This is a genomic window from Methylomagnum ishizawai (assembly GCF_019670005.1).
Classification (GTDB): domain Bacteria; phylum Pseudomonadota; class Gammaproteobacteria; order Methylococcales; family Methylococcaceae; genus Methylomagnum; species Methylomagnum ishizawai.
The window spans coordinates 2,163,268-2,219,025 of sequence record NZ_AP019783.1 but is presented as its reverse complement, the minus strand read 5'-3'; the positions used below and the strand labels follow the sequence as shown (position 1 = coordinate 2,219,025).

Below are 55,758 nucleotides of genomic sequence, written 5' to 3'. Positions count from 1 at the left end.
GCGATATCCGGGGCGGCGAGTTCTATACCGGCCAGGGCGCGGGGCTGTTGGAAGCGGGCGGTTCGATCCGGGCGGCGGATTCCGGGCTGGCCAGCATCGTGGAATTGGGCGATGCCCGCTTCGACCTGAAGGCGCGGCAGGATGTGGTCCTGGGCACGGCCTTGAATCCCACCCTGCTGCCGCAGCGCGTCATCCCCGACGCCGCCAGCGGCCAGACCGCCGATTTCATCACTTACGCTCCCACGAGTTCGGTGAACCTGTGGTCGGCGGCGGGCAATATCACCCTGCAAGGCGGTTTGGACGCCTGGAAAACCGTCAAGAATTATTCCCAGGACGAACTGGCCGAATTCAATCTGGCGCTGTACCCCGGCACGCTCAAAGCCGTGGCGGCGCGGGGCGATATCCGCATCGACGGTTCCATCAACCTCTATCCCTCGCCCCAAGGCCAACTCGAACTCCTGGCCGGGAACGACCTCACCACCGACAACCTGGACGACAACGCCCTGACGGTGAACCTCTCGGACGCCGATCCGGCCAGCTTCCCCAGCGTGGCGCTCCCGGTCACGCAGTTGGTGGGCAACGCCGACAACCCGATCCTGCTGAACCAAAGGCTGGACCCGTCCAACCCGGCCACCAGCGTGATCCACGCCTCCACCCCGGTGCATAGCGGCGATACCCAGCCGGCCCTGCTGGTGGCGGGCCAGGGCGATATCGCCGTGTCCGGCGGCAGCCGCATCCGCTTCTTCCTGTCCAAGCCCACCCAAGTCCAGGCCGGGCGGGATATCCGCAACGTCAGCTTCTACACCCAGAACCTCGCGGCGGGCGATATCAGCCTGATCCAAGCCCAGCGCGATATCGGCTTCGACACCAGCCTGGACAACAACGGCAACGTCAACGGCCTGGATCAGCGCATCCAGCAATCCGGGCCGGGGCGGCTGCAAGTACTGGCCGGGCGGGATATCAACCTGGGCAGTTCGGCTGGGGTACTGAGCGTCGGCAACCTGTCCAACCCGGCCCTGTCCAGCACGGGCGCATCCATCGACATCCTGGCGGGACTCTCGGACCCGCTCGACCTCAAGGGCTTCTTCGACGCCTATCTCACACTGGACAGCGCTTATCTCAAGACGCTGGAACTGCCGGGAGACGACACTTTCGCCCGGCTTTCCGCCGCCGACCGGCGGGCCTATCTCGCCACGCTACCCGAGACCACCCAACTCGGCCTGGCCCAGAAAATCCTGTTCAGCGAGATCAAGCTCGCCGCCGCCGCCGCCGCCAAAGCGCCCGAAGGCCAACGCAAGGCGCTCTATCAACGCGGCTTCGACGCCATCGCCAAGCTGTTCCCCGGCGACAAGTACAGCGGCGACCTGGGGCTGGTGTTCAGCCAGATCAAGAGCTTCACCGGCGGCGATATCAACATCGAAACGCCCGGCGGCAAGGTGGACGTAGGGCTAGCGGGCAAGGTCGCGGGGCTACAGAAAAGCGCCGACCAACTCGGCATCGTGGTGCAGGGCCAGGGCGACCTCAACGCCTTTTCCAAGGGCGATTTCAACGTCAACCAATCGCGGGTGTTCACCATGGGCGGTGGCGATATCGCCCTCTGGTCCTCGGCGGGCAGCATCGACGCGGGCAAGGGGGCCAAATCGGCCATCTCCGCCCCGCCGCCCACCACCACCCTCGACGACAAGGGCAACATCGTCACCCTCTTCCCGCCCATCGTCTCGGGCAGCGGCATCCAGGCCATCACCCCTTCCGACGGCAGCGGCAAGCAGGGCAACGTCTATCTGGCGGCCCCGGCGGGCGTGGTCAACGCGGGCGAGGCCGGCATCAGCGGCGGGCGGGTGGTGATCGCCGCCAGCGCGGTCATCGGCGCTTCCAACATCCAGGCGTCGGGCGGCACGGTGGGCGTGCCCACGGCGGTCGCGCCCCCGGTGATACCGAGCGGCGTCGCGGGCGCGGCGGCGGGCGCGGCCAAGGCCGCGACCCAGTCGGGCGGGCTCGACGACCAAGGCAAGGCCCAGGCAGAGAACGAGAGCCTCGCCAAGGCCCAGGCCGTCGGCAACAGCCTGCTCAACGCCGATGTGGTGGGTTACGGCCAGTGCAGCGTGACCGATGTACGCAACGGCAAACCGGGCTGCGGCGGCGACCCCACGGCGACCAACTAGACCGTTTCCACATAAGGTATATAGCGTGGGCGCGTTTAGCGATACGCTAAAGCCGGTGGCGAAAAAATCCCCGCCGCTTCCGCCAACCGCCGATTCCCAAGCTCCGCCGGGGAATCCAAGGCCCGGAAGCCCTGCTTCGCGGCCACGCGGGAAAGGGGCACCACCCAACCCGGTTTGGAAAATAGCTAAAAATAAACAAAGACTTGAAAAAAACACGGCACTCCAAAATGACCAGAAAACAACTTCCCTTGGGGCTGGCCTTGCTCCTGATTCCGGCCTTGGCCTTGGGCTGGTGGAACGAAGAGTGGACCTCGCGCCGCCAGCTCACGGTGGACGCCAGCGCCACCGGCGCGGACATCCAAAACACGTTGGCCGATTTCCCGCTGTTAATCCGTCTACATGGCGGCAACTTCGGCTATTTCGGGGAACTGGCCGAAAATGGCCGCGATATCCGCTTCCTCAAGGACGACAAGATCGCGCTCAAGCACCAGGTCGAAAAAATCGACGCCCTCAACGAAATGGGCTTGGTCTGGGTGAAGCTGCCGGAAGTGCGCGGCGGGGTGGCGACCGACGCCGTATGGTTCTATTACGGCAACGCCAACGCGCCCGATGGCTCGGACAGCAAGGGGCTGTACGACGTGGCCCAAGGGCTGGCCTACCACTTCACCGAAGGCGAAACCCTGCCACAGGACGCCACGGCCTACGCCACCCATGCGGCGGATTCCAAGGCCGGCATCGATCCGGGCGGCTGGATCGGCGCGGCGGCCAAATTCACCGGGGCGGGACCGATCACGGTCAATCCGGCCCCGCAACTGGCGGTGGACCCGGCCAAGGGCTGGACCTATTCGGCCTGGGTCAAATTCGACGCGCCGCAAACCGCCGCCAGCCTGCTCGAAGCCCGCGACGCCGCCAACGCCCTGGAACTCAATCTGGACGGCACGGCGCTCTCGGCCCGCTACCAAGGCACCGCCACCCCCGCCGCCAATCTCACACCCGGCAAGTGGCAGCACATCGCCCTCGTCGCCCGCCCGGACCAGCTGGAACTCTATGTGGATGGCGCGCTGGCCGGGAACGCGGCGATCAAGCTCGCGGCGCTGAATCCCAGCCTCGCCATTGGCAAGGGTTTCACCGGGCTCCTGGACGAAGTCCAAATCGCCGCCACCGCCCGCCCCGCCGATTGGATCAAGCTCAGCTACCGCACCCAAAGCCCGGATTTCGCGGTATTGGCCTATGGCCAGGACGAAGCCAACGCCAGCGAGGGCGGCGGCCATTTCATGGTGATCGTGCAGAACGTCACCCTCGACGGCTGGGTCGTGATCGGCCTGACCGGGATCATGTTCGTGGTGGCGGTGCTGGTCATGGTGGTCAAGGGCGTGGTCATCTCCCGCATCGCCAAGGACAACCGGGCGTTCCTGGCCCGCTACCACAAGCTCGACGCCGCCCACCTCAGCGCCCTCGACCAAGAGGAAACCGAGGAGGAACAGGATATCGGCGATTCCGACCTACTCACCGCCCTGGTCGGCAAGCACGACCATTTCCAAAGCTCCACGCTCTACCACCTGTACCACACCGGCATACGGGAACTGAAAATCTTCGTGGGCGACGCCGACGACCAGCCGGTACCGCCCGAAGCCTGGAACCTGTTGCGGGTGCGGCTGGATTCGCAAGTGGTGCGGGAAAGCCAGCGCCTCAACAGCAACATGGTCCTCCTCACCATCGCCATCGCCGGCGGGCCGTTCCTGGGCCTGTTGGGCACGGTCATGGGCGTGATGATCACCTTCGCCACCATCGCCGCCACCGGCGACGTGAACATCAACTCCATCGCCCCCGGCATCGCGGCGGCCTTGCTGGCCACGGTGGCAGGGCTAGCGGTCGCGATCCCGGCCCTCTTTGCCTACAACTACCTGCTGACCCGCATCAAGGAAATCACCGCCGATATGCGGGTGTTCACCGACGAATTCCTCGCCCTGCTCGCCATGCGGGTGGCGGTGCGGCAGCGCGGCTTCGGCATCGGCGGCGACGGGATATGAACGCCGCCGTACCCCGGCCCGGCCACGACGCAACCACACCAAGGAGCGCCTCCCCATGAAAGTCGAATCCGAAGAGAAGGTCTACGACGACATCAACATCACGCCCATGCTGGACGTGGCCTACGTGCTGCTGTTGATCTTCATCATCATGACCACGGCCACAGTGCAGGGCATCACGGTCAACCTGCCCAAGGCCAGCAGCACGCCGAGCCTGTCGAAGCCCAAGACCAAGGCGATTTCCATCACCCCGGACGGGACGATCTACCTCGACACCTACCCGGTGTCGATCCAGGAACTGGAAACCCGGCTGGCGCAATACAAGGCGGCGACGCCGGATTTGCCGGTGGTGCTGAAGGCCGATGCCTCCATCCAGTATGAAAAAGTCATACAGGTGCTGGACGTGGTGACCCGGCTCGAAATCAGCCAGCTCGGGCTGGTCACACAAAAACTCGTGAAATAGGCCCGCCCGATGGACAAGAAAAAAACCTGGCTGCGGCGTCTGCCGCTATTGATCGGGGCGGGCTTGAGCGTGTTGATCGCGGTCGGCGTGTTCCTGCTGAAAGACCTGTTCCAGAAAGGGCCGCAGACCAAGCGCGTGGTCCAGCAAATCAGCGTGGTGCAACCGCCGCCCCCGCCCCCGCCGCCCCCTGAGCAGAAACCGCCGGAACCCGAGGTGAAAGAGGAGAAGATCGAGGAGCCGGAACCCGAACCCGAAAAGGAACCCGAGCCCGCCCCGGAAGAGGCCGAGGCCCCCCCCGGCGAGCAACTGGGCGTGGATGGCGAAGGCGGCGCCGGTTCCGACGCCTTCGGGCTGGCGGCCCGCAAGGGCGGGCGCTCGCTGCTGGGCGGCACGCCCGGCAGCTTGATCCACTGGTATGGCGGACAGGTTTCGCACCAGCTCGAAACCGAATTGCACGCGCTGTTGGAAGACACCCACGCCCGCAAGAGCAGCTACGCCGTGATGCTGGATATCTGGATCGGCCCGGATGGCCGCCTGAGCCGGGCCGAACTGACCAGCGGCAGCGGCAAGCCCGAGGTGGACCAGGCCATCCGCGCCGCCCTCCCGAAGCTCAAACTGGCCCTGCAAAAACCACCCCCCGAGAACATGCCGCAGCCGGTGAAGATCAGGCTGACCTCCCGGATTTAACACGCAATCTCCCCCGGCTCCTTCCGGCCTGGAGTCCAAAGCCCGCTTTGGAGGGTGTCGAGCGCCCAAAGCCCGCTTTGGACTCCACGGATCGCGGGGCCGATAAGAAAACCACAGGGCTATCCGATGAAAACCGCTAGAACCACCCTCGCCGCCCTCTTGGCGGGCTCCTCCCTCGCCGGCGTCCAGGCCGCCGAAGACCGCGAAGCGACCCTGGTCAACCGCAATATGACCGTCAACCTGATCGAAGCCCTGGTGCAAAAGGGCATCCTCGACCGCGCCAGCGCCGACGCCATGATCCGCGACGCCCAGGCCAAGGCGGTGAAGGAAGCCAAGGCGGAGCTGGCCCAGGAAGCGGCGCAAGCCAAAGCCCAGGAACCCGCCGCCCCGGCCCAGAACGCCAAGGGCAAGGACATCCATGTCGGCTACGTGCCCGAGTTCGTGAAGAAGGAAATCCACGACCAGGTGCGGGCCGAACTCAAGGACGAGGTGTTGAAGGACGTGAAAAAGACCGCCAAGGCCGAGCAATGGAATTTCGCCGATTCCATCCCGGACTGGGTCCACCGCATCAAGCCCTATATGGATGCCCGCCTCCGGTTCTCGGACGAATTCTTCCCCTCCGGCAACGCCCAGTTCTACGACTGGCAAGCCATCAACCACGAGGGCGGCATTTCCCAAGCCTTGGCCAAGAACAGCGCCTACCTCAACAGCACCATCGACCGCGCCCGCATCAACGAGCGCTTCCGGGTGGGTTTCGACGCCCAGATCACCGAGGGGCTGAAAGCCGGGTTCCGCCTGACCACCACCAATATCTACAGCCCGGTCTCGACCAACCAAACCCTGGGCGATTACAACTCGGCCTGGATCGTGGCCCTGGACCGCGCCTTCCTGCAATACGACTACGTCGATGGCCAGGGCAACGATTGGCTGACGCTGTGGGGCGGGCGCATCCCCAATCCCTTCATGTCCACCGAGATGCTCTATAGCGCCATGCTCAGCTTCGAGGGGCTGGTCGGCACGGCGCGGTGGCGGTTCGGGCAGGACGATCCCACCGTGTCTTCCTACCACGCGCCCTTGGCGACCGGGCGCTATGGCATCAACCTGGGCCCGCAGACCCCCAATACCATTTTCGCCACGGCGGGCGTGCTGCCCTTGCAGGAGGTGAATTTCTCCTCCTCCGACAAGTGGATGTTCGCGTTCCAGGCCGGGGCCGATTGGCTGCCGTTCCAGGATTCGCGCTTGAAGCTGGCGGCGGCCTATTACGATTTCAGCAACGTCCGCGCCGTCCGCAACAGCCTGGACAGCGACCAATACGACTGGACCGCGCCCCAATTCATGCAGAAGGGCAATACCCTGGTCGCCATCAACGACGCCAAGAACCAGACCGCCTGCAACACCGGGGCGCTGGGGGCGCAGAACGTGTGCCTGGTGGGTTTGGCCTCGAACTTCCAGGTCATGGATATCATGGCGGCCTTCGATTACGCCGGATTCGCGCCCACCCACGTCCTCCTGACCGCCGACTACGCCAAGAACTTCGGTTTCGATTCGGCCTATATCGCCAGCGAATTCGGCGACAGCTATCAGCCGCACACCAACGCCTACATGGTGCGGCTCGACGTGGGCCGCCCGGAACTCAAGCGCTTCAACGATTGGAACCTGTTCTTCAGCTACCGCTATATCGAAAGCGACGCGATCCTGGACGCCTTCAACGATCCGATCTTCCACGAGGGCGGCACCAACGCCAAGGGCTGGACGGTCGGTGCCCAGTATGGTCTGGCGACCAATACCTGGGTGGATTTGCGCTGGTTGTCCAGCGACGCGGTGAGCGGCCCGCCCCTGAGCATCGACACCCTCAACCTCGACCTGAACGCCAAGTTCTGAGGAGGGCATAGCGATGGAATTGGCTAACCAAAACGGATCGCGGGCGGCGATGCTGGCCCTCTGCGCCGCGCTGCTGCTCGCGGGCGGCGCAGCCGGGGCCGCGCCCAAATCGCCCTCACAGGACGCGGGACTCAAGGAAGTGCTGCGCAAGGCCCAGGGCGTGCTGCATCAACTCAGCGCGGAAAAAGCCGCGCTCGAAGCCGAGAAAGCCACCCTCCTCGGCGAAAAGGCCGCGCTGGAAAACCGGGTGAAAACCTTGGAGCAGGCCGTCCACAAGCTGGAACCCCTGCCCGCCGAACTCGAACAGTGCAAGAAAACCGGGACCGACGCCCTGCAAAGCGCCAAGGCCGATTTCGAAGCCAGGATCGAACAAGCCAAGGGCCGCGAACAAACCCTTATGGGCAGGCAACGCGATATCGTCGCCAAGGCCAAGGATATCCAGGCCGACAACCAGCTTTTGGTCGAGGCGGTGAAGGAACGCGAGCAATGGGTCGCCCAATGCGGCGAGCGCAACCGCGGCCTGTTGAACGCGAATAAGGAATTGCTGGAGAAGTACAAGGAAAAAGGCTTCTGGGACAAAGTGACCGACCTCGAACCCCTGACCGGGCTGGGCAAGGTCCAGACCGAGAACGCCGCCGAGGACTACCGCTACAAGCTCCACCAGCTCAAGGCCACGCCGTTCCAACCGGCGGTCGCGCCCCAGGAAGGCCAGCCCGCGCCGGCGGCGGTGGAAGAAGAAGGCACGGGGGAACAGCCATGAAGCCGTACCGCATCCGGGCCGCGGGCCTGTGCCTGGGCTTGAGCTTGGTCCATCCCCCGGCCTGGGCCGAGCCGACTCCTTCCGAACCCGCCCCGGCCGCCACCGCCGAACCGGCCCCGGCCCCCTCCACGCCCAGCTTCGATGTGTACGATTACCACATCGAAGGCAACACCGTGCTGGACGTGGAAACGGTGGAACGGGCGGTCTATCCCTTCCTGGGTCCGGGCAAGACCATCGACGATGTGGAAAAAGCCCGCGCCGCCCTGGAAGCCACCTACCGCGACAAGGGCTATCCCACCGTCGTGGTCGATATCCCGGAACAGGACGTGAACCAGAACACCGTGCGGCTGAAAGTGGTGGAAGGCAGCGTGGAAATCCTCAGGGTCACGGGAGCCCGCTATTATTCGCTGGGCAAGATACGCGAAGGCGTCCCGGCCCTGGCCGAGGGCCGAGTGCCCTATATGCCCGCCGTGCAGGAGCAAATCGGCAAGCTGGCCCAGGAATCCGCCGACCGCAGCGTGACCCCGGTATTCCGGGCCGGTTCGACCCCCGGCCAGATGGAAGTGGAACTCAAGGTCAAGGACGAACTGCCGATGCATGGCAGCGTGGAAATCAATGGCCGCAACACCGAACACACCACCCGCACCCGCCTGATCGGCTCGATCCGCTACGACAACCTGTGGCAGATGTTCCACAGCGCCTCGCTGCAATACCAGGTTTCCCCGGAGAACAGCGACGAGGTGGAAGTCTGGTCCGGCACCTACGTCCTCCCGACCGGCTGGGCCGATACCCGCTTGGCGCTGTACGGCATCGGCATCAGTTCCAACACCAATCTCGGGGCCAGCGTGGGCGGCACGGCGGTGGTCGGCACCGGCTCGATCTACGGCGCCCGCCTGGTGAAGCCCCTGCCCGCCCGCGACAGCTACACCCATAGCCTGACCTTCGGCTTCGACTACAAGGATTTCAACCAGGGCGTGACCCTGGTCGGCCAGGACACCGGCAACACGCCCATCCACTATATCCCCTTGATGCTGGGCTACGACGCCACCTGGCGCGGCGGGGAATGGGCCACCAGCCTGAACGCCGCCGGGCATTTCTCGATCCGGGGCATGGACAACAATGCCGAGGAATTCGAGAACAAGCGCTACAACGCCAAGCCGGATTTCTTCTATTTCACCGCCGACCTCAAGCACCGCCAGGATTTGCCCTACGATCTGGTGATGCTGGCGCGGGCTTCGGGGCAGATTTCCGACCAGCCCTTGATCAGCAACGAGCAATTCGCGGTGGGCGGGATGCAGAGCGTGCGCGGCTATTACCAAACCCAGCAATTGGGCGACAGCGGGCTGAACCTGTCGGCGGAACTCTATAGCCCCAGGCTGTGGCCGGAAGGCGCGGACTATGTCCAGAACCTCCGGCTGCTGGCCTTCTACGACTGGGCCTATCTGTGGATACAGGACGCCTTGCCAGGGAATCCCAGCTATTACAAGCTGGCCGCGACCGGGGTGGGCTTGCGGACCCAGATACTCCGGCATTTCGTGGGCGAGCTGGATTGGGGCTATCCCTTCTACCGGCAGGGCACGGTGGATGTCGGGCAGCAGCGGATCGATTTCAGGGTGAGCTACGAGTTTTAGGGAAGCGCGGGGATGGTGGGCTTTGGCATGACGTAATAACATGGGGCTTCCGCAATCTCCGTGAGCCTTGCCCACATGACCTCGATCCCCACGCCATCCCGCCCGAAACGCCCGGCCCGTTTGGGATTCCGGGCCACCCCCGAACAGGAGGCTTTGCTGCAAAGAGCCGCCGCGGCCCGCCATAAATCCCTGGCCGAATTCGTCCTCGATAGCGCTTGCGCCGCGGCCGAGCAAACCCTGCTCGACCAACGCCTGTTCATGGTGCCGGGCAGCGAATACGCGGCCCTGCTCGAACTCTTGGACCAACCACCGCAAGACAACCCCGGCTTACAGCGCTTATTCGCAAAACCGGAACCTTGGGACAAGCCTTGAGCCTGTCGCCGCCCGAGCCACTGTCGGACCCGCACACGCTCGAAGGCTTCGATTGCGGTCGGCCCGGTTTGAACGACTGGCTGGTCCGGTATGCCCGGCAAGCGCAGGGCAGCGGTTCGGCCCGGACTTTCGTGGTCGCGGACGCCGGGCGCGTGGTGGGTTACTACAGCTTGAGCGTGGGCCAGATCGACACCATGGATGCGCCCGAACGAATTCGCAAAGGAATGGGGCGATACCCGATCCCGGTGGTCCTGCTGGCACGGCTGGCCGTAGCGGTTTCCCACCAAGGGCTGGGTATTGGATCGGGATTGCTGCGGGACGCCATCCGCCGTAGCGCGATCATCGCGGAACACGCGGGCGTCCGCGCCCTGATGACCCAGCCCATCGACGGCGACGCCGTCCGGTTCTACGAAGGCTTCGGCTTCTGTCGCGCCCCCACCGCCGCCAACTATTGGCTTTTGTTGCTCAAGGACGCCCGCCGATTATTGGGCAAGGGATGACGAACCCGCCCCAGCCCGCTGGAAACTTCCGCTACACCTCCACCGGCTCCGCCTTCTCCGCCACCCCGATCAAGCCATACCGCGCCAGCCGCGCCCGGAGGATATTGCGGCTGATATCCAGCAAGCGGGCGGTATGCACCTGGTTATGCTCGCAATAATCGTAGGCCGAGCGGATCAGGGTCTCCTGGATGGTTTCCATCAGATTGGGCGGGGCTTGCTCGAACAGGCGGAACAGCACCCGGCGCAATTCGCCGCTATCGGCCTGGGGTTCCGCCAACGTGGCCGGGCGCTGGAACGAGGTCGAGGAAAAATGCAGGTCCGTGGGCTTCAGCGCGGAACCCGCGCAGACCAAGAGGGCATGGTGGATGACGTTCTCCAGTTCGCGGATATTGCCCGGCCATTCGTATTCCTGGAGCCGCCGCGCCGCCTCCTGGGTCAAGGACACCCCGCTCCGCCCCAACCGCTCCGCATAGACCCGCAGGAAATGCAGGACCAAGGGCAGGATATCGCCCGGCCTTTCGCGCAGGGGCGGCAGGTCCAACGGCGCGACATTGAGCCGGTAGAACAAATCCTCGCGGAAGGTGCCGGCCCGGACCGCCTGTTCCAGGTTGACATTGGTGGCGGCGATCAAGCGCACGTCGATGGGCGTGGGTTGGCGCGAACCGACCCGCACGATCTCGCGCTCCTGCAACACCCGCAGCAGCTTGACCTGCACGCCCAGGGGCAAATCGCCGATCTCGTCCAGGAACAAGGTGCCGCCGTGGGCGGTTTCGAACCAGCCCGATTTGGCCTGCACCGCCCCGGTGAAGGCACCCTTCTCGTGGCCAAATAGCTCGCTCTCGATCAGGGTTTCCGGCAGGGCCGCGCAATTCACCGCCACGAACGGCCCACCGGCGCGGCGGCTCAGGGCGTGGACCTGGCGGGCCACCAGTTCCTTGCCGGTGCCGGTCTCGCCGATCACCAGGACGCTGGCCTCGCTGGGCGCGATGCGTTCGAGCCGGGCGAACAGGGCTTGCGAGCGCGGGTCCTCGAACACCAGGGCCGTGGCGCGGATGGACAGGCTCAAAGCCCTGGGTTCCGGGAAGGTCAACACCGGCGGGGCGCGGTCATGCCCCACGGCACTGCGGAATTCGTGGAACAAGGCTTCGGTGATGGGGGTGGAAAAGGTGTCTGTGGCTAGCGTGTCCATGGTTTTGATCGAGGGATTCCCAAAAAACAATCAACCGGCGGACAGGAAACCGACCGGGCCGGGCTTGCAGATGGCGACTATAGCAACAGTGATCCACATCAAAAATAATAAAAACGTCTTCTTTAATTCGCAGAGGTTATAAAAAACCGGATAGCCACGGCAGACCCAATTCCGCAAACCGATTTTAATAACAAAAAAGAATTAAAGAATCATCTTTGATTCTTTCATCGCATATAAAACTTCGATTAAAGTCTCCCCCCGAAGCCGTCAGCGCCGCACAGGTAAACCAAACCCACCGCGGCGCCCCCTAGTGCCGACCGGACCACCGGAAGCCAGCGTCTCCCACCATGGAACGCTGGTTTTTTTTGGCCCGCGACCGCACGCCCAGGCACCACGTAACCGGAGATTGCCATGCCGCATTGGTACGAAGACAACTCGCACGCCATCGGCCATACGCCCTTGGTCAGGCTCAACCGCGTCACCGACGGGGCACAGGCCACCGTGCTCGCCAAGATCGAAGGCCGGAATCCCGCCTATTCGGTGAAATGCCGGATCGGGGCCGCCATGGTCTGGGACGCCGAACGCCGCGGCCTGTTGGGTCCGGGCAAGGCCCTGGTGGAACCGACCAGCGGCAATACCGGCATCGCCCTGGCTTTCGTGGCGGCGGCGCGGGGCATCCCCCTGACCCTGACCATGCCCGAAACCATGAGCCTGGAACGCCGCAAGCTCCTGATCGCCTACGGGGCCAAGCTGGTCCTGACCGAAGGCTCCAAAGGCATGGCCGGGGCGGTGGCCAAGGCCGAGGAGATCGCCGCTTCCGACCCGGAGCGCTACGTGTTGCTGCAACAGTTCAAGAACCCGGCCAACCCGGCCATCCACGAAGCCACCACCGGCCCGGAAATCTGGGACGACACCGGCGGGGCCATCGATATTTTGGTGTCCGGGGTCGGCACCGGCGGCACGATCACCGGGGTGTCGCGCTATATCAAACACGCCAAGGGCAAGCCGATCCTCGCGGTGGCGGTGGAACCCGCCGCCAGCCCGGTCCTCAGCCAAAAGCGGGCCGGTGAGCCGCTACAACCCGCCCCCCACAAAATCCAGGGCATCGGCGCGGGCTTCGTGCCGGAAGTGTTGGATTTGGCGCTGGTGGACGCCGTGGAGCGGGTCGGCAACGAGGAGGCCATCGAGTTCGCCCGCCGCCTGACCCGCGAGGAAGGCATCCTCTCGGGGATTTCCTGCGGGGCCGCCGCCGCTGTCGCGGTGCGCCTGGCCAAGCGGCCCGAACACGCTGGCAAGACCATCGTGGTGGTGCTGCCGGATTCCGGCGAGCGTTATCTGAGTTCGGTGTTATTCGAGGGGGTGTTCGATGCTCACGGATTCGCGGCTTGATCCCTTGCACCAGCGGACCGCTCCCGTGTCCGAGTCCCCGTCCCAATTCGATATCGAGCCCATCGTCGCCGAGTTGCGGGCCTTGCGCGAGCTTTCCCTGGAAAACCGCCGGCGCGAGCGCCGCCCGCCCAAATTGCCCTCGCGCAAGGTCTTGGTCGAGATCGTGGACGGACTCGCCACCGCCCTGTTCCCCAACCGGCTGGGCCATGGCGACCTATCCCTGGAAGGGGTGGATTATTTCGTGGGCCATACCCTGGACGCCCATCTGCGGTCTTTGCTGGGCCAGGTGCGGCGCGAATTGCGCTTCGCCGCCGAGCAGGCGGGCACCCAGGACACCGACAGCGACGCCCGCGCCCTGGACATCGTCCGCCGCTTCGCCGCCCGTTTGCCCCAGGTCCGCGCCCTGCTGGAAAGCGACCTGGAAGCGGCCTACCAGGGCGACCCCGCCGCCCGCAGCGTGGACGAGGTCTTGGTGTGCTATCCCGGCATCGCCGCCGTCACCTGCCACCGGCTCGCCCATGAACTGCACCGGCTGGGCGTGCCCTTGATCGCCCGCATGATCGCCGAGATCGCCCATTCCGCCACCGGCATCGATATCCATCCGGGGGCCACCATCGGCGGCAGCTTCTTCATCGACCACGGCACCGGGGTGGTGATCGGCGAGACCGCCATCATCGGCCAGCGGGTGCGCTTGTACCAAGCCGTCACCCTCGGGGCCAAACGCTTCCCGGTGGACGAGAACGGCGTCCTGCTCAAGGGCAACGCCCGCCATCCCATCGTGGAAGACGACGTGGTGATCTACGCCGGGGCCACCATCCTGGGCCGCATCACCCTGGGCCGGGGCTCGACCATCGGCGGCAATGTCTGGCTGACCCGCAGCGTGCCCCCCAACAGCAATATCACCCAGGCCCAGGCCCGCAACGAGGTCTTCGACGGCGGGGCCGGGATTTAATCCCCCAGTTTTCTCGTTCCCACGCGCCGCGTGGGAATGCGTCCGGGGCGCACCGCGCCCCATCCGGCCCCAGGGCCACTCCCGGTGCCCGCGCCCCGCGCGGGCACCCGCCACAAAAACCAGAGCGAACCACTATGGCAGAAAACCAAGACATCCAACGGGCGCTAGGCGATGCCGCCGCCCGCCAACTCGCCAACGCCACCAAGACCGTTCCCCAGCTCACCACGATCACGCCGCGCTGGCTGGTCCACCTGCTGCCCTGGATCGGGGTCGAGGCCGGTATCTACCGCCTCAACAAAGTAAAGGACGCCTCCCGCGTGCTGACCGCCTGCTCCCAGCGCGACGAGCGCGACCTGCCGGAAACCTTCGTCGATTACGACGAGAATCCCAGGGAATATTTCCTCAGCGCCGTGACCACGGTGGTGGACGTGCATACCCGCGTGTCCGACCTCTACGGCAGCCCGCACGACCAGATCAAGGAACAGCTGCGCCTCACCATCGAAACCATCAAGGAACGCCAGGAAAACGAGTTGCTCAACAACCCGGAATACGGCCTGCTCAACAACGTCCACCCCGACCAGAAAATCTCCACCCTGTCCGGCCCGCCGACCCCGGACGACCTGGACGAACTCATCACCAAGGTGTGGAAGGAACCGGCCTTCTTCCTGGCCCATCCCAAGGCCATCGCCGCCTTTGGCCGCGAATGCACCCGCCGCGGCGTGCCGCCACCCACCGCCAACCTGTTCGGCTCGCCGTTCCTGACCTGGCGCGGTTTGCCGCTGGTGCCCTGCGACAAGGTGCCGGTCGAGGACGGCAAGACCAAAATCCTCCTGCTCAGGACCGGCGAGGGCCGCCAGGGCGTGGTGGGCCTGTACCAGCCGGGCTTGCCGGGCGAACAGGGCCTGGGCCTGTCGGTGAAATTCATGGGCATCAGCCGCAAGGCCATCGCCTCCTATCTGGTGTCTTTGTACTGCTCGCTGGCCGTCCTGACCGAGGACGCCCTGGCCGTGCTCGAAAACGTCGATGTGGGCAAGTACCATGACTACAAGCCTGAATACCGCTAATCCGCCCGGCGGGACGGTGCCGTCCGGCCTGCCCGATCCGGCGGTGTTGGCCCGGCTCGCCAACGAGTTCTTCGCCACCCTGCCGGGAGCCTCCGGCGGGTCGGCCCTGAACGTGGCACCGGTGGCCGCATCCGCCGCGCCGCTGGGGGATTTGCCCGACGAAGCCGACCTCCGCAAGCTGCCCGCCGTCCTGGCGGGCGGCTCCGGCCAGCAACCGGCGGCGCTCGCCACCGCGCCCAGCGGCGGCGATGGCGAAGCGCCGTTGTATTTCCTGCGGGCGGCCCAGCCCGCCAGCGCCGGGACGGTGCCGGCGTTGCGGCCCGACCGGCCCGGCATCGACCCCAGCCTGAATTCGGTCCTGCCGAATGTGGTCTCCACCTTGGGACCGCGGGTGCAGCCACACCGCTCGGGGATTCCGGGTTCGCAATGGGGCTCGACGCCTCCGGCGACCCCCGGCGTCGAGGCGGGTTCCCTGCCCTTGGCGGGCGCGGTGCCGCCCGCCTCGGCCTTCCAGCAACCCAGCGAGGCCGGGCGCTACGCCCAGCCCGCCGCCGTGGCCGGCGCTCCGGGGCAACCCGCGGGACCGGCCGGGGCCAGCCCGTTCTATTTCCTGGACGCGGCCCAAACGACGCCGCCGCGCTCCGCGCCCCCGGTGGCACTCAAACCCCGCGATGGGGAATTCGAGTTCCCGGAGCTGACGGACATCCCTTCGCCGGGGACGCGGGCGGGCGTGCCCGGCTCGCAACCCGCGGGAACCGGCTGGACGCCGCCCCAAGGTTCGCCCGAGACCGCCGGGGGCGAGCTATCGGCCCTCTCTTTCTACTTCCTCGACGAACTCCACTCGACCTCGGGAGCCTCCCAGCCCGAACCGGCCCGCCCTGGGTCCGGACCCGGCCCCGGCCAGACCTCCGCCCATCCGGGCTTCGATGTGCTGGCCGTGCGCCGGGATTTCCCCATCCTCCAGGAACGCGTGCATGGACGCCCCCTCATCTGGCTGGACAACGCCGCCACCACCCAAAAACCCCAGGCGGTGATCGACCGGCTCGCGTATTTCTATTCCTGCGAAAACTCCAACATCCACCGGGCGGCCCACGAGTTGGCGGCACGCGCCACCGACGCCTACGAGGCGGCCAGGGACAAGGTCGCCCGGTTCCTCAACGCTTCCAGCAGCGACGAGATCGTCTTCGTGCGCGGCACCACCGAGGGCATCAACCTGATCGCCCAAAGCTGGGGCCGCCGCCATATCGGCAAGGACGACGAGATCGTCATCAGCTGGCTGGAGCATCACGCCAATATCGTGCCCTGGCAGCGGCTATGCGCCGAAACCGGGGCCAGGCTGCGGGTCGCCCCGGTGGACGACCGCGGCCAAATCCTGCTGGACGAATACGAGGGGCTATTCAACGCCCGCACCAAGCTGGTGGCGTTCTCCCAGGTCTCGAACGCGCTGGGCACGGTGACGCCCGCCCAGGAAATGATCGAAATCGCCCACCGCCACGGGGCGCGGGTCTTGCTAGACGGGGCGCAGGCGGTCTCGCATATGCGGGCCGATGTGCAGGCGCTGGATTGCGATTGGTATGTGTTTTCCGGCCACAAGGTGTTCGGACCGACCGGGATCGGGGCGGTGTATGGCAAGCTGGACCTGCTCAACGCCATGCCGCCTTGGCAGGGCGGCGGCAATATGATCCAGGACGTGACCTTCGAGCGCACGGTCTACCACGGAGCGCCCGCCCGTTTCGAGGCCGGGACCGGCAATATCGCCGACGCGGTGGGATTGGGCGCGGCCTTGGACTATGTCGAGCGGATCGGTATCGACAATATCAGCCGCTACGAGCATGAACTATTGTGCTATGCCACCGAGGGCTTGCTGGGCGTGCCCGGCCTGACCTTGATCGGCACCGCGCCGGACAAGGCCGGGGTGTTGTCCTTCGTGCTGCAAGGCTTCCGCCCGGAGGAAGTGGGCGAGGCGCTGAACCGCGAAGGGATCGCGGTGCGCTCCGGCCATCATTGCGCCCAGCCCATCCTGCGCCGTTTCGGGCAGGAGGCGACGGTGCGGCCTTCACTGGCGTTCTACAACACCCGCGCGGAAATCGACACCCTGGTCGATGCCGTGCGCCGGATCCAAGGCGGCAGTTATGGCCTGCGCCGCTGATTGAACCGCCCCGGAAACAGCCGATGCGCCTTCGCAGGCCATCGGCTTTTTTCCTGGATCGAGGCGGGGATGTGGGGGTGGAAGGGATATCCGCTCAGGCCATGGCTTTGGCGATGGCGAAGATTTCCTCGGCGTCGAGGATTTGGTTATTGGCCTCGAACAGCTTGGCGATGCAAGCCCGGTGCAGGGCCAGCTTCAAAGTGCCGAAACCGATGGCCCCCCACACGATCTTGCCCTCGCGCAGCGCGCCCCGGTCCATCATATCGGTGCCGCCGATGCCGATGGGCGGGGTGGCGTTGGCGTCGGCCATCAGTTCGATATTCGGGTTGTCCTGCCAATGGCGGGCTTCCAGGAGTTCCACCCCCGCCGCGCCCGCCGCGAACACGATCTGGGCCTCGGCGATGGCCCGGCCCCGCGCGTCGCCGTCGAACGCCTCGACCGGCACCAAATCGACCCCGAACCGCGCCTTCATGTCCTGGCAAGCCCGTTCGGCGCGGGCTAGCACGCGGGAAGTGATGGCGACCTCCGCCGCGCCCTCGCGGGCCAGCATCACCGCCGCCCGTTGGCCCACGGGTCCGGTCCCGGCCAGCACCACGGCGCGTTTCCCGGCGATGGCCCCGCTGCCCAGGAGCTTGGCCACGCCCGCCGCCGCCGTGGTGTTGCTGCCATTGCTGTCCAGCATCACCGAGACCCGGAAATCGGCGAAGAACTTCTTCTTCACCGCCTTCAGCAAGTCCTGTCCGGCCACCATATCGCTGCCGCCGACGAAGATCGCGGTATGCTTCTTGTCCTTGGGGGCGCGGGTGAAGATGGTGCCCTCGACCAAGGGACCGACGGTTTCGGGCGTCAAGCCGCCATGGCCGATGACCTGGTCGGCCCCGCCGTCGTAGGCCACCACGGTATCGAACACGGACGGATAGGTATCGGTATCGAATTGGAACAGGAGTTTTTTCATAGCCATGCGGAAAAGCTGGAGCCGGAATCTCCGGCGGGGGATGGGCACCCGAGGCCGGAGCCTCGGGCCGGAAGGATTGTCAACGGTAGCGCAGCGGCCCGTCTCTGGCAAATCAGGTTTCGGGGCGGGGCGGGTGCTTTATAATCCGGCCCCTTTTCCGCAGTACCGGCCCCAGGGAGCGACTCCATGATCAAAGACCAACCCATCGAACATTTCTTGGATGCACTGGCCAGCAAGGCACCCGCCCCCGGCGGCGGTAGCGCGGCGGCCATCATGGGGGCCATGGGCGCCGCCCTGGTGGGCATGGTGGGCAACCTGACCGTGGGTAAGAAGAACTACGAAGCGGTCGAGGACGAAATGCGGGCCATGCTGGCCCAGGCGGAGGACCTCCGCGCCCGCCTCACCGACCTGATCCGGGCCGATGTCGAGGCGTTCAACCAGGTGATGGGCGCCTACGGCCTGCCCAAGGACACCGACGCCCAGAAACAAGCCCGCACCGAGGCCATCCAGGCCGCGCTCAAGACCGCCACCGACGTGCCCTTGGACTGCGCCCGCGCCTGCGCCGAAATCGTCCGCCTGAGCCGGATCGCGGCGGAAAAGGGCAACCGCAACGTGGTCAGCGACGCCGGGGCGGCGGTGGCGGCGGGCTACGCGGCCCTACGCTGTTCGGCGCTGAACGTCCATGTCAACGTGGGTTCGATCAAGGACGGGGAATTCGTCGCCTCGCGCCTCGCCGAACTGGACCGCATCATGGCGGGCATGGAGGAGACGGACCGCGAGGTCTACGCCCTGGTGAAGGGCAAGCTTTAGGAGGATTCAAGCGCGGCCCGGCAACCGCCGCCGCCATGAAGGCACTGCCCCAGCATCAGAAAGACATCCGCTGGCTGTTCGCCTGGGCCAAGGCGCAAGCCTTGCCCATGCCGGACGGCGACCGCGCCACCGCCTTCGCCGAACGCATGGCGGTGATGATGTTCGAGGCCGGGCTGCCGGAACGGGAGGCGCGGGAAGCGGCGGCGCGTTCGACCCTGATCCCCCCCACCCACAGCGAGGACTCCCCGCCATGAGCGCTTTCCAAGCCCCCCCGTCCATCACCGTCCACCTCCAAGGCACGGGCGCGGTGCCGGTCGGCACCGTGTTCGGCATAGGCCGCAACTACGCCGCCCACGCCCGCGAACTCGGCAACGAACCGCCGCCGGAGCCGGTGGTCTTCCTCAAGGCGGCGACCTCGCTGCTGGACGGCGGCGGCGTGGTGGTCCTGCCGCCGGACAGCCGGGACGTGCAGCACGAATTGGAAATCGTCGTCCTGCTGGGCCGGGGCGGACGCCATATCCCGCCCGGAACGGCCCAGGACCATATCGCGGGCTATGGGCTGGGCATCGACATCACCGCCCGCGATTGGCAGCGCCAGGCCCAGGCCGAGGGCAATCCCTGGGCCATCGCCAAGGGTTGCGACAGCTTCGGTCCCATCAGCCCGTTCCTGCCCGCCGCGCAAGTGGCCGACCCGGCCCGGCTGGCCTTCGAACTCCGGGTCAACGGCCTGCTCCGCCAAGCCGGCAACACCGGGGACATGTTGTTCGGCTTCGGGGAGTTGGTCGCTTATCTCTCGCGCCATTTCAGCTTGCGGGCGGGGGACTTGATCTTCACCGGCACACCAGAGGGCGTCTCGCGCCTAGCGCCGGGGGATACGCTGGAAGCCCGCTTGCTGGACCACGGCTTGGCCTTGACGGCACAGGTCGCGGCGTCGGCGTGAGGCCCGGACCCCGTCGCAATCCACCACCCCGCCGAGATATCTCCCACCCAACCTGTTCCCGCCCGCGACACCGGATTCCACGGATGGATATTCCCATGAAAACCGTTGGTTTTTCCTTCCATCAAGCGATAACCCCGCGCTTCGACCATCCGATATGAAATCGGGACATCCCGATAATCTGGCGATTCCAGGTCGCCGCCACCGCTACAAATACACATCCATGGGCTTACAGTCCCGTCCGCAAAAAGGCATTTACACTTATTCCGCATCAAATAGCACACTCAACACTGAGAGATGCATTATTAAAATACAAAAACCAAATTAATGTAATTTTTAAATAAAATAAAATCTTTTATTTGGACAAAATTTTCAATGAGTGACATCCATGCTTGTTTCCACGGCACCTAGGGCTGCCACGGCGTACATGGGAGCGGCAAACCGGCGGGGACAGCCTCCAGCCATATCGGCACCGAACGATAACGGGAATAGGGGCAAAACCGGGCGATCCACCCACGTTCATCGCATCATAAAAACCCTTGCTAATACCACCATAAAAAAACAAATAAATATTATTTTATTATCCAAATTTACGCATCAGTAAATCATCAAAACCGGTGGCGCAATATCCCATCAAAGCCGGTCTCAAAACCCTCGCCACCAACCACCCAAACCACAAGTAACTTTTAAAATACAAGGCATCCCAAATCCGCGCCCAGCCCCCGTGGAGACAAAGCGCCCAATAACGCTAGCAAAAACCGCGATACACCTTGCAATATAAAAATTAAGCCATTGATTTTTATATAAAAAAATCCATATAAATCCCCTTTTAGCGCAGAGCCGCCTATTCCTATCGCAATAGCCCGCCTAAACTATCATAACCCTGGTGTGAATAAATTCACAAACACCCCCGGCAATCGTCCTTTACCCTGTACGCCCAGCGACCACGACCTCCCTAGGGTAAGGAATATGAGTGTCATCAAATTCCCCGGACGGCGCAAAACAACCACTGGCCCTGATACCACCCCGCACGAGCGCGGGGACACCCCTTACCGGGAAGATTACGGCCAGGAAGCGCCCTATTTTTCGGAAGCGGAACCCGGCTATGGCGACTACGGCGCCGAACGCCCCTATCCCCCCCACCCCGCCCCATCCCGCCCCAAATCCCGGAAAACCCTCTCGCCCGCCGAAGTCATCGCCCAATCCCTCAATCCCGCCGGATTCCGCGGCGGACGCCAACAGCCCCCCCGCTCCCCCGCCGAAATCATCGCCCAATCCCTCAACCCCCCAGGCTTCGCCCCGGCGGAGGAACTGCTCCGGCATTCCTTCTGGCAGGTCTGGCTACAGCACCACGACTACCTGCGCAAGAAAAGCCTGCACCTCTTGGACAGCCACCGCGAGGACGCGGAGGACGTCCTCAGCACGACCATGCTCAAGGCTTTGCATCATTTCGTGGAATCCGCCGGGGAAGTCGCCAATACCCAGGCCTGGCTGACGACGATCCTCCACAATGCCTGCATCGATGGGCACCGCAGCGCCAAGCGCCGACGGGATTTGTTCATGGAAGCGGAGGCGGAGGAGTACGAGAACCTGCCGCCGGAGCCGGGCGGCCGCGCCCAGTCCCCGGAGGACATCGTGAGGATCCGCCAGTCGCTGGAGGATTTATACCGCTCGATCCTGGAATTGCCCGCCGGCCTGCGCGAGCCGCTGCTGCTGCGGACCGTGGAACACCTGTCCTATGCCGAGATCGCCCGGCAACTGGGCTTGACCGAGGCCAACACCCGCAAGCGCGTCCAGCAAGCCCGCGACCAACTCCGTGGGGGCCGCCTCCGCGATAGCCTGGGCGACCACCCGGACGATTACTGATCCGTCCCGGAGGGGGAACGGCGCGGACCGCGACCGCCCCCGCTCCAAGCCGGGCCGGAACACGGCCCGTTCCAGCCCCACCATACCCCAAGCCTGGACTTCAGGCCGCGTCGACCGCCGGTTCCGGCGCGTCGTCCTCCGGCACCGGAACGGACGGTTCGGTCCCGTCGGCTACGGCCCCGACCGCCGGGACCGGTTCGGCGGGCGGTTTGGCCTCCCCGCCCGGCAGCCGTCTCGCGACTTCCTCCGCGATCAGGACCTTGAGGGCCTCGAGGAATTGCTGGGTCGCCATCGCCCGCTGGGCGGCGGCGCTCTTGGCGGCGAGGGTGCCCGGCGTGGTCAGGAGGCTCAGGGCGACGATCAACTTCTCGGTGGGGGTGGATCCCACGGGCACCACCACCTCGCGCGCCGGCATGGCGTCATGCGCCGCCGGGACCGGGGCCGGTTCCACGCCCCCGGCGGCTTCCTGGCCATCCACCACGACGCCCGCGTCGGCCTCCGGGACCACGGCGGCTCCCGGCGACGGACCCGCAGGGCCGGGCGGCGTGTCCGGGCTGCGCTGGGTGTTGGCGACCGCCTGGGTCACGGCCTGCCTTTGGGCGGCGATGGCCTCGGCCAGGGTGGCGCGTTGCGATTCGAAGGAGCGCCGGATCGCATCGCGATGGGCCATGGCGGCCTGGAGGATTTGCACCGTGGGATAGGGGCTGGGGGCCGGGGGTTGTCCGGGGTTGGGTTCGGGCTGGGCGGCGGTGGTCATGGTTTCACATCGTCGGGTTGGAGGGTGGTAGGGAATGGCGCTTCCGCCTCGGCGGGATGGCGGGCGATGTCAGAAACCCCAGGTATTTCAGCCGCCGCCTTTGGTTAAAGGATAATCTTTCAACATATCCGCTTGCTTATCTTCTGGCGCGGCATTTATTTTTTCCAGCCAAGCCTTGATCTGGGTGATTTGCCCATCATTATACGGGCTGGGCACTGGCCTATTATCCACAATGATTTTTGCGGCACCCAAAACCACGGAGCTATTATTAAATGGCTCGATCTTGGCGCTTATTTTTGGATACATCGCGGCGATGAAAATCGCGCAAAAGCCCTCGGTACCGCCATTGAAGGCATAACCATAAAAGGCATTCGGCACGCCATTTAAGAATTCCAGGAATCCCTGAATATCCTGGGTTTGTGCAGAACCATAGCCATAAGGGGAAATACGGCGTCCTCCGATAATTAATTGTTCCAGCATCGGCCAGTTATAGGGATCGATGCGCGGATACCGCCCGGCGAACAACACGGCGAGGCCAGTTTGGTCCATGCCGTTGAAGTCCACGGTTGCCTCGCCCACGATGATTTCCATGAAACCGAGCAGGTCGGCGACATTGGGCCGGATGGCTGGGAGGGTATTATTTATTGCAACTTCATCGGACAAAGCCAATATTTTTTTCATTCCGTCGAGTACGTTGTTGCAGCAAGCCGCGAACCGCTTATCCATGTCGGACCCAACGAGCTTTTGTATGATTTTCCGATAATCCCCTTGAAAACCCTCAACACTTAGTTGAACAAGCTCCGCCGCACTCTGTATCCAAAAAACCTTATCCGACTTGAACCATGCTGGCACCAGTTTCTGCTTTTCCTTATCCTTGCCCAAGGATAATTCCAGGAAGCCCGCACTTTGTAGGAACTCCTCGGCATCGTAGGACAAGCCATTGCCGGTTTTCACCGTCCCGCGCATATCGAAGCCGGTGATGCCCTCGACCTGGCTGCGGATGACCCCGAGTTGGTCGGCGGCCGCCAAAGGTGCCTGGTTCAGTCTCCGGCATAGCTCGCCCATTTTTTCCTTGGCCTGCCCCTTGGCGAGTGCGACCGCAGAAGCGCCTATGACTTCCAAGCCGGTATATTTGGTCGTGCCCGGCAACTGCAAGCCCAACACGACGCCTTGGGAATCGTAGCCGAAGCGCTGGTTTTTATCGTAGATCGGTTCCAGGGCTGTTTTATTCAAAATCGGCTGCATCACTTTGGCGGGACCGATTCTGGTCACACCTTGCCCGTCTTTGGTTGCCATGATTTCGGTCGCGCCAGGGTCCTGGCCTAGGGCGTACACCAAAAAATCCACATCAATATTCTTTTCATCGACCTTTGAGTTTTTATCCTTGGGATCGGCGAGTATTTTATATTTAATCCTTACCTTAGGCCCGAACTCGCCCACAATCTCCCACTCCCTATCGATATGATTGACTATACTCATCTCAACCAGTTTTATAGCTTCCTTCCCGGATTTTTTTGCTCCATTAGTATATTTTATTTCATAATGCTCGGTCGATAGCCAAGCTATCTTTCCACCATATTTAAGTAGATATTTAAGATCGAACTCCAATCCCAAGGCTTCTATGACCGCGTCTATCCCCGCGTTGGCCCCTACCACCGCCACGGAATTACCTTTGCCGGACGCCTTGCTGTTGCGCAAATACCCACAATACCGCATAAAGCTATCCAAATCCATAATACGGTATCCCGGTTTTCCATAGACACCAAGGCCGGGGACAACGATTTGTTTCTTGGCTTGATCGTATCTCTTCAAGTTTATCAAAGTCTTCTTCAGGCTCTCCGAAAGTTCCACGGTATGCGGACCGGCACCGCCCCCATAGACCACCTTGAGCGCCTTTATTTCTTTTATGGTTTTCTGATCATTTAGCAACCCATAAAAAATAGATATTATATCGATGGAGTCGCCCTTTTCCGCCGACCAAAGCAATGTTCCATCCGACGAATATCGAGCCTGCCCCTCGGCCAATACGATCTTAGCGGTATTCATTTCGACTACCAGGGCGGCATCCAGATATTCTACCCTCAAATCAGAAACCTCCTTAGCCACCTCTTGATAAAGCCGAACCCATTCTTCGATAATATGCTTATTGTCATTCACCAGCGCCTCTCTTGTGGTCGGCTGCTGGGGTTCGGGTTTGCGTTCCGCGGCGCTGCGTCCATAGAGATACTTGGCATGGTTGACGATGCCCGCGTCGCCCCGGACGATAGCTTCCCAGGCATCCGGCCCCCCGATGATGCAAATGCTTTTGGCCCAGCCCAAATCGGCCATATACAGATAGGTGGCGATGCTATAACCCCGCCCCACCAGCACAACGTCGTAATCGAAATCCGCCATTTTCCATACCCCGCCGTTTTGTAGTTCACCGCCCCTAGCTACCGCCGACGGAATCCATCCATTCCGTGAACAAAGCCACCCGCTCGTCCCTGGGCGGATCGAAGGGATTGTCGGGCGGGATGTCCGGTCCCGGTCCGGCTTGGAGGTAGGCCGTCGCCACCGCCACATAATTCTGGGCGGCGGTCTGTAAATCCATCAGATGGACGTTGTGGGCCTTGGCCGTCTCGGGTGGAAGGATGCGCTGGGTGTTCAATTGCCCCATTTTCAGCAGGGCGAGGTTGGCATCGACGATCCGGCCGGCCAAGGGCAGCACGGTTTGCTTGGCCGCGTCGCGGGTCCGGGCCACCGGGTCGGGCGGCGGGACCGGGAGCGCCAACAGGTCGAGCAAGCCCTGTTTGAAATCCAGGAAGGTCTTGGCCGCGGTTTGGTAGGACTTCTGATAATCGGGGCGCTGCCCCAGGTCAGCGACCACGGGATCGATGGCCACCACGACCGCCTTGGCGGCGGCGTATAACTCGGTTGTGCTGGGCATGGTCGCCTCTTGGTCCGGGGTGGGCCTGGATTGCCGACGGGCGGCGCTAAGGCTTTTCCGATTTGCCGGGCTTGGACGCCACCGGCACGCTGTCATGGATCGCCTGGATCGCCTCCAGGGTCAGCGCCAGGACGCCTTTTTCCAGCTTGAGCATTTCCTCCCGCAACTGCGGGTATTGCGGGTTGTTGTTCTGCACCAGGGTGGCGACCTCGTTGGCGGTGGTGTCCATGAAGGTCTTGAGCGCCGCGTAGATGGAAGCCTCGGCGGCCTGCAAGCCCGCCGTCCCCGACACGATGCGGTCGAGCAAGGCTTCCTGGGCGGATTTGGGGTCAGCCATGGTCGTTCCCTCCCGCGTTCCCGGACGGGGCCGGCCCCGGTTCCGCCGTGGTTGGGGGCCGCTCCGCCTCCTGGGCGATCCGCTTGAACAGCTTGGTGGAGGCGGCGGGCGGCTTGGCCTTGGGCTCGGCCACAACCGCGACCGAATCAGGCGCGGGCTGGGGCGGTCCAGCCTCTTCCTGGCGGTGCTGGGCCTGGGGCACTTTCAAAGAAGCCGCTTCGACCTGGGCGGCGTCCGCGTCGGACCCCGCGCCATCCGGCACGGTCCCCTCGGCCACAACCGCGGCCAAGTCCGGCGCGGGTTGGGGCGGTTCGGCGTCCTCGGGCCGGTCCGGGGCCCGTGGCTCACTCGAAGAGGCCGCTTCCGGGATGGCATCCGCGCCGGTCACCGCGCCATCCGGCACGGCCCCCTCGGCCACGACCGCGGCCAAATCCGGCGCGGGCTGGGGCGGTTCGGCGTCCTCGGGCCGGTCCGGGGCCTGGGGTGCCATGACGGGAACCTTCGGCTCCGCCCCACCGCTATGATCGGCATCGTCCTGGCCGGGCTTCCCGGCCCCGGCATGTTCCTGGACACGGTTCTGGGCTTCGGCCCAAGCGGCCAGGGCGGCGGCGTAAGCCTCGGCTTCCCGCTGTACCCTGAGGGCACCGGCCACGACCGCCTCGGCTTCGGGCGGAAACCCAACCGGGTCGGCTTCCCCGGCGGCGGACAGGGCCGCTCCCGGCGGGGCCGGACCGCCTTCCGCGTCCGCGCCAGGGTCCGCGGTCCCCACCGTGTCCGTCGGTGTGGCCTCCAGATACAACCCGGTTTCCACCAGCAAGGGGCGCAAAGCCGCTTCCACCTCCGCCTGCAAGCGCAAAGCGTCGGCCACGATCCCTTCGGCATCGAGGCGATAGAGCGAGGGGTCCAGCAAGCCATTGGGCAGGGTGTCGGTCGCGGCCGGGACCGTGACCGGAACCCCGGAAGCGCGATCCGCGTCGGCCAGGGCCGGAACCGCGGAGTCTTGTTCGTCGTCATCGATGGGCGGCATGGCGGTCTCCCCCAGGATTGATGTTCATTGGCGTGGCGCTCAGCGCGGGAACTCCTTGGCGACGGTGATCGCGCTCTTGCCGACCGCTTCCAAATTCGCCGCGGCATTGGCGACCATCTTTTGCGCCTGGGCGATCACGTCGAGGTAGGGATCGCTCAGCTTGGTCTCCAGATACAGCTTCAAGGCCATGCCCTGCGCGGTGGCGGAAATGGTCATGATGTTGCGTAGATAGTCGGTCGCGTCCTGCACCGCGAAGGCAGCGGCTTGGCTGGCCTTCTGGTAGGAGATGCCGGGGTCCACCACCTTGCTGGTGTCGCCCTGGTCGATGCGGACGGCGTTGCGGGTCTGCCGGACCGCATCGACGATCTGCGAATTGACCAGCACCGCGCCGCTGGGCGGTGGGCTCGGGGTCGGTGCCGCCGGGCCGCCCGTTTCATTTTCGTTTGGATCGTCGCTCATATCCCATATCCTCGGTTAAATGGCCCGTGGCGGATCGCACCCCGCCCGGCGGTTCACTCGCCGGTCTTGGTCACACCGCCGCCGGAAATCTCCAGGATTTGCTTGCAGGCGGTGGAGGTGATGGCGTTGCTGATCTGCTGCAAGCCGCCCTGGGCCTGCATCGAGTTCTGCATCGCCAAGCTGATCGAATGGGCCAGGGTCTGGTATAGGACGGCCATGGCCTGGGCCGGCGCCTCGCCCAACACCTTGACATTGGTCTGTGTCACCGCATCGGTGATCTGCGCGTTGACCGGCGTGTTGTCTGCCATGGTTCGATTCCTATGCTGCGGTTAAAAATGACAGGGAATCCCGCCGCCCTCACTTCTTCTTGGCCACGGCCAACACCACCAACAAAGCGAGCAACAGGTCGGTGTTATCGTTCCGGCCCAGCCGGGCGGCGGCGGTCGCGCCCGCCATGGTGTTGACGCTGTACATTTGGATGACCCCGAGATTGGCGGCCGCCTGGCTGGAGATGGCGGCCTGCTGCTGGGCCATGGCCGAATTCTGGTACAGGATGCCCATGGAATGCGCCATGCTCTGGTACAGGGTTCCCATCGCCACCGCCGGGGCGCTGGCGAGGACCGAAAGCCCGGCCTGGGTCACGGAATCGGTGATTTGCCCGTTCAGGGCGGTCGGTATTGCCATCGCTATGCTCCGGTAATCTCTCTCTGCTGAATCGCGCCCACCGGCCTACGGACCGGGTTCCACCTTCAGGATCATGGTGCAAATCACCGAGGTGGCGCTGTTGCCGACCTGCTGCATCCCGCCCTGGGCCTGCATGGCGTTCTCCATGGCCAGGCTGGTGGAATGGGCCAAAGCCTGGTAGGCGACGGCCAGGGCTTCCCACGGCGATTCACCCACGGTCTTGACATTGACCTGGGTGACGGCGTCGGTGATCTGGGGATTGACTTGGGAATCGGCCATGGCTGCCCTCCACGGTTCAGGTGACTACGGGCGGGGCGTGCCTGAACGGGCTTTCCGAGCTGACCGAGACCGACGAGGCCGCGCTATAGGCCGCCTGCGGGGCGGGTGGCGGGGCGGCCTTGGCCTGCGGCCTGAGCCTCATCAGCTTGGCGACGTTCTGGACGGTGGTGGTCAGGCCCACCAGGGCGACCTGTTGCTGCTGATTCACCATGTTGGCGAACAACACCGATTGCGCCTGGGTCTGGCCCAGGCTGGCGTTGACCGCCGACAGGGCCGGTCCCAGGCCGATCACATGGGCCGAAGCCGAGGTGACGCCATCGGTGATCTGGGAGTGGACGAGGGATCTGAGCTTGCCTTCCGACATTTCATCCTCCTATTGCCGCTAGTCGCCCGCATCGAAGAGCCGGGTCAGCTCCTGGACGAGGGTGGTGGAGGCCAGGGCGGCATGTTCCGCCTGTTGATTGACCATGTTCGCGAACAGGATGCTTTGCGCCTGCGACTGCCCGAAATAGGCGTTCACCGCCGCGCTGGCCGGTCCCATCCCCAGGGTGTGGACCGTGCTTTGGGTCACGCCATCGGTGATCTGGGAGTTGCAACGAATCCTAGGTTCATCGTCCGAATCGCTTGCCATATCTGCCTCCGGGAGGCCGGGCGTTCCCGTGCCTCATCGCTGGGTGTGGATGTGGAGCGGGGTCGGTGGCACGCCGACCAACCCCTCGCGGTCCCGCCGCCAAGGCCGCTTATTGCGTGGCCTTGAGGGCGGTCAACAGGGCCAGCAGGGTGTTGGGCAGGTCGCTCTGGCTAACCTTGGCGGTGGAGACCGCCCCGGCCATGGTGTCCACGCTGTAGAGCTGGATCACGCCCTGGTTGGTCGCCGCCTGGGAGGAAATCGCCAGTTGTTGCTGGGCGCTGGTGGCGTTCTGGTAGAGGATGCCGGTGGAATGGGCCAGCGCTTGGTAGATCGCGCCCATCGCGAAGGCCGGGGCGTCGCCCAGCACCTTGACGTTGGCCTGGGTGACGGCGTCGGTGATTTGACCGTTGAGGGCGGTGGGGATGGCCATGACTTAAACTCCTGATTTATGGACGGTGGATGGATGGGAACCCGCGCTGCCTGGCCGGCTCATTGGGTGGCCTTGAGCGAGGTCAACAGGGCCAGCAGGGTGCTGGGCACATCGCTCTGGCCGACCTTGGCGGTGGAGACCGCCCCGGCCATGGTGTCCACGCTGTAGAGCTGGATCACGCCCTGGTTGGTCGCCGCCTGGGAGGAAATCGCCAGTTGTTGCTGGGCGCTGGTGGCGTTCTGGTAGAGGATGCCGGTGGAATGGGCCAGCGCTTGGTAGATCGCGCCCATCGCGAAGGCCGGGGCGTCGCCCAGCACCTTGACGTTGGCCTGGGTGACGGCGTCGGTGATCTGGCCGTTGACGGCGGTAGGGATTGCCATGGTTGAACTCCTGGGTAATGACTATTGCACTAATGGGGCGAGGGCCCGCCGTCCCGGCCGGGGGGCGGGGACGGGAACGCCTCAGAATCCGGGCTGCACGGCCTTGAGCGAACTCAACAAGGCCAGCAGGGTGTTGGGCAAATCGCTCTGGCCGACCTTGGCGGTGGAGACCGCCCCGGCCATGGTGTCTATGCTATAGAGCTGGATCACGCCCTGGTTGGTCGCCGCCTGGGACGAAATCGACAATTGCTGCTGGGCGCTGGTGGCGTTCTCGTAGAGGATGCCGGTGGAATGGGCCAGAGACTGGAAGATCGCGCCCATGGCCATGGCGGGGGCATCGCCCAACACCTTGACATTGGCCTGGGTGACAGAATCGGTGATCTGGTCGTTGACGGCGGTAGGGAATGCCATGACTTAAACTCCTGGTTGATGATGAACAAAGCCCGCGGCGCACCGCGGATACCGCCGGGGCGGGCACGCCCCACCGGCCCGTGCCGATGCCTACTGGGTGGCCTTGAGCGCGGTCAAGAGGGCCAGCAAGGTGTTGGGCAGGTCGCTCTGGCTGACCTTGGCGGTGGAGACCGCCCCGGCCATGGTGTCCACGCTATAGAGCTGGATCACGCCCTGGTTGGTCGCCGCCTGGGCCGAGATCGCCAGTTGTTGCTGGGCGCTGGTGGCGTTCTGGTAGAGGATGCCGGTGGAATGGGCCAGCGATTGATAGATCGCGCCCATGGCCATGGCGGGCGCGTCGCCCAGCACCTTGACATTGGCCTGGGTGACGGAATCGGTGACCTGGTCGTTGACGGCGGTAGGGAATGCCATGATCGAACTCCTCGGACTTAGATGGAATGGAGGTGGGGAGCCACCCGTTTTGACCCTCGGCGGAATCGCCTTGGCCTGTCCTATTGACGATTCATCGATTTATTTGTGAATCGACTGGATTCAAATTCCGGTCAGAATTTTCATCCCACTGCCTTATAGACGTTGCTTGCTTGGACTTGTGAATCCGAACCGGAACATTTTTTCGCGACCATCGGATGCGGGAAGCCAGCGGTCGCCCGGAGGGACTGGACCGGGGACGGGCGCGCTAGGCCCGTGTCGGGATAGACGTTGGAGCGGGGAGGATGTGAATGCTGGCGGGCCGCGGCGGGGCGGGAAACATGTGGGAATACCGATGGGCGATGTGGGATCCGAACCTGGATAGCCAGGGAAAGACGAGCCGGCGAAGCCCGGTGGGTTGGGCATGGACCCCCTGCCCAACCGGTCCGCAACCCCTTTCTCAATTCATCCGGTACTTCCCCCCGCCGAACCCGGCGGCCCCCCGCCCATGGGCCTTCACCGGAAAACCGGCCACCGGCCCGTACGGCCTGGAATACCCCGGTATCTCCGGCGGCAGATCCCCGACCCCGACCAATTCGCCGGCCCGGAAGATGGCCAGCCGCTCGCACACATTCCGCAGTTCCCGGATATTGCCCGGCCAGGCATATTCCGCCATGCAGATCAGGGCTTCCACGCTGAACCCGGCTTCCCGCCGCTGGTAGCGGGCCGCGAACAGCCGCATGAAATGGCTCGCCAGCAAGGGCACATCGTCCGGGCGTTGCCGTAGCGGCGGGATGTGCAAGGGCAGCACGTTCAGCCGGTAGTAGAGGTCGGCGCGGAACAGGCCGCAAGCGACCCTGGCCTCCAGGTCGGCGTTGGTCGCGGCGACGAGGCGCACATCGACCTTGCGGGTGGCGGTTTCCCCCACCGGCTGGATTTCGCCGCTTTCGAGGAAGCGCAGCAGCTTGGCCTGCAAGGCGGGCGCGAGGGAATCGACCTCGTCCAGGAACAGCGTCCCGCCATGGGCCGCCCGCAACCGCCCGGTACCATCGGCATCGGCCCCGGTGAACGCGCCCCGGCGGTGCCCGAACAATTCGGATTCCGCCAGCCCCTCCGCGATGGCCGCGCAATTCAGCGTGGCATAGGGCTTGGCGGCGCGGGCGCTGTGGTGGTGCAGGGCCTGGGCCAACAGTTCCTTGCCGGTGCCGGTTTCCCCGGCGACCAGCACGGTCACGTTGGCGGCGGCGGCGGTCTGGGCGTCCCGCAACAAGGCTTGGAAGGCGGGGTTGCGGCCGAGCAGCAATTCGAACATAAAATCACCCACTGTTTGCGGTTGCGATGGAGGGCGGCCCCGCTGGAAAAGCCGCGACGGGGGCCGACGCCTTCGGTATAACCCGGTATTCCCAAGCCACTATCCCTTGCGGGAAATGTTAGTTTGCGCGGGACCATTTCATGGGGTATCTCCGGGCTGGCGTCCGGGTGATGAGTATTGGTATTTTATTTTGAAAACACCAATTCAATAATGATAATTCAGGTATTCACGACATGAATCTCAGGGGTATCGATCTCAATTTGTTCACCGTCTTCGAGGCGGTCTACGAGGAACGCAACCAAGCCCGCGCCGCCGCCCGGCTGGGCATGACCCAGCCCGCGGTCAGCAACGCCGTCAACCGCCTGCGCTATGTGCTGAAAGACCCGCTGCTGGTCGCAGGTTCCAGGGGCGTGAACCCCACGCCCGCGGCCGACGCCCTGTACAAACAAGTGCGCGGGGCTTTGGATTTGATCCGGGAAGGGGTGGAGCATGGCCGGGAATTCGATCCGGCATCGACCGAACGGGCGTTCAAGGTGGCGACGCCCTATGGGGGCGGGGTGTTGTTGGCGGTGGGCTTGCACAACTGGGTGCGGCGGGAAGCGCCCAGGGCGACGCTGTCGATCCGCCCGCTGGAACAGCCCGAGGAAATCCCCCGCCTGCTGCGGGAGGGCGTCCTGGACCTGGCCATCGACTATGTGCGCTATCCCGACCCGGCCCTGGTGTACGAGCCGCTGGAAATGGAAAGGCTGGTGATCATCGCCCGGCGGGGCCATCCCCGCCTACGGACGCCGTTGACGCTGGACATGCTCGAGGCGGAAGAACAAGTCGCCTGCTACGACCCGCATCCGCCCCAGGACCGGCCCAACGCGCTCGAAGAGGCCCTGGCGGCGTTCCCGGCGCGGGTGGCCATCGAAGTCTGGTCGGCCTTGGGCCTGCCCGTGGTGGTCGGGCAAACCGACCTGGTGGCGCTGCTCCCGGAGCGTTTCGCGGCGCTCTGCGCGGAGCGGTTCGGGCTCGAGGTTTTTCCGATGCCCTATCCGGCCCCGGAAGTGGCCGTGTCCCTGGTCTGGCACCAGGCGCGGGAAAAGGACGCCGCCCACCGCTGGCTGAGGGAGGGCGTCAAGCGGGCGATGCGGACGTTGGAACCGCCCTACCCCCCATAGGCCTGGATCGCCGGGGCCAAGGCCCGCAGCGTCAACACCCGCCCCGCCGCCCCCAGCTTGATCGCCTCCTTGGGCATGCCGAACACCACGCAGGAGTCCTCGTCCTGGGCGATGGTGTCGGCCCCGGCCTCGTGCATCTCCTTGAGTCCCCTGGCGCCGTCGTCGCCCATGCCGGTCATGATGATCCCCAAAGCGTTCTTGCCGGCGTACTTGGCGACCGAACGGAACAGCACGTCCACCGAAGGCCGGTGGCGGTTGACCAAGGGGCCGTCCAGCACCTCGACCATATATTGGGCACCGCTGAGCTTGACCCGCATATGCTTCCCGCCCGGCGCGATCAAGGCCAGCCCCGGCAACACCCGGTCGCCGTCCTTGGCCTCGCGCACCTCGATGGCGCACAGGCCGTCGAGGCGCTGGGCGAACATGGCGGTGAAGCGCTCGGGCATGTGTTGGACGATCACCAACCCCGGCGACACCCTGGGCAGGGCGGTCAACAAGACCTCCAGCGCCTGGGTGCCGCCGGTCGAGGTGCCGATGGCGACGATGCGGTCGGTGGTCCGGGCCAGGGCGCGGGAATCCGGGGTGGGCTTGGGGGCGGGCGGCGGGACATGGGGCACCGCCGCCGGGTTGGCGGCGACGGACGGCCTGGGCGTGGGCCCGAGCCGGCGCAGATTGGCCTGGGCGGCGCTCTTCACCGCGTCGATGAACTCGATGGAGGACTCCTCCAGGAACTTCTTGAGCCCCAGCTTGGGCTTGGTCAGGATGCCGACCGCCCCGGCGGACAGGGCTTGCAAGGTGGTTTCCGCGCCGCGCTCGGTCAGGGTCGAGCAGATCACCACCGGGGTGGGCCGCTCCTCCATGATCTTTTTGAGGAAGGTGATGCCATCCATGCGCGGCATCTCGATATCGAGGAGGATGACATCCGGCCATTGCCGCTTCATGCGTTCCATGGCCAGGATGGGATCGGACACCGCCGCCATCACCTGGATCGAGGGATCGCGGGCCACCAGGGCGGAGACGATCTGGCGCACCACGGCGGAATCGTCGACGATCAAGACATTGATGGGTTTCATGATAAATCCTTCGTGGACGGCATGGGTCCGCCCAATTCGGTTGCACATCCCGCACGGCCCGGAACCGGGCGCGGGGGTTCGTCAGCCCGGCCCCTGGCCGTCCGTCCGCACGAATTTCAACCAGACATGGCCGCTCCACACATCGAAGATCAAATTGCGATGCCCATACCCGCCCACATGCTTGGCCGCCACGGACAGCCCATAGGCCCCGAGCAAGCGGAAGGCCCGTTCGATGTTGCGCAACCCCACTTCGCCCCGCCCGGAGGCGCCCGAACCGGGGAACATATTGCCGCCGCCGAACACCTTGATCTCGTACTTGCCGGGATCGGTGCGGTGGGCCACCGCCTCGCGGATCAGCCAGAGCAGCGCCTCGTCGCCATAGCGCCCGTCCAAGCGCCCGCGCGGGGCCGGATCGGGGCGGCGGGGCAGGAGGAAATGGCACATCCCGCCCAAGCGGGCTTGGGGATGCCAGAAGGTGATGGCGATGCAAGAGCCCAGCAAGGTGCGGATGCGGGTGTTTTCCCCGCCGAAATAAAACTCCCCCGGCTGTAAAAAGATTTCTATAAAGTCACTCGGCGGATGCATGGCGATAAATCGAGGGTCGCAGCATGGTGAGTTTATCGGTGACGCCCATCAGGCTCTCGGAATGGCCGATGAAGAAATAGCCCCTGGGCTTGAGCGCCTTCAATAACTGCCCAACCACCTGCCGCTTGGTCTCCATGTCGAAATAAATCATCACGTTGCGTAAAAAAATCAGGTCGAACTGGCCGACCTCCGGCATGGGCGCGATCAGGTTGACCTGCTCGAAGCGCACCTTGGCCCGCAGTTGTTTTTCGATCAGCAACATGCCGTCGTATTCCCCGGTCCCCCGCAGGCAATAGCGCTTGAGGTATTCGGGGGGGATCCGCTCCACCCGTTCCATCGGATACAAACCCCGGCGGGCCTTCTCCAAGACACGGGTGCTGATATCCGAGGCCAATATCTCGAACTCCATCCCGACCAGGCCGTCGGCCAGCAGCATCGCGAGGCTATAAGGCTCCTCCCCGGAGGAACAGGCCGCGCTCCATACCCGGTAGGTGCCACCGCGCCTGACCGCAGGCAACACCTGGGTCTTCAGGAACTCGAAATGCTTTTCCTCGCGGAAGAAATAGGTTTCGTTGGTGGTCAGCAGATCGATGGCGGTCTGGAGTTCCTTGGGGGAGGAACCGCTGGTGATCAGGGCGAAATACTCGGTGAAGTTGCGGAGCCCGTAATACTGCAAGCGCTTGAACAAGCGCCCGGACACCAGGGCCTTCTTGCTGTCGCCCATGGAGATGCCGGTCTTGCGGTAGATGAAATCGCGGATCTGGGCGAATTCCTTGTCGGTGATGCTGAGCGTTTCCATGGTGTGTGCCGCCCGCTTTAAAACCGCAAGAAACCCGACGGGGCTTCCGCTCCCCGCCCGCCGGCCGCGATCCGGCGTACATGACCCACTTCTGCCGCCCGGTGGGTCAAACCCTGTAGCCGCGAGGACTCCACAGAAGCGCTTTGCTCCACCTTGAAGAAGCCGATGATGCGCAGCAAATCCTGGGATTGGCCGTTCATCTCGTCGGCGGTGGCGGCGAGTTCCTCCGAAGCCGAAGCGTTCTGCTGGGTGACGCGGCTGAGTTCGTTCATGGTGGTGTTCAATTGGCCAAGACCCTCGGCCTGTTCGGTGGAGGCGGCGGTGATTTCCTGCACCAAGTCCGAGGTCTTCTGGATGGCCGGGACGATGGTGCCGAGCAAACTCCCCGCCCGCTCGGCCAGCCGCACACTGCTGACCGCCAATTCGCCGATTTCCTGGGCCGCGACCTGGGAGCGCTCCGCCAACTTCCTGACCTCCGCCGCCACCACCGCGAAGCCCTTGCCGTGGTCGCCGGCCCTGGCCGCCTCGATGGCGGCGTTCAGGGCCAGGAGGTTGGTTTGGTAGGCGATGTCGTCGATGATGCCGATCTTGCTGGCGATGCTCTTCATCGCCACCACGGTCTCGCGCACGGCGGTGCCGCCGTCGTTGGCCTCCTGGGTGGCTTTCAGGGCCATGCCGTCGGTGACCTTGGCGTTCTCGGCGTTCTGGTGGACCGATGAGGTCAGTTCCTCGACCGATGCGCTGGTTTCCTCCACGCTGGCGGCCTGTTCGCTGGTGGCTTGGGATAGCATCTGCGCGGTCTGGCTGACCTGGGCCGAGGCGTTGGCGAAATTGTTGGCGGACCCGACCACTTCGGTGATGGTGCGGGCGAGTTGCTCCACCGTGGCGTTGCCGGCATTCATCAACTCGCCGAAAATGCCGGTGTATTCGCCCTTGGTGTGGTAGGTCAGGTCGCCCTGGGCCAGGGCGGTGAGTACCCGCTGCAATTCCTCCAGGCTGTAGGCGCTGGTCTCCATCAGTTGGTTGAGCTTCTCGGCGAAATTCCTATAGAAGCCCTGCTTGCCTTCGGTGCTCAATCGCTTGGTGAAATCCCCCAGCGAAGCGGCACCGACCACCGTGCTGACTTCGTTCTCGGTACGCACTTCCATGGTCCGGTCCAGCCATTCGACCACCGTGCCGATCCGCTTACCCGCCTTGCCGTAGACTGGATTGGCCGTGAAGCGGAAGGTCAGTCCTGCCACCTTGATCTCGGTCCTGTAGGTTTCCCGGAGGCTGGCGACTAGATTGCGCTGATGGGGCTGGTTGCGGTGGTACTGATCGAAACAGGAACCCAGCAACTTATCGGTATCGAAATGTGGCAGATGTTTACGTAATTCGGGCTCGGCGACCTTCATCGTATCCCGTGCCGCCGGGTTTATATAGACGATGATGCCATCGTTGTCGGCGATCATCACGCTGGTGCTGCAATTATCCAGGGCATTGCGGATGCGCAGCTGTTCTTGGGCCGCTTCCGCCGCCGCCCGCATCAATTCCCGCGCCTCGTTGACCCGCCGGGTGATGATGGCGCGCTGGCCGGGCAGGTCCGGCATGGCCTCGGAGAAATCGCCCTCCACATATTGGCCGATGAGGGCCAGGATTTTCATCTTGAGGGAAATATGCTCGGCCACCATGGTATTGACGTTCTCGGCGATAGTCTTGAACGAACCCTGGAACCGGGCGGCATCCATCCGCGAATCGTTCTTGCCACCCTCCTGCTCGTTGGCCATCCGATCCATGTCACCGATGAAACTCGACACCCGCTTCCAGAGTTCGCGGACGCAATGCTGCATCCAGGCGATCTCGTCCTGGCCCTCGGGCTTGGGTGGTGCCTGGGTGAAATCGCCTTTGGTCATGGCGTCCAAGGTTTGCAAAGTCCCTTCCAAGGGCTTGACGATGCTTTGGATGACACGATAGGCGAACGCCAGGGACAGCACGGCACCAGTACCCCATACCCCAGCCAACAAGACGAGTTCGGTATCGCGCCCGCACGCGGCCAGGTTCACCGCGCCGATGAGACCAACCGCCACATAGAACACGCCCAATACCGAACTCGCCAGGATTAGACGTTGGGCGATGGTCAACTTATTCAGGTTCATCATTTGGGTTACCCCATTAAGAATGGTGACCGGCGCCGGATAGCGGAGCGAGAGCGCCGGGAATTATTGTTCCCGCTCATCACGCCGTGGCGGCCAGGGCGCGGGAAACCGTCTGGCCATGCTGGCTATGCTGGTGTTGCTGGACCCGCCGCAGCAGGCCCGGCACATCGATAATCAAAGCCACCTCGCCACTGCCCAGGATGGTGGAGCCGCCGATGGGGGCCAGATGGCCGAACAAGGCACCCAGGGGCTTGATGACGGTCTGGAACTCGCCCAGCAACTCGTCGACCACCAAGCCCGCCGTCAACTCGCCGAAGCGGACCACCACCACGCTCTCGCGCCGGACCTTGGGGGTCTCCACGCCCAGCACCTCGGACAGCCGCAGGATGGGCAGCACCTTGCCACGCACGTTCAGATAGCCCTCGCGGATGGCCTTGGCCCGGTCTTCCCCGCTGTGTTCCAGGCATTCCACCAGCATGTCCATGGGGATGACGTAGCGGGCCGGTCCCAGGCCCACCAGGAAGCCGTCGATGATGGCGAGGGTCAGCGGGAGGCGGATGCGGACCTTGGTGCCGCTGCCGAGCTGGCTGTGCAATTGCACATGGCCGCGCAAGGCTTCTACATTGCGCCTGACCACATCCATGCCGACGCCGCGCCCGGACAGGTTGGAAATACTGTCGGCGGTGGAAAACCCCGGCTCGAAGATCAGGTTGTAGACCTCGCCGTCCGGTAGGTTCTGGCCCGGCCCGACCAGGCCACGCGAGACCGCCTTGGCGAGGATCTTGTCGCGGTCCAGGCCACGGCCATCGTCGGCCACTTCGATGACGATGCTGCCCGACTCGTGGTAGGCGTTGAGTTCCACCCGCGCCTTTTCCGGCTTGCCCTTGGCGAGGCGCTCGGCGGCGGGTTCGATGCCGTGGTCGAGGGCATTGCGGACCAAGTGCATCAAAGGATCGCCGATCTGCTCGATCACCGATTTGTCGAGTTCGGTCTCGCCACCGCTGATGAACAGCTCGACCTGCTTGCCGAGTTCCTTGCCCACGTCGCGCACCACCCGCTGGAAGCGCTGCAAGGTGCTGCCGATCTGCACCATTTGCAGGCCCAGGGCGCGGTTGCGCAGTTCCTCGACCAGCCGGAACAGGTTGGCCGCCGATTCGATCACCTCGACCGCCCCGGCCTGATGGGCCAGCAATTGGGTGTTGGCCCCGGCGATGACCAATTCGCCGACCAGATCGACCAGTTGGTCCAGTTTCTCGGCCTCGACCCGGATGAAACGGTTCTCGCTGGCCTTGCGCTCCTTGATCTGCTGCTGCTTGTCGAGGGCGGCGGACACCACCTTGGCCGGCACCACGGCCTCCTCGACCAGGATTTCGCCCAGGAGCCGGTGGTGTTCCGCGCCTCCCGCCGCCGCGACCCGCTCCTCGTCGACTTGGAGCTTCAAGCCCCAGTCCAGTTCGACCTGGGTCAGCGCCTTGGAACCGACCAGGATTTCGCCCAGCCGCACGGTGTCTTCCGGCAGTTCCTGGATGAGCTGGATATATTCGCTGACCTTGCTATGCGGCGGCAGGATGCGGATCGCGCAATCGTCGCGCACGAACTCGAACGCGCCCTCGATCTGCTCGCGTTCGGCCCCGCTCCTAAGTCCGATCTCGAAACCCAGGTAGCAGGATTCGGGGTCCATTTCCGGGGGTTCGGGCAGGGCGTCGGTGAGGGTGGCCACATCGACCAATTCACCCAGTTGCGCCAGATAGCGCAGGAACGACAAAGGGTCCATGCCGTTGCGCAGGACGTCGCGCCCGAAGCGCAGGGAGATATGCCAATGGTCGGCGCTGGCCGTGCCGCCGCCGACCGGTTCGGCGGTGGGTTCCTCCACCGGCACCGGCACGTCGGCGGGAGCCGCCCGCTCCGGGCCACCGCCATCGCCGAGATAACGGGCCAACCCGCCCAACAACGCCCGGCCCTGTTCCACCAACTCCGCGTCCAGGGCCTCCCCGGCGGTGACGGGTTCCAGCAAGGAACGGATGTGGTCGCAACTGCGCAGGAGCAAGGCCACGATATTGTCGTCCAGGGCCAGCAGTCCGCCGCGCAGGCGGTCCAGCAGGCTTTCCACGTCGTGGGTGAAATGGACGATGGGATCGAACCCGAAAATGCCCCCGGTGCCCTTGATGGTATGGGCGGCGCGGAAAATGGCGTGGATCAGGTCGTCGTCGCCCTCGCCGTTTTCCAGGGCCATCAGCGATTGCTCCATGGTGTCGAGCAATTCGCGGCTCTCGGCGATATAGCTTTGTATGGCTGCGTCGAAATTCATCGTGATACCTCTGCTTGAAACCTGCCCGTCGCGGGGGAGGCCTGGGAATATGCCCGACCCGGCCGGGCCTGGGGCGCGGGCTTCGGCCCACCCGCCGGATCGCGTCCGCGCTTCTTTATTCTTGATGGCGGCGGCGGCCGCCATCGGCGTCAATCGGCGGGCAACACCACGGGATCGCCGAAATAGGACTCCATGCGGTAGAGCCCCAAGACCTCCCGCACCGGCCCGCTATGCCCGGACAGGCGCAGGACGTGCCCGGCCTTGACCGCTTCGCGCTTGGCCAGCACCAGCAATTGCAGGCCGGCGGTATCGAGTTCGGCGACTTCCGAAAGATCGATGTCCAATTCGGGATGTTCGGCCACGGCCCGCAGCAAATCGGCCTTGAGCCCCGCCGCTTCGTAGATGGTCATTCCGCTGCCGATGCCGAGCCGGGCGGTGCCGTTGTCCAAGGTCTCCACAACGATAGGCATAAGGGGTACTCCTGCTGATGGGGTTGGGATCGATCCCGCCGCGTTCATGGCAGGATCAGCTTGCTGACCGCGGACAGCATTTGTTCCGGTTTGAACGGCTTCACCACCCAGGCCTTGGCCCCGGCCATCTGCCCTTCCAGCTTCTTCGATTCCTGGGATTCGGTGGTCAGCATGATGATGGGGGTGAATTTGTAGGACGGATGCTTCTTCACTTCTTTCACGAAGGCGATGCCGTCCATCACCGGCATATGCACATCGCTGATGATGAGATGGATTTTGCGGCCATCCAGCTTGGTCAGGGCATCCTTGCCGTCACCCGCCTCGATGACGTCGTAGCCCGCGCCGCTCAGGGCGATGTTGACCACTTGCCGCAGGGAAGCCGAGTCATCGACGATGAGTATGGTCTTGGCCATGGTTTTTCCTCAGAAGAACGTGATTTCAGAATTGTCGTGGTCCGCCGAGGGTTCGGCGCCATGGGTGCGCCGCTCCTCGACGGTGGTATAGGAGGTTTCCAAGGACGCCAGCAAATGATCGACATCCAGGGTCTCGAAATCGGCATCCATCCGGGCCAATTGGTCGTGCAATACGCGGACGTTGCTCTCGACATGGCCCAGGATTTGCCCCACCCGGTCCTGGAATTGCAATTCCACCAGGGCGTGGGAGATGTTGCCGCGGATGGCTTCGCTCTCCTGGCGCAATTCCTGGGTGGAATGGGCGAGGTTCTCGGCCAGCGTGCGGAACTCGACCAGCACCGCCTCGATGCTGGATTCGGACAGGGCGATGGATTCGGCGTCGCGGCGGGCCGATTGCTCCACGCTATGGCAGGAGGATTCGATGGCCCGGCTGATGATCTCGACCTTCTCGCTGATACGCTTGCCGGTCTCGCCGGAGCGGTTGGACAGGGTGCGGACCTCGCCCGCCACCACCGCGAACCCCCGGCCCGCCTCGCCCGCCCGCGCCGCCTCGATGGCCGCGTTCAGGGCCAAGAGGTTGGTCTGGTCGGCGATGCTGGCGACATCCGCCGCCATGTGCTTGAGTTCCTCGTTGAGCCGCACCAGGGAGCGCGATTCCTCCAGGAGGCCGCTCTTGTCGCTCAGGGTGCTGTTCAACTCGCGGATCATGCCCATCAGCTTTTTTTCGCTATGGGCGAGGACGGCCAGGGTATGGCTGCCCTGATCCTCCTGCCTATGGCCGTGGCCGCCCTGGGCCAGCACCGTGCTGTCGAGGCGCTTGACGATGGTGGAGAACTGGCGGCTCAAGGACACCACGGCGGCTTCCATCTGGGCGCGGGCGATTTCGATCTGCTGGATCCATACCGCCGCCGCGCGGTCGCCGAGTTGTTGGAGCCGATGGCGCAGATGCTCGTCCTTGGAGCGCAGGTCGGACTTGACGCGGGAAGCGGCCCGGTCCAACCCGGCCTGGAATTCGCGCCGCGCCCGCTGGACCTGCCATTGGCCGATCCCCCAGCCCACCAGCAACAAAGCCAATCCCAGCCCGATACCCAACCACGGACTGGATGCCACCCATAGCAGGCCCGCCGCGCCCAGCGCTGCTACGTATAGCGGGCCGCGTCCCAACCCCTCCACCGCCGGCAATTCCCGCTCCATGGCAGCCCGCTCCCCGTCGTCCGAAGCGTGTCCGACGGTCCCACCATATCCGGGTTTTCCTGGATTTTCTAAAAACATGCCACCACCTTGAAAAGCAAGATCGCCTAATGAATTCAACGTTATACCGGCGATTTTTTTTACAGTGTAGACGATACCCGGCGCTTTATCGGAACACGGACATCGTTGCGGGTCCGCCCTTGCATTCGCGGCGGGGCCGGTACACAGTACCCGGAAGTCTAGCCCGACCTCGCGGAGGCACATGCTCGAACCCACATCCTCGAAGGCCCCGGCCCTGCGCCGGGCGCTCGGTCCCTTCGCCGCCAGCGCCTTGCTGACCGGCACCGTCATCGGCACCGGTATTTTCCTGGTTCCCTCCACCATCGCCCGCGAAGTCGACTCCGTGGGGCTGGTATTCCTGGTCTGGACCCTGGGCGCTTTGCTGTCCCTGGCCGGGACGCTGACCTATGCCGAACTCGGCGCGGCCCTGCCCGCGGCCGGCGGCGAATACGTGTTCCTCAGCCGCGCCTACGGGCCGGTCTGGGGGTTTTTGTTCGGCTGGCAGCAAGTGGTGATCGGCAAGACCGGCTCCATCGGAGCCATCGCCATCGCTTTGGCGATCTTCCTGGGCTATTTCCTGCCGGGGTTGGACCGGCCCTGGCTGGCATGGGAAGCCTGGAAGCTCACCGGGTTGCAAGCCGTCGCCATCGGGTCCATCGCCCTGCTGACCGCCGTGAACTACGCCGGTGTCGCGCTGGGCGGGGCGGTGCAGAGTTGCCTGACCCTGCTCAAGGTCGCGGCGATCCTGGCCTTGGCCGCCTTGGTCCTGGGCAGTGGACAGGGGGCTTGGAGCCATTTCCAATCCGTCCCCGCCGCCGAGCCTGTCCGAAGTGTAGGCGATTTTTTGGCCCATTTCGGGGCGGCCATGGCGGCGGCGCTGTGGGCCTACGATGGCTGGAACAACCTCACCCTGGTCGGGGCCGAGATCCGCGACCCGCACCGGACCATTCCACGGGTGCTGATCCTGGGGATATTGGGCGTGGCGGGGCTTTATATGCTGACCAACCTCGCCTGCTTCTACGCCTTGCCGCTCGCGGCGGTGCAGCAATCGCCCAGGGTGGCGCAGGACGCCGCCCGCCTGGTGCTGGGGGATTGGGGCGGGACGGCGCTGAGCCTGGCGGCGCTGGTGTCGACCTTCGCCACCTTGAACGGCTCGATTTTGGTGGGGGCGCGGATTTTCTACGCCATGGCCGGGGACGGGCTGTTGTTCCGCCCGCTGGCCGAGTTGCACCCGGCGCGGCATACCCCGGCCAAGGCGCTCATCGCGCAGGGGCTGTTGTCCTCGGGGCTGGTCTTGCTGCTGGGGGGGGATAACGCGGCGTTCGAACGGATGCTGGATTACGCGCTGTTCGGCACCTGGGGGTTCTACGGCATCACGGTGCTGGCGGTGATCGCCCTGCGCCGACGTCATCCCGACCTGCCCCGGCCTTATCTCACCCTGGGCTATCCCTGGATTCCGCTGGTGTTCGCCGGGGTCGCCCTGCTGTTCTGCATCAGCATCGCGCTGAGGAGGCCGGTGGAGACGGGCATCGGGCTGGCGCTGCTGGCGTTGGGATTGCCGTTCTATGCCTATCGCCGGCAGCGCCCGGCCTAGCCGGATAGGGGATTATGTCGCGGGCCTATCTTGTCTTGGATATTTTACGATTCGGCCGCTTATACCCCATTATTATCGGCCTCGCGGTTCCGTTATCCCGCCGCATCGCCCCGAAACCCAACCCCCTGAAACCCGGATCATGAAACCCCATACCCTACTCGCCTGCGCGGCGCTGCTCCAGGCCGCCCTACCCACCGCCGCCCAAGCCGGTTTGATCTTCACCATGCAGGAAAGCGGCTCCGATGTGGTCGTCACCGGCAGCGGCAGCGTCGATCTCACCGGCTTGACCCTCCTCGGCTCCACCTCCAGCCTCGCCTTCATAAGCACCCACGCCACTTGGGGCTCCGCGCTCTCCATCGGTCCCGTCGCGTCCGAACCCGTGTACAGCTATGGCGGCCTGGTCTCCAGCGATCCCGATTTCGGCAGTTCGAACTTATGGACACCGGCCAGCACCGGTTCGGGCGACAAAATCAGCCTCATCGTCAACGAGCTGACATTCCTCGGGCCGGCCCTCCACCTCCCGTCGGCTTATGTCTCCGGCGCCGCGCTCGCGGCCACCTCGACCTGGCTTGGCGCCAGCTTCGCCTCCCTGAACCTCAATCCGGGCACCTACACCTGGACCTGGGGCAGCGGCAGCCACGCCGATTCGGCCACGCTGATCATCGGCAGCGTATCCGAACCCGGCCCGCTGGCCCTGGGGCTCGCCGCCGCGCTGGCCTACCGGGCGGGCGGACGGCGCAGGCCCACGGCGTCCTGAGCGCGGCCCGCCCCCAGGACGGACAGACAGGAACGTCCCCCGCCCCGCGTCCCAGAACTTCCCTCCCCCCCACCGGTCACAGCATCGGACCGGGTTCCCCGGTCGCGCCAGTTCCGCCCTATCCATTACACCACCCACAGAGAGGAGATATCCATGATCGGCGGCATCGTCGCGATAGTCATCGCATACGGGTTCTACCGCGCCGCGGAAACCCGCGGCCTCCCCAACTTCCAATGGGCCGTGGCCGGCACCCTCGCCTATTACCTGCCCAATTTCATCTGGTCGCTGGCCGTGGCCAAGCCCTGGGTCAATTCCCTGCACGCGGCCAACAACGCCGGGATGGCCGGGATCGCCAACCTCTCGTCGGTCTTCGTCGGGCTGGCCGTGGCGCTCGCGGTCTATAAGTTCTTGCTGCCGAAAACGCCCTTGGCGCAATAGGCCGGACCGGTCCCAAAGAAAAACGGGCGGCGGGTCGCGAAACCCACCGCCCGTTTTTTTGGGCTGGGAAGCCGGGACGCCTTACAGCGCGGCGGCGTTCTCGCTCAGGTAGGCGGCGACGCCCTCGGCGTTGGCGTTCATGCCCTTCTTGCCCTTGTTCCAGCCGGCCGGGCAGACTTCGCCGTGTTCCTCGTGGAACTGGAGCGCGTCCACCATGCGGATCAGCTCGTCCATGTTGCGGCCCAGCGGCAGGTCGTTCACCACCTGGTGGCGGACCTTGCCCGTCTTGTCGATCAGGAAGGTGCCGCGGTAGGCCACCGCCGCGCCTTCGACTTCCACGTCATAGGCCTTGGCGATGGCGTGGCTGACGTCGGCGATCATGGTGTAGCGGACCGGGCCGATACCGCCCTTGTCCACCGGGGTGTTGCGCCACGCGGCGTGGGTGAACTGGGAGTCCACCGAGACCGCCAGCACTTCGACGCCACGGCTGGTGAGCTCGTCCAGGCGGTGGTCGAGGGCGACCAGCTCGGTCGGGCAGACGAAGGTGAAGTCCAGGGGATAGAACACCACGGCCACATACTTGCCCTGGGTTTCGGCGGAGAAGGTGTAGCTGTCCTTGATGCTGCCATCGCCCAGCACGGCCGCGGCGGTGAAATCGGGGGCGGGTTTACCGACGAGTACGCTCATCTGAAAATCTCCTTAACGGTCTTGTCATTGGGGTTCGGGGACGGCCCCGCCGGGATTTCCGGGCGGGCGGCCCCCGGGTCGAATGCATTGCGCGTCGGAATTCTACACGGAAACACTCAGAAATTATCTACCCGCGGCCCGAGGCCAACGCCCGCCCATGGCCCCGCGCCAGCGGGCGTTGGCCTCGGGTTCCGGTTCGCCTTGGAGACGCGCCAGGAGGTGCCCGGCCCGGTTGTGCAATTCGATGGCGGGTCCGGCGTCCGGGTCGGCGCGGTCGTCGATCAGCCGGATGGTCCCGATATTGTCTTCCCTGAGGTAGAGCGCGAAATTGTCGCCGAGGATTTCGAAGCGGCCTTCCCCCTGCTTGATGCGCTGGACCGTGCCCCGGTGCCAGCGCTCGAACGCCGTGTGGGAGATGCTGACGACACAGACTATTTCCTGGCGGGCCAGCCGCTCCAAGCGCTCGGAAAATTCCGGCAGCGATAAATCCAGCGTGGCCGCCGCCGGGCCGGGCGCTCCTGGGACGCCGTCCCGGACGATGGCGAGCGTGGCCGCGTGCTGGGACTCCGGGGAAGCTTGCGGGACTTTCGCGGCTGAGGTTCTAGGGAACATCGGATACCTCCTGAGGTGGGGACTTCCCCACGCGGGGATGTCTTGATCTTGCCGGGACGCCCGGTGACGGCCCAAGCATATGGGTCTACGCAAAGAAATGTAGTCCGTGTCCGGCAGGCGGACCGGAACTGGCCGGGGGAAATCGCGGTTCCGGGTGAAGCGCGGGTGGCGATGCCGCCGGGAACCGGACGGATCGATGGGGGAATCCCAGCGGGAACCGGGCCGGACCGGCCGCCGCTGGGCGGGGATAAGGACGGGGAAATCCGCTCAGGCCGCGCGGGCGGTTTCGCGGCGGCGGGCGGCCGCATCGGCCAGGATGCCCAGCAACAGTTCGGTGTCTTCCCAGCCGATGCAGGCATCGGTGATGCTGACCCCGTAGGCCGGGGCCGTGCCCGGTTCCAGCTTTTGGTTGCCGGGATTGAGGTGGCTTTCCACCATCACCCCGAAAATGCGCCGGTCGCCCGCCGCGATCTGCGCCCCGACCTCGCGCCCGACCTGCACCTGGCGCCGATAGTCCTTCATGCTGTTGGCGTGGCTGAAATCGATCATGATATTGGGTGGCAAGCCCGCCGCCCGCAAGGCTTCGGCGGTGGCCTGCACGCTGGCGGCGTCGTAGTTGGGTTGCTTGCCGCCGCGCAGGATCACATGGCTGTCCTCGTTGCCGGTGGTGGAGAAAATCGCCGAATGCCCGGCCTTGGTCAACGACAGGAAATGGTGCGGGCGCATGGCGGCCCCGATGGCGTCGATGGCGACCTTCACCCCGCCGTCGGTGGCGTTCTTGAAGCCCACCGGGCAGGACAGGCCAGAGGCCAGTTCGCGGTGGACCTGGCTCTCGGTGGTGCGCGCCCCGATGGCTCCCCAGGTGATCAGGTCGGAGACATATTGCGGGGTGATCAAATCCAGGTATTCGGTGGCGGCCGGCATCCCGAGCTGGTTGACCTCCAGCAACAGGCCGCGGGCCAGCCGCAAACCCTTGTTGATATTGAAGCTCTCGTCCAGGTCGGGATCGTTGATGAGCCCTTTCCAACCCACGGTGGTGCGCGGCTTCTCGAAATAGACCCGCATGACGATCACCAGATCGTTCGCCAGCCGCCGCTTGGCTTCCAGCAGGCGGCGGGCGTAATCCACCGCCGCCTTGGGATCGTGGATGGAACAAGGCCCGATGATGACCAACAGGCGGTCGTCCTGGCCCTTGAGGATGCGGTGGATTTCGCGCCGGGCCGTGAGGACGGTGGTGGCGGCCTCCTGGTTGATCGGAAACTCCTCGTGGACGTCGTGCGGCGGAAGGACTTCTTTGATCTCGGTGATCCGCAGATCGTCCGTGTTGTATTGATTGTGGGCGACCGCCACGCTATCGGAATGCTGATTCATATTCTTAAGCACCGCTGATTACGATTGGGAACGCCCGCCGGGATGGGAACGCGGGGGCGTACCGTAAAGTCCGGCATTCTAACGTGCCGCCCAAGGGCAGGGCTACCCGCACAGGGAAAAGAGTCCGCAAATACAGTGGGTTGCCCGATACCACAGGCTTTCCATGGAAGCGTCCTGGACCTTGAGCCCAAATTAAAGCTAGCGGCCCGGTCCGGCGCGGGAGTCCACGGCCCCGTCGAGCGGCTAGGGGTTCAGTTGGCGGGGGCTGCGGTAACCTGGCAAGCGCTACCACAGACATCGGAAGCGACGGTCCGTTGCTTCAAGCAGGCCGAGGGCGGGGAGGATGCGCTGAACGACGCGAGGCAATAATCGCTCGGGATCGGAGCCGCGAAGAGCGTCCGAAGACCGGCGGGATGGCTGTAATTGCACCACCCATTCTGATTGGGGTACTGGGCAGGGAAAGCGTTGGACTGGAACCCGCCGCATCCAAACATGGGCAGGAAAAGATTCGGGTCATATACCACCGCCCCCACCGTCGATGGCAATTTCCAATTAACAATTTCCCCCCAGAGATAATTCCCGGCGGGCACTCCGAACACGTCCACATTATACCAATTGGGCACATAGGAAGAATACCACCAGTCGTAACCGTTGAGTTGCGCCATCAAGGCCGGAATATTGATATAGCCCCCATTATAATCGAAGCTATCATAATCCGATGTAACCGGGTTAAGAAATGACGTACTGAACCCATAATATTCCTGTGCGAACAATTGGGCGCTGGTCAATTGATCCACAGCATCATAACCAGTCGATAGCGCTATCCCGGTCCCACAAGGGATGTTGTTGATAGAGATTGGATTTATCCCGATGGCGAGCCAATTATTGGTATTAGCCCAGGAGCCGAGACCGGCATCACCGACCGGGTAGCTAGTGCCGGTGCAATCTCCACTCGCAGGATGGCCGGCTTGGTTGGTGATCGCCCGGCCATTGTTCAGGTCGAACAAGCCGGCCCCGCCATATCCGGGTGCCCAGGTGGGCAGCAGGCAGTAGGCATCCCCCGCCGCGGCGCAAACCCCTACGAACGCCGTCGCGTTTTCATACTGGACAGTAGTCGACACATTTAGATTCGCCGTCTGAGGCAACAACTCAGCCTCCCCTAGATCCGGCGACTGGAGGTCCGCAAAATAAAGGAAGATTCCGTTCGGGTTCGAAAGCCCTGCCCGTGGTGGACAAAAATCCGGGAAAGGCAGGCACTGCGAACTGTCATAACCCTCTGGAATGGATACCCCTTGGGCGATGATGCTTTCATTGAATGCCGCCGTGTTGACCGCCCACTGGCTGAGGGTCTGGCCACCCAGCAACGGAATGGACGAGCCGGAGAGGGTATAGAGGTTGAAGAGCTGGTTTCCGGTAGCCACCGAGAAGGTGATTGGCAGGGGGCCGGAAGAGACTTGGAACACGCCCTGATTGACCGGCGCGCCGTTGCTGTCGAAGCCGATATAGAGCGCCGCATACTGGCCTGAATTGGGTGGCAGCAGGGTGGCCACCTGGGGGGCCGCACCCAGGATCAAAGGTGTTCCAAGGCTCTGGCCGGGGTTGGCCGTATTCGCCAGGCTAACGCCGCTGGAACCGTTGGTGACGCTGATCGGGGCGGCGGCATTGGCATTGGCCTGATCCTGGGTCATATTGCTGGCGATCTGGGTCAGCCACAACGTCGGCCCTGCGGAATTAGTGCCGATCACCGTCCCTACCGGCATGCTGGGGAAGGTACCGACCAAGGTATTGATCATCGCCGCCAGATCGTTGACTTGGGCCGCCGCATACTGGGGAGTAAGCGGATAGGTACCCGTCGGCGGCATCATGACTTGGGTGGCTTCATAGACCGCAGTCAGGGCATCGCCCAGCATCGCTTGCAAGGTATAGACGAACCATAGATTCCAGATGACGGGGAGACCCTGGGGTCCGCCCTGCGGAGCGAGGCTTCCATCGTTGAGCGCCCCAGGTGTTAGCGATGCGACATACTGGCCCGCCAGATTCACGAGACCCTGGCTGGACTTGGGAGGAGCGCCGTAGACTGCGGAGCCGCCGGCCGCATAGGCCAGTTGCTGGGTGGCGTACAGGATTCCGCCAACACCGCCCTCGGGACTGGCGGCTTCCCATTGGAATGCCTGAACGCTGTCGGAGTAAGTGCCACAAGCCCCGGTGTACACCCCGGCACAGGCCTGCTGGAGCGTGGCCGCCGTGACCGATCCACCGGAGCCACAAACCGTGGGACTCGCATCGCAGACCTGCTGCGCCGCCGAGATCACCTGCTTGAGATCCTCCATCACATTGTTGATCAGGCCCCAGTAAGGCGCGGTATCCGTGATGGCGGTATTGAGGGCGGTCTGGGCCTGCTGACTGGCCTGTACCAGACTCTGGAGTTCCAAACTCCCCACCTGGGCCGCCAGATTTTGCAATTGGTTTTCCATCTGGGTCAGTTGGTCTTGTATCTCCCCGAGATCGTCCAGGACGGTGGTGAGTTGGCCTTCCATCTGGGTCAACTGGTTTTCGATGTTGGTCAACTGGTTTTCGATTTCCTGATCAGGGGACGAAAAAAAGCCGAAGAGGCCGATGGCCATATTAGCAACCTTGGAGAAGGCCTCCACCGGATCTCCGGACAGGAAAGCGACGGCGCTGGAGATCAAACCGGCATTAGCCGTGGTCGCCGCTTGGGCCATGACCGGACCCTGCGCCCTGACCGGCGCCCCGGCCGTGACCGCGTTGAAGCGGTGCCGGGCATCTGGCTTTTTCTTCATTTCCCGGACCAATTGGGAAACGAACCGGTCCAGCCCGCCGTGCTTGGCCGCCTCCCGATAGAACTGGCGGCTGTCGAATTGGTCGGTACCGAGGCTTTGGGTATGGAAATCGAAGGCCAAGCCGGGCCAGGAGAACAGGCCCAGGAAAGTTCGGACCCGTTGCTCCACCACTGGCCCTTCCGTGACGGGCCGATGGACCAAGGCGCGGGCCAGGAGGGTCGTGAGGGGCGTCACTTGCGTGGCGGAGAAATAGCGAATGGAGCCGGTTTTCAAGGTCTGGGTCTTCGCCGCGGCCACCGCCAGGAGCGTTCCGTTGAATGACTTGCCGGTCGGCTTGCCGCTCTGCGCCAGCCGCCCGCCGGTGACCTTGATCAGCACCCGCCCGGGGAGCGTCCCCCGGATACCGACGGAAACGACGCCACGGCTGCCCGTGCGTGCTTGGCCGATGATCCGGCCCGGCTTGCCCTGGTCATCCAGTACCCGCACTTGCACCTTGGCCCGGGCGATGGCCCTAGCCCCAATATCGGTCTCATGGAATACGGCCACCGGCAAGAACGACCGGGCGGCGGCAACCGATGCCGTCTGGGGCAGCGCCGTTGCCGCCGGGCCGCCTTCGGCCCAAGCCGGAATCGGCCCAAGGCCGCTGCAAAGGGCGGCGGACAGACACATCGCGTACAGGGTTGCGGGGGTTTGGGATCGCATAGGCTAGACCTCTGGGTTTATTGCCCGCTCCGGGAGTCAGTTATTTTCCGGAAGCCGGTTATTTTTAGTGCCGCCGGACAGACCGGGCGGTGAACGGGTGCCCCGGATTTTAGACCGCCTCCCCGATTTTAAACACCGGACAGTCCCAGCCGGTTTCCCCAACCCCGTCAGGAAACCCATTCCAAACGTTATATCCCACCGATGCCAAGCATGGGTCCCGCACGCCCCACCGGGCTACCGGAACAACGCACGGCCACCTTACCGCCCCGGCCCGAACGCCCGCTCGAACGCCCAGCGCAACAGGAAGAACAGCGCGGCCATCAACACCAGCAGCGTCCCGATGCCCCCGCCGAAGAAAATCCAGATGCGGGTTTTCATAAGCAAGAACACCGCCACGGCGGTCAAGACCAGCAGCCACATGAAGCCCGTCAGCCTGCGGAATCCCGGAATCTGCGCCGGATCGGCCTGGTTGCGGACGAGGCCCAAGGTGGTCGCCATGGACAGCAGGGGCAGCAATTCCGACAACACGCCGGCCTGCATCAAACGGCCATGGCCCAAGGTATCGGCCAAGGCCACCGCCGCCACGATCCCCGGCCCGCAGGCCGCGTAGATCAAGCCGGTATAGGCATAGCGCACCGGGACAGCGTCCACCCACCCCTTAGGGTGCAAACGCCCGACCAGCCAAGCCAAGGCGGGGATGGCACCGAAATAGGCCAACACCGCCGCCGGGTTCGCCTCGACCTGGGCGAACAACTCCTGCAAGCTCATGATTTTCTCCGCTGATGAATCCGGTCCGACCGTCCGCGACGGGTCCAAGGATTATCCCACAGCCGATACCGGCTTTTTGAACAAGACCTTACAAGGACCCTGGCCATTCGGGCCGGGACTCACACCCCCCCGGTTCTGCTTGACACATCGGCCCCTCGTCCATAGCATTCCCGAGTTTTTTCCGGCCCCAAGCTCGAATCCTGCCAGCCCAGTCGCGGATATTTTAAATGACCCTATCCACTCCCGCCCCCATGAACGCCACCGCCTCCAATCCGCCCAGCGGGTTCGCCGAAATCCGCCAACTGGTGGGAGCGGAAACCACCGCGGTCGACCGGCTGATCCTGCAAGAACTCAGCTCCGATGTGCTGCTGATCAATCAAATTGGCCATTACATCGTCAACAGCGGCGGTAAACGGCTGCGGCCCATGCTGCTCTTGCTGGCCGCGAAAGCCTTGGGCTATCCAGGCCAACAACATATCACCCTGGCGGCGGTCATCGAGTTCATCCATACCGCCACCCTGCTGCACGACGACGTGGTCGATGAATCCACCCTGCGCCGGGGCCAGGATACCGCCAACGCCCTGTGGGGGAATTCGGCCAGCGTCCTGGTCGGCGACTTTCTCTATTCCCGCTCGTTCGAGCTGATGGTGCGGGCGCAGAACCTGCGGGTGATGGAAATCCTCTCGCAAACCACCACCTCCATCGCCGAGGGCGAGGTGCTGCAACTGCTGAACTGCAACAACCCCGCCACCACCGAGCAGAAATACCTGGCGGTCATCGCCCGCAAGACCGCCATCCTGTTCAGCGCCGCCGCCCAGCTCGCCGCCGTACTGAACGCCTCGCCGGAGCCGATCGAAACCGCGCTGCGCGACTATGGCCTGCACCTGGGCATCGCCTTTCAATTGATCGACGACGCCTTGGACTATCGCGCCAACCCGGAGGAACTCGGCAAAAACCTGGGCGACGATTTGGCGGACGGCAAACCCACCCTGCCCCTGATCTATGCCATCGAACACGGCACCGAGGCCCAGAGCGCGGTATTGCGTCAGGCCATCGAAAACGGCGACCGCGAGGCTTTCCGCGAAGTTTACAAAATCATTGAATCCACCGACGCAATCGCTTATACTTCCCTGCGTGCCAAGGAAGAAGCCAATATCGCGATAACCTCGCTTTCGGCCCTTCCGGCATCCGAATATAAAGAGGCTTTGGAAAGCCTCGCCCGATTCTCGGTCGAGCGTAGTTTCTAAAAGTCCGGTATTTTCGGGGTGTAGCTCAGCCTGGTAGAGCACTGCTTTCGGGAGGCAGGGGCCGGAGGTTCGAATCCTCTCACCCCGACCAATCAAGCCCATTCGTTACGTCCTTCCCGGTTTTAATGGACGTAATTATCCTTCCTCCTATTCCCCCATATAATCCTCCGCCCCGCCCGTCCCCGGTCGGCGGCATCGTTTCCGATTACCCGGTTTCACGGCGAGCCTAAAACCCTGGGCTAAATCCCCTATTCCAACCCATAGGCCGAGGTTTGGCAAAACCCATGGACGACGAATCCCTCTACGAAGTCGACGAGCAGGACCGGGTTATCGGTCCGCGGCCGCGCGGGGAATTGCACCGCCTGGGACTCAGGCACCGCTCCGTGCATATCCTGGTATTCAACGGGGACGGCGAGCTATTCCTGCAAAAGCGCTCCATGACAAAAGATATCAGTCCGGGCCGCTGGGACACCTCCGCCGCCGGGCATGTGGATTTCGGGGAAAGCTACGCAGATTGCGCCCGGCGCGAACTGGCGGAAGAACTGGGCGTCGCGCCGACAGGAGAACTCCGCCCCCTGTTCAAGCTCGCCGCCTCGGCCCAGACCGGCTGGGAATTCGTGCAGGTCTACCACACCCAACACGCGGGCGGTTTCCGGCTGAACCCCGACGAGATCGACGCGGGCCGCTGGTGCGCGCCGGCGGCGGTGGACGCCTGGGTGGCGGCGGACGACAGGACGCTCACCGCCGCCTTCCGGCTGATCTGGCGGACCTACCGCGCCCCGCCCGCCTAGGCCCGGCCTTCCTCCCGCAACAAGTCCAGCAAGGCCGCGAACGCCCGCCGGGTGGAAGCGAAGGCGAACCTCCCCGGATCGACCTCCCGCGGCGCCAACAACACATAATCCGCCACATCGTCCGCCGCCCGGATGCCACCGATGTCCGGGGCCTCGCAGGCGAAGAACATATCGGTGGTCTTATACGGCACCTGGGCATAGAGATAATCGTTGGGGGCGCTGAGCAAATAGCGGAACCCGCCCACCGCGATCCCCAATTCCTCCCGGATTTCCCGGCGCAAGCCGTCCTCCACGCTCTCGTCGAAATCGACGAAGCCGCCGGGCACGTCCAACATCCCCCGCCCCGGCGCCTTGGCCCGCACGCACAGGATCAGCTTGCCGCCATGGAACACGAACGCCCCGGCGGCGGCGGCGGCGTTGAAAAAGAACTGGAACCCGCAGTGGCCGCAACGCAGATGGCGCACCGCCGACACGTCGGGACCGGGCGCGCCACAACCGGGGCAATGGCGGAATTGGCTGGCGGGGCTATGCTGCAAACGCTCCGAATCCATAAAACACCCTCATGTGGAGGCCCGCGCCGGCGGGCCGCGTAGTGGAAAAAACCGTTCGGATGACGGAAGATTCGACCCGCGCCACCCAAAGAGGCACCGCCATGGACCGCGCCGTTTTCTTCATCTCCGACCATACCGGCATCACGGTGGAAGCCCTGGGCCGGAGCCTCCTGAGCCAGTTCCCGGATTTCCGGTTCGAGCGCACCACCCTGCCCTTCGTCGATACCGAGGCCAAACTCCACGCCGCCTGCCAGCGCATCCAGGCCCGCCACCGGGACACGGGCCTAGCGCCCCTGGTGTTCAGCAGCCTCGCCAACGCCGCGGCACGCGCCCATTTGCTGGCCAGCGGCGCGGTGGTGTTCGATGTGTTCGAAAGCCATATCGAGCGGCTGGAAACCGCCCTGGGACTCAAATCGGCGCAGGCGGTGGGACGCGCCCACGGACTCCACGACCCCGTCCAGGGCAGGGAACGGATCGGGGCGTTGAAGTTCGCGCTGGACACCGACGACGGGCTCGGGGCCGACGCCTACGGCACCGCCGATATCATCCTGGTCGGCGTGTCGCGCTCGGGGAAAACCCCGGCCTGCCTCTACCTCTCGCTGCAATATGGCATCGCGGCGGCGAATTATCCGCTGGCCGAGGAAGAACTGGAACGGGTGGAATTGCCCCGGACCTTGCGGGCATGGCGGGACAAGCTGTTCGGGCTGACGCTGGCCCCGGAACGCCTGCACCTGCTGCGGGAAGAACGCCGGCCCGGCAGCCGCTATGCCGCGCTCCCGCAATGCCGCCGGGAAATCCAAGCCGCCGCGGCCTTGTTCCAAGCGGCGGGCATTCCCTGCCTGGATACCACGCGCATGTCGGTGGAAGAAATCGCCACCAATGTCCTGCACCATTCGGGCCTGAAGCGGCCGGCCTGGTGAAGTGGAGACCGGGCGCAGCGGAATCCGGTATCTACGCCTCGGGATGGCGTTCCGGGCGCGGCACGGTGGCGATCAGCAAAACCGTCGCCGCCACCGCGCAAGCCGCCGAAAACCCGAAGGCCCAGGCCGAGCCGAACGCCTGCGTCAGCCCCCCGAAAATCAAGGAAGCCGGCAGCAGCAACAAGCCCGTGACCAGGTTGAACCAGCCGAAGGCCGTGCCCACGCCATGGCGCGGCACCATATCGGCCACCAGGGCTTTCTGCGCCCCCTCGGTGGCGGCGAAGAACAGGCCATACACGGCGAACAAGGGCCACAGCCACGCCTTGGACCAGCCATCGAAACCCAGCAACAGCAAGATCGCCGAATACACCAGCCAGCCCGCGACGATCATGGTCTTACGCCCCACCCGGTCGGACCAGGCCGAAAACGACGTGGAACACAGCGCGGCGACCAGGGACACCCAGGCCCACAGCAAAGGCAGTTCCGC

The 55,758-nt window shown here is 64.3% G+C and carries 56 protein-coding genes, 1 tRNA gene and 1 pseudogene (2 of these 58 cut by a window edge); 25 read left to right on the top strand and 33 right to left on the bottom strand.

The annotated features are described in order from the left end of the window. The 9 genes from K5658_RS10190 to K5658_RS10150 all read left to right on the top strand — a co-directional run. Positions 1-2,162 carry the final stretch of a filamentous haemagglutinin family protein gene (locus K5658_RS10190; protein WP_221066813.1) on the top strand. The gene continues 8,602 nt to the left of window position 1, outside the view, so 2,162 of the gene's 10,764 nt are visible here — the last part of the coding sequence; its start codon lies off the left edge, out of view; the stop codon is at positions 2,160-2,162. A gap of 227 nt (positions 2,163-2,389) precedes the next feature. Then, entirely contained in the window at positions 2,390-4,192 is a 1,803-nt protein-coding gene (locus tag K5658_RS10185; RefSeq protein WP_221066812.1) for a DUF2341 domain-containing protein, read from the top strand. A 55-nt stretch (positions 4,193-4,247) separates the two neighbouring features. Next, a complete protein-coding gene (locus tag K5658_RS10180) occupies positions 4,248-4,652 on the top strand; it encodes an ExbD/TolR family protein (protein ID WP_085213102.1) in 405 nt (134 codons plus the stop codon). Positions 4,653-4,661: 9 nt separating this feature from the next. Beyond that, positions 4,662-5,339, top strand: coding sequence for an energy transducer TonB family protein (locus K5658_RS10175; protein ID WP_221066811.1), 678 nt, complete (start codon positions 4,662-4,664; stop codon positions 5,337-5,339). A gap of 126 nt (positions 5,340-5,465) precedes the next feature. Then, positions 5,466-7,220 (top strand): putative porin, encoded by a 1,755-nt coding sequence (locus K5658_RS10170; protein WP_221066810.1) that lies wholly within the window; start codon positions 5,466-5,468, stop codon positions 7,218-7,220. 13 nt (positions 7,221-7,233) lie between these two features. Further along, positions 7,234-7,980: a hypothetical protein gene (locus K5658_RS10165; RefSeq protein ID WP_221066809.1), complete on the top strand. Its 747-nt coding sequence runs from the start codon at positions 7,234-7,236 to the stop codon at positions 7,978-7,980. Beyond that, a complete protein-coding gene (locus K5658_RS10160) occupies positions 7,977-9,611 on the top strand; it encodes a ShlB/FhaC/HecB family hemolysin secretion/activation protein (protein ID WP_221066808.1) in 1,635 nt (544 codons plus the stop codon). The genes K5658_RS10165 and K5658_RS10160 overlap by 4 nt, the downstream gene beginning before the upstream one ends. A gap of 60 nt (positions 9,612-9,671) precedes the next feature. Next, positions 9,672-9,983 carry a type II toxin-antitoxin system TacA family antitoxin gene (locus K5658_RS10155; protein ID WP_246628613.1) on the top strand — a complete coding sequence of 104 codons (312 nt, stop codon included), beginning with the start codon at positions 9,672-9,674 and terminating at the stop codon, positions 9,981-9,983. Further along, on the top strand, positions 9,968-10,483 hold the full coding sequence (locus tag K5658_RS10150; RefSeq protein WP_246628612.1) for a GNAT family N-acetyltransferase: 516 nt from the start codon (positions 9,968-9,970) through the stop codon (positions 10,481-10,483). Before K5658_RS10155 ends, K5658_RS10150 begins: the two co-directional genes overlap by 16 nt. A gap of 31 nt (positions 10,484-10,514) precedes the next feature. Here K5658_RS10150 and K5658_RS10145 read toward each other — a convergent pair whose 3' ends face one another. Further along, entirely contained in the window at positions 10,515-11,672 is a 1,158-nt protein-coding gene (locus tag K5658_RS10145) for a sigma-54 interaction domain-containing protein (RefSeq protein WP_221066807.1), read from the bottom strand. A gap of 411 nt (positions 11,673-12,083) precedes the next feature. Between K5658_RS10145 and cysK the strand changes: the two genes are divergently transcribed. The 4 genes from cysK (at position 12,084) to K5658_RS23525 (ending at position 17,226) form a co-directional block, all read left to right on the top strand. Then, positions 12,084-13,061, top strand: a complete 978-nt coding sequence (gene cysK, locus K5658_RS10140) for a cysteine synthase A (RefSeq protein WP_221066806.1) — start codon at positions 12,084-12,086, stop codon at positions 13,059-13,061. Continuing rightward, the gene (gene epsC / locus K5658_RS10135) at positions 13,039-14,013 is read left to right on the top strand and encodes a serine O-acetyltransferase EpsC (protein ID WP_221066805.1); all 975 of its coding nucleotides are present in this window, start codon (positions 13,039-13,041) and stop codon (positions 14,011-14,013) included. Before cysK ends, epsC begins: the two co-directional genes overlap by 23 nt. A 134-nt stretch (positions 14,014-14,147) precedes the next feature. Beyond that, positions 14,148-15,077, top strand: a complete 930-nt coding sequence (locus tag K5658_RS10130; RefSeq protein WP_221066804.1) for a family 2A encapsulin nanocompartment shell protein — start codon at positions 14,148-14,150, stop codon at positions 15,075-15,077. Further along, positions 15,052-17,226 carry a family 2A encapsulin nanocompartment cargo protein cysteine desulfurase gene (locus tag K5658_RS23525; RefSeq protein WP_246628611.1) on the top strand — a complete coding sequence of 725 codons (2,175 nt, stop codon included), beginning with the start codon at positions 15,052-15,054 and terminating at the stop codon, positions 17,224-17,226. The genes K5658_RS10130 and K5658_RS23525 overlap by 26 nt, the downstream gene beginning before the upstream one ends. Before the next feature lie 94 nt (positions 17,227-17,320). On the opposite strand, the gene K5658_RS10120 is transcribed toward K5658_RS23525, so the two are convergent. After that, positions 17,321-18,181, bottom strand: a complete 861-nt coding sequence (locus tag K5658_RS10120; RefSeq protein ID WP_221066952.1) for an NADP-dependent methylenetetrahydromethanopterin/methylenetetrahydrofolate dehydrogenase — start codon at positions 18,179-18,181, stop codon at positions 17,321-17,323. Between the two features lie 186 nt (positions 18,182-18,367). On the opposite strand from K5658_RS10120, the gene fchA reads away from it, so the two are divergent. From fchA to K5658_RS10100, 4 genes are all read left to right on the top strand, one after another. Beyond that, the gene (gene fchA, locus K5658_RS10115) at positions 18,368-18,991 is read left to right on the top strand and encodes a methenyltetrahydrofolate cyclohydrolase (RefSeq protein ID WP_221066803.1); all 624 of its coding nucleotides are present in this window, start codon (positions 18,368-18,370) and stop codon (positions 18,989-18,991) included. A gap of 35 nt (positions 18,992-19,026) precedes the next feature. Then, complete coding sequence (locus tag K5658_RS10110) at positions 19,027-19,245, top strand: hypothetical protein (RefSeq protein ID WP_221066802.1); 219 nt, start codon at positions 19,027-19,029, stop codon at positions 19,243-19,245. After that, positions 19,242-19,931: a fumarylacetoacetate hydrolase family protein gene (locus K5658_RS10105; protein WP_221066801.1), complete on the top strand. Its 690-nt coding sequence runs from the start codon at positions 19,242-19,244 to the stop codon at positions 19,929-19,931. Before K5658_RS10110 ends, K5658_RS10105 begins: the two co-directional genes overlap by 4 nt. A gap of 966 nt (positions 19,932-20,897) precedes the next feature. Further along, positions 20,898-21,794, top strand: coding sequence for an RNA polymerase sigma factor (locus K5658_RS10100; RefSeq protein ID WP_221066800.1), 897 nt, complete (start codon positions 20,898-20,900; stop codon positions 21,792-21,794). 100 nt (positions 21,795-21,894) lie between these two features. On the opposite strand, the gene K5658_RS10095 is transcribed toward K5658_RS10100, so the two are convergent. From K5658_RS10095 to K5658_RS10020, 16 genes are all read right to left on the bottom strand, one after another. Further along, a complete protein-coding gene (locus tag K5658_RS10095; RefSeq protein ID WP_221066799.1) occupies positions 21,895-22,551 on the bottom strand; it encodes a hypothetical protein in 657 nt (218 codons plus the stop codon). A gap of 87 nt (positions 22,552-22,638) precedes the next feature. Further along, entirely contained in the window at positions 22,639-24,945 is a 2,307-nt protein-coding gene (locus tag K5658_RS10090) for a hypothetical protein (RefSeq protein WP_221066798.1), read from the bottom strand. Between the two features lie 34 nt (positions 24,946-24,979). Then, positions 24,980-25,477 carry a hypothetical protein gene (locus K5658_RS10085; RefSeq protein WP_221066797.1) on the bottom strand — a complete coding sequence of 166 codons (498 nt, stop codon included), beginning with the start codon at positions 25,475-25,477 and terminating at the stop codon, positions 24,980-24,982. A 46-nt stretch (positions 25,478-25,523) separates the two neighbouring features. Further along, positions 25,524-25,814, bottom strand: coding sequence for a hypothetical protein (locus K5658_RS10080; RefSeq protein ID WP_221066796.1), 291 nt, complete (start codon positions 25,812-25,814; stop codon positions 25,524-25,526). Next, positions 25,807-26,841 (bottom strand): hypothetical protein, encoded by a 1,035-nt coding sequence (locus K5658_RS10075; protein WP_221066795.1) that lies wholly within the window; start codon positions 26,839-26,841, stop codon positions 25,807-25,809. Before K5658_RS10075 ends, K5658_RS10080 begins: the two co-directional genes overlap by 8 nt. Positions 26,842-26,880: 39 nt before the next feature. Continuing rightward, positions 26,881-27,300: a hypothetical protein gene (locus tag K5658_RS10070; RefSeq protein WP_221066794.1), complete on the bottom strand. Its 420-nt coding sequence runs from the start codon at positions 27,298-27,300 to the stop codon at positions 26,881-26,883. A 53-nt stretch (positions 27,301-27,353) separates the two neighbouring features. Continuing rightward, complete coding sequence (locus K5658_RS10065; protein ID WP_221066793.1) at positions 27,354-27,608, bottom strand: RebB family R body protein; 255 nt, start codon at positions 27,606-27,608, stop codon at positions 27,354-27,356. Positions 27,609-27,657: 49 nt separating this feature from the next. Next, entirely contained in the window at positions 27,658-27,984 is a 327-nt protein-coding gene (locus K5658_RS10060; RefSeq protein WP_221066792.1) for a RebB family R body protein, read from the bottom strand. A gap of 45 nt (positions 27,985-28,029) precedes the next feature. Next, complete coding sequence (locus tag K5658_RS10055; RefSeq protein WP_221066791.1) at positions 28,030-28,263, bottom strand: RebB family R body protein; 234 nt, start codon at positions 28,261-28,263, stop codon at positions 28,030-28,032. A 16-nt stretch (positions 28,264-28,279) separates the two neighbouring features. Next, positions 28,280-28,627 (bottom strand): RebB family R body protein, encoded by a 348-nt coding sequence (locus tag K5658_RS10050; RefSeq protein WP_221066790.1) that lies wholly within the window; start codon positions 28,625-28,627, stop codon positions 28,280-28,282. A gap of 18 nt (positions 28,628-28,645) precedes the next feature. Continuing rightward, positions 28,646-28,894: a RebB family R body protein gene (locus K5658_RS10045; protein WP_221066789.1), complete on the bottom strand. Its 249-nt coding sequence runs from the start codon at positions 28,892-28,894 to the stop codon at positions 28,646-28,648. A gap of 109 nt (positions 28,895-29,003) precedes the next feature. After that, complete coding sequence (locus K5658_RS10040) at positions 29,004-29,324, bottom strand: RebB family R body protein (RefSeq protein WP_221066788.1); 321 nt, start codon at positions 29,322-29,324, stop codon at positions 29,004-29,006. 59 nt (positions 29,325-29,383) lie between these two features. After that, on the bottom strand, positions 29,384-29,704 hold the full coding sequence (locus tag K5658_RS10035) for a RebB family R body protein (RefSeq protein WP_221066787.1): 321 nt from the start codon (positions 29,702-29,704) through the stop codon (positions 29,384-29,386). Between the two features lie 81 nt (positions 29,705-29,785). Further along, positions 29,786-30,115: a RebB family R body protein gene (locus tag K5658_RS10030; protein WP_221066786.1), complete on the bottom strand. Its 330-nt coding sequence runs from the start codon at positions 30,113-30,115 to the stop codon at positions 29,786-29,788. A 90-nt stretch (positions 30,116-30,205) separates the two neighbouring features. Then, a complete protein-coding gene (locus K5658_RS10025) occupies positions 30,206-30,526 on the bottom strand; it encodes a RebB family R body protein (protein WP_221066785.1) in 321 nt (106 codons plus the stop codon). A 457-nt stretch (positions 30,527-30,983) separates the two neighbouring features. Continuing rightward, positions 30,984-31,835, bottom strand: coding sequence for a sigma-54 interaction domain-containing protein (locus K5658_RS10020; protein ID WP_221066784.1), 852 nt, complete (start codon positions 31,833-31,835; stop codon positions 30,984-30,986). Positions 31,836-32,068: 233 nt separating this feature from the next. On the opposite strand from K5658_RS10020, the gene K5658_RS10015 reads away from it, so the two are divergent. Beyond that, entirely contained in the window at positions 32,069-32,998 is a 930-nt protein-coding gene (locus K5658_RS10015; protein ID WP_221066783.1) for a LysR substrate-binding domain-containing protein, read from the top strand. On the opposite strand, the gene K5658_RS10010 is transcribed toward K5658_RS10015, so the two are convergent. The 8 genes and pseudogenes from K5658_RS10010 to K5658_RS24180 all read right to left on the bottom strand — a co-directional run. Beyond that, positions 32,986-34,071, bottom strand: a complete 1,086-nt coding sequence (locus tag K5658_RS10010) for a protein-glutamate methylesterase/protein-glutamine glutaminase (RefSeq protein ID WP_221066782.1) — start codon at positions 34,069-34,071, stop codon at positions 32,986-32,988. The genes K5658_RS10015 and K5658_RS10010 overlap by 13 nt on opposite strands. Positions 34,072-34,152: 81 nt before the next feature. Continuing rightward, positions 34,153-34,656, bottom strand: a complete 504-nt coding sequence (locus tag K5658_RS10005) for a chemotaxis protein CheD (protein ID WP_221066781.1) — start codon at positions 34,654-34,656, stop codon at positions 34,153-34,155. Beyond that, positions 34,640-35,455 carry a CheR family methyltransferase gene (locus K5658_RS10000; RefSeq protein ID WP_221066780.1) on the bottom strand — a complete coding sequence of 272 codons (816 nt, stop codon included), beginning with the start codon at positions 35,453-35,455 and terminating at the stop codon, positions 34,640-34,642. Before K5658_RS10000 ends, K5658_RS10005 begins: the two co-directional genes overlap by 17 nt. Positions 35,456-35,472: 17 nt before the next feature. Next, on the bottom strand, positions 35,473-37,593 hold the full coding sequence (locus K5658_RS09995) for a methyl-accepting chemotaxis protein (RefSeq protein ID WP_221066779.1): 2,121 nt from the start codon (positions 37,591-37,593) through the stop codon (positions 35,473-35,475). A gap of 76 nt (positions 37,594-37,669) precedes the next feature. Further along, on the bottom strand, positions 37,670-39,898 hold the full coding sequence (locus K5658_RS09990; RefSeq protein ID WP_221066778.1) for a chemotaxis protein CheA: 2,229 nt from the start codon (positions 39,896-39,898) through the stop codon (positions 37,670-37,672). Positions 39,899-40,047: 149 nt separating this feature from the next. Beyond that, positions 40,048-40,368 carry an STAS domain-containing protein gene (locus K5658_RS09985; RefSeq protein WP_246628610.1) on the bottom strand — a complete coding sequence of 107 codons (321 nt, stop codon included), beginning with the start codon at positions 40,366-40,368 and terminating at the stop codon, positions 40,048-40,050. A gap of 44 nt (positions 40,369-40,412) precedes the next feature. After that, positions 40,413-40,781, bottom strand: a complete 369-nt coding sequence (locus tag K5658_RS09980; protein ID WP_085213057.1) for a response regulator — start codon at positions 40,779-40,781, stop codon at positions 40,413-40,415. A gap of 9 nt (positions 40,782-40,790) precedes the next feature. Then, positions 40,791-41,378: pseudogene (locus K5658_RS24180) on the bottom strand (methyl-accepting chemotaxis protein); the annotation flags it as partial. 856 nt (positions 41,379-42,234) lie between these two features. On the opposite strand from K5658_RS24180, the gene K5658_RS09970 reads away from it, so the two are divergent. From K5658_RS09970 to K5658_RS09960, 3 genes are all read left to right on the top strand, one after another. Next, positions 42,235-43,626 carry an APC family permease gene (locus K5658_RS09970; protein ID WP_221066777.1) on the top strand — a complete coding sequence of 464 codons (1,392 nt, stop codon included), beginning with the start codon at positions 42,235-42,237 and terminating at the stop codon, positions 43,624-43,626. Between the two features lie 139 nt (positions 43,627-43,765). Continuing rightward, the gene (locus K5658_RS09965) at positions 43,766-44,383 is read left to right on the top strand and encodes a hypothetical protein (protein WP_221066776.1); all 618 of its coding nucleotides are present in this window, start codon (positions 43,766-43,768) and stop codon (positions 44,381-44,383) included. Between the two features lie 153 nt (positions 44,384-44,536). Continuing rightward, the gene (locus tag K5658_RS09960) at positions 44,537-44,821 is read left to right on the top strand and encodes a hypothetical protein (protein WP_221066775.1); all 285 of its coding nucleotides are present in this window, start codon (positions 44,537-44,539) and stop codon (positions 44,819-44,821) included. 81 nt (positions 44,822-44,902) lie between these two features. On the opposite strand, the gene K5658_RS09955 is transcribed toward K5658_RS09960, so the two are convergent. From K5658_RS09955 to K5658_RS09935, 5 genes are all read right to left on the bottom strand, one after another. Beyond that, positions 44,903-45,508: a peroxiredoxin gene (locus K5658_RS09955; RefSeq protein WP_221066774.1), complete on the bottom strand. Its 606-nt coding sequence runs from the start codon at positions 45,506-45,508 to the stop codon at positions 44,903-44,905. A gap of 123 nt (positions 45,509-45,631) precedes the next feature. Next, positions 45,632-46,120, bottom strand: a complete 489-nt coding sequence (locus K5658_RS09950; protein WP_221066773.1) for a hypothetical protein — start codon at positions 46,118-46,120, stop codon at positions 45,632-45,634. Between the two features lie 267 nt (positions 46,121-46,387). Further along, positions 46,388-47,491, bottom strand: coding sequence for a 3-deoxy-7-phosphoheptulonate synthase AroG (gene aroG / locus K5658_RS09945; RefSeq protein WP_221066772.1), 1,104 nt, complete (start codon positions 47,489-47,491; stop codon positions 46,388-46,390). A 251-nt stretch (positions 47,492-47,742) separates the two neighbouring features. After that, positions 47,743-50,994, bottom strand: a complete 3,252-nt coding sequence (locus K5658_RS09940) for a hypothetical protein (protein ID WP_221066771.1) — start codon at positions 50,992-50,994, stop codon at positions 47,743-47,745. A gap of 258 nt (positions 50,995-51,252) precedes the next feature. Further along, the gene (locus K5658_RS09935; RefSeq protein ID WP_221066770.1) at positions 51,253-51,762 is read right to left on the bottom strand and encodes a hypothetical protein; all 510 of its coding nucleotides are present in this window, start codon (positions 51,760-51,762) and stop codon (positions 51,253-51,255) included. A gap of 227 nt (positions 51,763-51,989) precedes the next feature. On the opposite strand from K5658_RS09935, the gene ispB reads away from it, so the two are divergent. From ispB to K5658_RS09920, 3 genes are all read left to right on the top strand, one after another. Continuing rightward, positions 51,990-53,009: an octaprenyl diphosphate synthase gene (ispB, locus tag K5658_RS09930; protein WP_221066769.1), complete on the top strand. Its 1,020-nt coding sequence runs from the start codon at positions 51,990-51,992 to the stop codon at positions 53,007-53,009. Positions 53,010-53,023: 14 nt separating this feature from the next. After that, positions 53,024-53,100: transfer RNA gene (locus tag K5658_RS09925), tRNA-Pro, on the top strand. A gap of 193 nt (positions 53,101-53,293) precedes the next feature. After that, positions 53,294-53,800, top strand: a complete 507-nt coding sequence (locus tag K5658_RS09920; protein ID WP_221066768.1) for an NUDIX hydrolase — start codon at positions 53,294-53,296, stop codon at positions 53,798-53,800. On the opposite strand, the gene K5658_RS09915 is transcribed toward K5658_RS09920, so the two are convergent. Further along, entirely contained in the window at positions 53,797-54,351 is a 555-nt protein-coding gene (locus K5658_RS09915) for an NUDIX hydrolase (protein WP_221066767.1), read from the bottom strand. The genes K5658_RS09920 and K5658_RS09915 overlap by 4 nt on opposite strands. A 59-nt stretch (positions 54,352-54,410) precedes the next feature. On the opposite strand from K5658_RS09915, the gene ppsR reads away from it, so the two are divergent. Continuing rightward, positions 54,411-55,271 carry a pyruvate, phosphate dikinase/phosphoenolpyruvate synthase regulator gene (gene ppsR / locus K5658_RS09910; protein WP_221066766.1) on the top strand — a complete coding sequence of 287 codons (861 nt, stop codon included), beginning with the start codon at positions 54,411-54,413 and terminating at the stop codon, positions 55,269-55,271. A 31-nt stretch (positions 55,272-55,302) separates the two neighbouring features. On the opposite strand, the gene K5658_RS09905 is transcribed toward ppsR, so the two are convergent. Next, positions 55,303-55,758 carry the final stretch of an MFS transporter gene (locus K5658_RS09905; RefSeq protein WP_221066765.1) on the bottom strand. It continues 729 nt past the right edge of the window, so 456 of the gene's 1,185 nt are visible here — the last part of the coding sequence; its start codon lies off the right edge, out of view; its stop codon occupies positions 55,303-55,305.

What these genes read in the sequence shown, in the direction of transcription:
- K5658_RS10185 (WP_221066812.1), top strand. Translation starts at nt 2,390, where the DNA reads ATGACCAGAAAACAACTTCCCTTGGGGCTGGCCTTGCTCCTGATTCCG.
- K5658_RS10180 (WP_085213102.1), top strand. Translation starts at nt 4,248, where the DNA reads ATGAAAGTCGAATCCGAAGAGAAGGTCTACGACGACATCAACATCACG.
- K5658_RS10175 (WP_221066811.1), top strand. Translation starts at nt 4,662, where the DNA reads ATGGACAAGAAAAAAACCTGGCTGCGGCGTCTGCCGCTATTGATCGGG.
- K5658_RS10170 (WP_221066810.1), top strand. Translation starts at nt 5,466, where the DNA reads ATGAAAACCGCTAGAACCACCCTCGCCGCCCTCTTGGCGGGCTCCTCC.
- K5658_RS10165 (WP_221066809.1), top strand. Translation starts at nt 7,234, where the DNA reads ATGGAATTGGCTAACCAAAACGGATCGCGGGCGGCGATGCTGGCCCTC.
- K5658_RS10160 (WP_221066808.1), top strand. Translation starts at nt 7,977, where the DNA reads ATGAAGCCGTACCGCATCCGGGCCGCGGGCCTGTGCCTGGGCTTGAGC.
- K5658_RS10145 (WP_221066807.1), bottom strand. Translation starts at nt 11,672, where the DNA reads ATGGACACGCTAGCCACAGACACCTTTTCCACCCCCATCACCGAAGCC.
- cysK (WP_221066806.1), top strand. Translation starts at nt 12,084, where the DNA reads ATGCCGCATTGGTACGAAGACAACTCGCACGCCATCGGCCATACGCCC.
- epsC (WP_221066805.1), top strand. Translation starts at nt 13,039, where the DNA reads ATGCTCACGGATTCGCGGCTTGATCCCTTGCACCAGCGGACCGCTCCC.
- K5658_RS10130 (WP_221066804.1), top strand. Translation starts at nt 14,148, where the DNA reads ATGGCAGAAAACCAAGACATCCAACGGGCGCTAGGCGATGCCGCCGCC.
- K5658_RS23525 (WP_246628611.1), top strand. Translation starts at nt 15,052, where the DNA reads ATGACTACAAGCCTGAATACCGCTAATCCGCCCGGCGGGACGGTGCCG.
- K5658_RS10120 (WP_221066952.1), bottom strand. Translation starts at nt 18,181, where the DNA reads ATGAAAAAACTCCTGTTCCAATTCGATACCGATACCTATCCGTCCGTG.
- fchA (WP_221066803.1), top strand. Translation starts at nt 18,368, where the DNA reads ATGATCAAAGACCAACCCATCGAACATTTCTTGGATGCACTGGCCAGC.
- K5658_RS10110 (WP_221066802.1), top strand. Translation starts at nt 19,027, where the DNA reads ATGAAGGCACTGCCCCAGCATCAGAAAGACATCCGCTGGCTGTTCGCC.
- K5658_RS10105 (WP_221066801.1), top strand. Translation starts at nt 19,242, where the DNA reads ATGAGCGCTTTCCAAGCCCCCCCGTCCATCACCGTCCACCTCCAAGGC.
- K5658_RS10100 (WP_221066800.1), top strand. Translation starts at nt 20,898, where the DNA reads ATGAGTGTCATCAAATTCCCCGGACGGCGCAAAACAACCACTGGCCCT.
- K5658_RS10095 (WP_221066799.1), bottom strand. Translation starts at nt 22,551, where the DNA reads ATGACCACCGCCGCCCAGCCCGAACCCAACCCCGGACAACCCCCGGCC.
- K5658_RS10090 (WP_221066798.1), bottom strand. Translation starts at nt 24,945, where the DNA reads ATGGCGGATTTCGATTACGACGTTGTGCTGGTGGGGCGGGGTTATAGC.
- K5658_RS10085 (WP_221066797.1), bottom strand. Translation starts at nt 25,477, where the DNA reads ATGCCCAGCACAACCGAGTTATACGCCGCCGCCAAGGCGGTCGTGGTG.
- K5658_RS10080 (WP_221066796.1), bottom strand. Translation starts at nt 25,814, where the DNA reads ATGGCTGACCCCAAATCCGCCCAGGAAGCCTTGCTCGACCGCATCGTG.
- K5658_RS10075 (WP_221066795.1), bottom strand. Translation starts at nt 26,841, where the DNA reads ATGCCGCCCATCGATGACGACGAACAAGACTCCGCGGTTCCGGCCCTG.
- K5658_RS10070 (WP_221066794.1), bottom strand. Translation starts at nt 27,300, where the DNA reads ATGAGCGACGATCCAAACGAAAATGAAACGGGCGGCCCGGCGGCACCG.
- K5658_RS10065 (WP_221066793.1), bottom strand. Translation starts at nt 27,608, where the DNA reads ATGGCAGACAACACGCCGGTCAACGCGCAGATCACCGATGCGGTGACA.
- K5658_RS10060 (WP_221066792.1), bottom strand. Translation starts at nt 27,984, where the DNA reads ATGGCAATACCGACCGCCCTGAACGGGCAAATCACCGATTCCGTGACC.
- K5658_RS10055 (WP_221066791.1), bottom strand. Translation starts at nt 28,263, where the DNA reads ATGGCCGATTCCCAAGTCAATCCCCAGATCACCGACGCCGTCACCCAG.
- K5658_RS10050 (WP_221066790.1), bottom strand. Translation starts at nt 28,627, where the DNA reads ATGTCGGAAGGCAAGCTCAGATCCCTCGTCCACTCCCAGATCACCGAT.
- K5658_RS10045 (WP_221066789.1), bottom strand. Translation starts at nt 28,894, where the DNA reads ATGGCAAGCGATTCGGACGATGAACCTAGGATTCGTTGCAACTCCCAG.
- K5658_RS10040 (WP_221066788.1), bottom strand. Translation starts at nt 29,324, where the DNA reads ATGGCCATCCCCACCGCCCTCAACGGTCAAATCACCGACGCCGTCACC.
- K5658_RS10035 (WP_221066787.1), bottom strand. Translation starts at nt 29,704, where the DNA reads ATGGCAATCCCTACCGCCGTCAACGGCCAGATCACCGACGCCGTCACC.
- K5658_RS10030 (WP_221066786.1), bottom strand. Translation starts at nt 30,115, where the DNA reads ATGGCATTCCCTACCGCCGTCAACGACCAGATCACCGATTCTGTCACC.
- K5658_RS10025 (WP_221066785.1), bottom strand. Translation starts at nt 30,526, where the DNA reads ATGGCATTCCCTACCGCCGTCAACGACCAGGTCACCGATTCCGTCACC.
- K5658_RS10020 (WP_221066784.1), bottom strand. Translation starts at nt 31,835, where the DNA reads ATGTTCGAATTGCTGCTCGGCCGCAACCCCGCCTTCCAAGCCTTGTTG.
- K5658_RS10015 (WP_221066783.1), top strand. Translation starts at nt 32,069, where the DNA reads ATGAATCTCAGGGGTATCGATCTCAATTTGTTCACCGTCTTCGAGGCG.
- K5658_RS10010 (WP_221066782.1), bottom strand. Translation starts at nt 34,071, where the DNA reads ATGAAACCCATCAATGTCTTGATCGTCGACGATTCCGCCGTGGTGCGC.
- K5658_RS10005 (WP_221066781.1), bottom strand. Translation starts at nt 34,656, where the DNA reads ATGCATCCGCCGAGTGACTTTATAGAAATCTTTTTACAGCCGGGGGAG.
- K5658_RS10000 (WP_221066780.1), bottom strand. Translation starts at nt 35,455, where the DNA reads ATGGAAACGCTCAGCATCACCGACAAGGAATTCGCCCAGATCCGCGAT.
- K5658_RS09995 (WP_221066779.1), bottom strand. Translation starts at nt 37,593, where the DNA reads ATGATGAACCTGAATAAGTTGACCATCGCCCAACGTCTAATCCTGGCG.
- K5658_RS09990 (WP_221066778.1), bottom strand. Translation starts at nt 39,898, where the DNA reads ATGAATTTCGACGCAGCCATACAAAGCTATATCGCCGAGAGCCGCGAA.
- K5658_RS09985 (WP_246628610.1), bottom strand. Translation starts at nt 40,368, where the DNA reads ATGCCTATCGTTGTGGAGACCTTGGACAACGGCACCGCCCGGCTCGGC.
- K5658_RS09980 (WP_085213057.1), bottom strand. Translation starts at nt 40,781, where the DNA reads ATGGCCAAGACCATACTCATCGTCGATGACTCGGCTTCCCTGCGGCAA.
- K5658_RS09970 (WP_221066777.1), top strand. Translation starts at nt 42,235, where the DNA reads ATGCTCGAACCCACATCCTCGAAGGCCCCGGCCCTGCGCCGGGCGCTC.
- K5658_RS09965 (WP_221066776.1), top strand. Translation starts at nt 43,766, where the DNA reads ATGAAACCCCATACCCTACTCGCCTGCGCGGCGCTGCTCCAGGCCGCC.
- K5658_RS09960 (WP_221066775.1), top strand. Translation starts at nt 44,537, where the DNA reads ATGATCGGCGGCATCGTCGCGATAGTCATCGCATACGGGTTCTACCGC.
- K5658_RS09955 (WP_221066774.1), bottom strand. Translation starts at nt 45,508, where the DNA reads ATGAGCGTACTCGTCGGTAAACCCGCCCCCGATTTCACCGCCGCGGCC.
- K5658_RS09950 (WP_221066773.1), bottom strand. Translation starts at nt 46,120, where the DNA reads ATGTTCCCTAGAACCTCAGCCGCGAAAGTCCCGCAAGCTTCCCCGGAG.
- aroG (WP_221066772.1), bottom strand. Translation starts at nt 47,491, where the DNA reads ATGAATCAGCATTCCGATAGCGTGGCGGTCGCCCACAATCAATACAAC.
- K5658_RS09940 (WP_221066771.1), bottom strand. Translation starts at nt 50,994, where the DNA reads ATGCGATCCCAAACCCCCGCAACCCTGTACGCGATGTGTCTGTCCGCC.
- K5658_RS09935 (WP_221066770.1), bottom strand. Translation starts at nt 51,762, where the DNA reads ATGAGCTTGCAGGAGTTGTTCGCCCAGGTCGAGGCGAACCCGGCGGCG.
- ispB (WP_221066769.1), top strand. Translation starts at nt 51,990, where the DNA reads ATGACCCTATCCACTCCCGCCCCCATGAACGCCACCGCCTCCAATCCG.
- K5658_RS09920 (WP_221066768.1), top strand. Translation starts at nt 53,294, where the DNA reads ATGGACGACGAATCCCTCTACGAAGTCGACGAGCAGGACCGGGTTATC.
- K5658_RS09915 (WP_221066767.1), bottom strand. Translation starts at nt 54,351, where the DNA reads ATGGATTCGGAGCGTTTGCAGCATAGCCCCGCCAGCCAATTCCGCCAT.
- ppsR (WP_221066766.1), top strand. Translation starts at nt 54,411, where the DNA reads ATGACGGAAGATTCGACCCGCGCCACCCAAAGAGGCACCGCCATGGAC.